Source organism: Micromonospora sp. NPDC023814 (genome assembly GCF_040639595.1).
Classification (GTDB): Bacteria; Actinomycetota; Actinomycetes; order Mycobacteriales; family Micromonosporaceae; genus Micromonospora.
In genome coordinates this window covers 1-51,356 of record NZ_JBFAAF010000056.1, presented here as the reverse complement: position 1 = coordinate 51,356, position 51,356 = coordinate 1, and the positions used below count along the sequence as shown (strand labels likewise).

Annotated in this window: 45 protein-coding genes; 42 read left to right on the top strand and 3 right to left on the bottom strand. The window is 74.5% G+C overall.

Annotation, left to right across the window (positions count from 1 at the left end; all coding sequences use genetic code 11):
* The first annotated feature begins 2,192 nt into the window (after window positions 1-2,192).
* The 6 genes from AB0G14_RS25555 (at window position 2,193) to mltG (ending at window position 8,165) form a co-directional block, all read left to right on the top strand.
* Window positions 2,193-2,816, top strand: a complete 624-nt coding sequence (locus AB0G14_RS25555) for a hypothetical protein (RefSeq protein WP_357701460.1) — start codon at window positions 2,193-2,195, stop codon at window positions 2,814-2,816.
* Window positions 2,817-2,967: 151 nt separating this feature from the next.
* Window positions 2,968-3,429, top strand: a complete 462-nt coding sequence (locus AB0G14_RS25550; RefSeq protein WP_091095618.1) for a DUF948 domain-containing protein — start codon at window positions 2,968-2,970, stop codon at window positions 3,427-3,429.
* A gap of 24 nt (window positions 3,430-3,453) precedes the next feature.
* Window positions 3,454-3,759, top strand: a complete 306-nt coding sequence (locus AB0G14_RS25545; RefSeq protein WP_357457616.1) for a hypothetical protein — start codon at window positions 3,454-3,456, stop codon at window positions 3,757-3,759.
* Window positions 3,756-6,434, top strand: coding sequence for an alanine--tRNA ligase (gene alaS, locus AB0G14_RS25540; protein WP_357701449.1), 2,679 nt, complete (start codon window positions 3,756-3,758; stop codon window positions 6,432-6,434). The genes AB0G14_RS25545 and alaS overlap by 4 nt, the downstream gene beginning before the upstream one ends.
* 73 nt (window positions 6,435-6,507) lie before the next feature.
* Entirely contained in the window at window positions 6,508-6,969 is a 462-nt protein-coding gene (ruvX, locus tag AB0G14_RS25535) for a Holliday junction resolvase RuvX (protein WP_357701447.1), read from the top strand.
* Entirely contained in the window at window positions 6,966-8,165 is a 1,200-nt protein-coding gene (gene mltG / locus AB0G14_RS25530; protein ID WP_357701444.1) for an endolytic transglycosylase MltG, read from the top strand. Before ruvX ends, mltG begins: the two co-directional genes overlap by 4 nt.
* A gap of 171 nt (window positions 8,166-8,336) precedes the next feature.
* Here the strand turns inward: mltG and AB0G14_RS25525 are convergent, their stop codons facing one another.
* Entirely contained in the window at window positions 8,337-8,897 is a 561-nt protein-coding gene (locus tag AB0G14_RS25525) for a peptidase inhibitor family I36 protein (RefSeq protein WP_357701441.1), read from the bottom strand.
* 129 nt (window positions 8,898-9,026) lie between these two features.
* On the opposite strand from AB0G14_RS25525, the gene AB0G14_RS25520 reads away from it, so the two are divergent.
* The 14 genes from AB0G14_RS25520 to AB0G14_RS25455 all read left to right on the top strand — a co-directional run bounded on the left by AB0G14_RS25520 (window position 9,027) and on the right by AB0G14_RS25455 (window position 25,304).
* A complete protein-coding gene (locus tag AB0G14_RS25520; protein WP_357701439.1) occupies window positions 9,027-9,851 on the top strand; it encodes a shikimate dehydrogenase in 825 nt (274 codons plus the stop codon).
* Between the two features lie 153 nt (window positions 9,852-10,004).
* On the top strand, window positions 10,005-11,705 hold the full coding sequence (locus tag AB0G14_RS25515; RefSeq protein ID WP_357701437.1) for a glycosyl hydrolase: 1,701 nt from the start codon (window positions 10,005-10,007) through the stop codon (window positions 11,703-11,705).
* 212 nt (window positions 11,706-11,917) lie between these two features.
* Complete coding sequence (locus tag AB0G14_RS25510) at window positions 11,918-13,849, top strand: hypothetical protein (protein WP_357701458.1); 1,932 nt, start codon at window positions 11,918-11,920, stop codon at window positions 13,847-13,849.
* Window positions 13,850-13,942: 93 nt separating this feature from the next.
* A complete protein-coding gene (locus tag AB0G14_RS25505) occupies window positions 13,943-14,494 on the top strand; it encodes an acyltransferase (RefSeq protein ID WP_357701435.1) in 552 nt (183 codons plus the stop codon).
* On the top strand, window positions 14,487-16,097 hold the full coding sequence (locus AB0G14_RS25500; RefSeq protein WP_357701433.1) for a lipopolysaccharide biosynthesis protein: 1,611 nt from the start codon (window positions 14,487-14,489) through the stop codon (window positions 16,095-16,097). The genes AB0G14_RS25505 and AB0G14_RS25500 overlap by 8 nt, the downstream gene beginning before the upstream one ends.
* Before the next feature lie 3 nt (window positions 16,098-16,100).
* Window positions 16,101-17,453 carry an O-antigen ligase family protein gene (locus AB0G14_RS25495; protein ID WP_357701431.1) on the top strand — a complete coding sequence of 451 codons (1,353 nt, stop codon included), beginning with the start codon at window positions 16,101-16,103 and terminating at the stop codon, window positions 17,451-17,453.
* Window positions 17,450-19,048 (top strand): lipopolysaccharide biosynthesis protein, encoded by a 1,599-nt coding sequence (locus tag AB0G14_RS25490; RefSeq protein ID WP_357701429.1) that lies wholly within the window; start codon window positions 17,450-17,452, stop codon window positions 19,046-19,048. Before AB0G14_RS25495 ends, AB0G14_RS25490 begins: the two co-directional genes overlap by 4 nt.
* 8 nt (window positions 19,049-19,056) lie before the next feature.
* Entirely contained in the window at window positions 19,057-19,959 is a 903-nt protein-coding gene (locus tag AB0G14_RS25485) for a sulfotransferase domain-containing protein (protein ID WP_357701427.1), read from the top strand.
* A complete protein-coding gene (locus tag AB0G14_RS25480) occupies window positions 19,956-21,230 on the top strand; it encodes a hypothetical protein (RefSeq protein WP_357701425.1) in 1,275 nt (424 codons plus the stop codon). Before AB0G14_RS25485 ends, AB0G14_RS25480 begins: the two co-directional genes overlap by 4 nt.
* Window positions 21,231-21,302: 72 nt before the next feature.
* A complete protein-coding gene (locus tag AB0G14_RS25475) occupies window positions 21,303-21,785 on the top strand; it encodes a UDP-N-acetylglucosamine--LPS N-acetylglucosamine transferase (protein ID WP_357701423.1) in 483 nt (160 codons plus the stop codon).
* 74 nt (window positions 21,786-21,859) lie between these two features.
* On the top strand, window positions 21,860-22,474 hold the full coding sequence (locus tag AB0G14_RS25470) for a glycosyltransferase (RefSeq protein ID WP_357701456.1): 615 nt from the start codon (window positions 21,860-21,862) through the stop codon (window positions 22,472-22,474).
* On the top strand, window positions 22,471-23,391 hold the full coding sequence (locus AB0G14_RS25465; protein ID WP_357701421.1) for a glycosyltransferase family 2 protein: 921 nt from the start codon (window positions 22,471-22,473) through the stop codon (window positions 23,389-23,391). The genes AB0G14_RS25470 and AB0G14_RS25465 overlap by 4 nt, the downstream gene beginning before the upstream one ends.
* Before the next feature lie 184 nt (window positions 23,392-23,575).
* On the top strand, window positions 23,576-24,754 hold the full coding sequence (aroC, locus tag AB0G14_RS25460) for a chorismate synthase (RefSeq protein ID WP_357701419.1): 1,179 nt from the start codon (window positions 23,576-23,578) through the stop codon (window positions 24,752-24,754).
* 46 nt (window positions 24,755-24,800) lie between these two features.
* The gene (locus AB0G14_RS25455; protein WP_357701417.1) at window positions 24,801-25,304 is read left to right on the top strand and encodes a shikimate kinase; all 504 of its coding nucleotides are present in this window, start codon (window positions 24,801-24,803) and stop codon (window positions 25,302-25,304) included.
* 132 nt (window positions 25,305-25,436) lie between these two features.
* On the opposite strand, the gene AB0G14_RS25450 is transcribed toward AB0G14_RS25455, so the two are convergent.
* On the bottom strand, window positions 25,437-26,165 hold the full coding sequence (locus AB0G14_RS25450) for an alpha/beta hydrolase (protein WP_357701415.1): 729 nt from the start codon (window positions 26,163-26,165) through the stop codon (window positions 25,437-25,439).
* Window positions 26,166-26,246: 81 nt separating this feature from the next.
* Here AB0G14_RS25450 and AB0G14_RS25445 point away from each other — a divergent pair, with 81 nt between their 5' ends.
* From AB0G14_RS25445 to nusB, 5 genes are all read left to right on the top strand, one after another.
* The gene (locus AB0G14_RS25445) at window positions 26,247-27,212 is read left to right on the top strand and encodes a YafY family protein (protein ID WP_357701413.1); all 966 of its coding nucleotides are present in this window, start codon (window positions 26,247-26,249) and stop codon (window positions 27,210-27,212) included.
* Between the two features lie 133 nt (window positions 27,213-27,345).
* A complete protein-coding gene (aroB, locus tag AB0G14_RS25440; protein ID WP_357701411.1) occupies window positions 27,346-28,422 on the top strand; it encodes a 3-dehydroquinate synthase in 1,077 nt (358 codons plus the stop codon).
* The gene (gene aroQ / locus AB0G14_RS25435; protein ID WP_357701409.1) at window positions 28,419-28,874 is read left to right on the top strand and encodes a type II 3-dehydroquinate dehydratase; all 456 of its coding nucleotides are present in this window, start codon (window positions 28,419-28,421) and stop codon (window positions 28,872-28,874) included. Before aroB ends, aroQ begins: the two co-directional genes overlap by 4 nt.
* 449 nt (window positions 28,875-29,323) lie before the next feature.
* Window positions 29,324-29,881 carry an elongation factor P gene (gene efp, locus AB0G14_RS25430; RefSeq protein ID WP_013285503.1) on the top strand — a complete coding sequence of 186 codons (558 nt, stop codon included), beginning with the start codon at window positions 29,324-29,326 and terminating at the stop codon, window positions 29,879-29,881.
* 23 nt (window positions 29,882-29,904) lie between these two features.
* Entirely contained in the window at window positions 29,905-30,315 is a 411-nt protein-coding gene (gene nusB, locus AB0G14_RS25425; RefSeq protein WP_357701454.1) for a transcription antitermination factor NusB, read from the top strand.
* Between the two features lie 110 nt (window positions 30,316-30,425).
* Here nusB and AB0G14_RS25420 read toward each other — a convergent pair whose 3' ends face one another.
* A complete protein-coding gene (locus tag AB0G14_RS25420; protein WP_013285505.1) occupies window positions 30,426-30,914 on the bottom strand; it encodes a helix-turn-helix domain-containing protein in 489 nt (162 codons plus the stop codon).
* 283 nt (window positions 30,915-31,197) lie between these two features.
* Here AB0G14_RS25420 and pyrR point away from each other — a divergent pair, with 283 nt between their 5' ends.
* The 17 genes from pyrR to fmt all read left to right on the top strand — a co-directional run bounded on the left by pyrR (window position 31,198) and on the right by fmt (window position 51,192).
* A complete protein-coding gene (pyrR, locus tag AB0G14_RS25415) occupies window positions 31,198-31,782 on the top strand; it encodes a bifunctional pyr operon transcriptional regulator/uracil phosphoribosyltransferase PyrR (protein WP_350708956.1) in 585 nt (194 codons plus the stop codon).
* Window positions 31,779-32,705: an aspartate carbamoyltransferase catalytic subunit gene (locus AB0G14_RS25410; protein WP_357701406.1), complete on the top strand. Its 927-nt coding sequence runs from the start codon at window positions 31,779-31,781 to the stop codon at window positions 32,703-32,705. Before pyrR ends, AB0G14_RS25410 begins: the two co-directional genes overlap by 4 nt.
* Window positions 32,702-34,033, top strand: coding sequence for a dihydroorotase (locus AB0G14_RS25405; RefSeq protein WP_357701404.1), 1,332 nt, complete (start codon window positions 32,702-32,704; stop codon window positions 34,031-34,033). The genes AB0G14_RS25410 and AB0G14_RS25405 overlap by 4 nt, the downstream gene beginning before the upstream one ends.
* Window positions 34,030-35,196, top strand: a complete 1,167-nt coding sequence (carA, locus tag AB0G14_RS25400) for a glutamine-hydrolyzing carbamoyl-phosphate synthase small subunit (RefSeq protein ID WP_357701402.1) — start codon at window positions 34,030-34,032, stop codon at window positions 35,194-35,196. The genes AB0G14_RS25405 and carA overlap by 4 nt, the downstream gene beginning before the upstream one ends.
* A complete protein-coding gene (carB, locus tag AB0G14_RS25395; protein WP_357701400.1) occupies window positions 35,189-38,560 on the top strand; it encodes a carbamoyl-phosphate synthase large subunit in 3,372 nt (1,123 codons plus the stop codon). The genes carA and carB overlap by 8 nt, the downstream gene beginning before the upstream one ends.
* A gap of 97 nt (window positions 38,561-38,657) precedes the next feature.
* A complete protein-coding gene (locus AB0G14_RS25390) occupies window positions 38,658-39,689 on the top strand; it encodes a quinone-dependent dihydroorotate dehydrogenase (RefSeq protein WP_357701398.1) in 1,032 nt (343 codons plus the stop codon).
* Window positions 39,690-39,794: 105 nt separating this feature from the next.
* Window positions 39,795-41,069 carry an adenosylmethionine--8-amino-7-oxononanoate transaminase gene (locus AB0G14_RS25385; RefSeq protein ID WP_357701396.1) on the top strand — a complete coding sequence of 425 codons (1,275 nt, stop codon included), beginning with the start codon at window positions 39,795-39,797 and terminating at the stop codon, window positions 41,067-41,069.
* Between the two features lie 104 nt (window positions 41,070-41,173).
* On the top strand, window positions 41,174-42,010 hold the full coding sequence (gene pyrF, locus AB0G14_RS25380; protein ID WP_357701394.1) for an orotidine-5'-phosphate decarboxylase: 837 nt from the start codon (window positions 41,174-41,176) through the stop codon (window positions 42,008-42,010).
* Window positions 42,011-42,188: 178 nt separating this feature from the next.
* On the top strand, window positions 42,189-42,506 hold the full coding sequence (gene mihF / locus AB0G14_RS25375) for an integration host factor, actinobacterial type (protein WP_007458370.1): 318 nt from the start codon (window positions 42,189-42,191) through the stop codon (window positions 42,504-42,506).
* Window positions 42,507-42,531: 25 nt separating this feature from the next.
* Window positions 42,532-43,065 carry a guanylate kinase gene (locus tag AB0G14_RS25370; protein WP_357701392.1) on the top strand — a complete coding sequence of 178 codons (534 nt, stop codon included), beginning with the start codon at window positions 42,532-42,534 and terminating at the stop codon, window positions 43,063-43,065.
* A gap of 46 nt (window positions 43,066-43,111) precedes the next feature.
* A complete protein-coding gene (rpoZ, locus tag AB0G14_RS25365; protein WP_007075826.1) occupies window positions 43,112-43,375 on the top strand; it encodes a DNA-directed RNA polymerase subunit omega in 264 nt (87 codons plus the stop codon).
* A gap of 14 nt (window positions 43,376-43,389) precedes the next feature.
* Window positions 43,390-44,598, top strand: coding sequence for a bifunctional phosphopantothenoylcysteine decarboxylase/phosphopantothenate--cysteine ligase CoaBC (gene coaBC / locus AB0G14_RS25360; RefSeq protein WP_357701390.1), 1,209 nt, complete (start codon window positions 43,390-43,392; stop codon window positions 44,596-44,598).
* A 90-nt stretch (window positions 44,599-44,688) separates the two neighbouring features.
* On the top strand, window positions 44,689-45,882 hold the full coding sequence (gene metK / locus AB0G14_RS25355) for a methionine adenosyltransferase (protein WP_350708937.1): 1,194 nt from the start codon (window positions 44,689-44,691) through the stop codon (window positions 45,880-45,882).
* 65 nt (window positions 45,883-45,947) lie between these two features.
* Window positions 45,948-48,110 (top strand): primosomal protein N', encoded by a 2,163-nt coding sequence (locus tag AB0G14_RS25350; RefSeq protein WP_357701452.1) that lies wholly within the window; start codon window positions 45,948-45,950, stop codon window positions 48,108-48,110.
* 397 nt (window positions 48,111-48,507) lie between these two features.
* Entirely contained in the window at window positions 48,508-49,491 is a 984-nt protein-coding gene (locus AB0G14_RS25345; RefSeq protein ID WP_357701387.1) for an AAA family ATPase, read from the top strand.
* 206 nt (window positions 49,492-49,697) lie between these two features.
* Complete coding sequence (def, locus tag AB0G14_RS25340) at window positions 49,698-50,258, top strand: peptide deformylase (RefSeq protein ID WP_350708933.1); 561 nt, start codon at window positions 49,698-49,700, stop codon at window positions 50,256-50,258.
* Window positions 50,259-50,265: 7 nt separating this feature from the next.
* Window positions 50,266-51,192, top strand: a complete 927-nt coding sequence (fmt, locus tag AB0G14_RS25335; RefSeq protein WP_350708931.1) for a methionyl-tRNA formyltransferase — start codon at window positions 50,266-50,268, stop codon at window positions 51,190-51,192.
* Window positions 51,193-51,356 lie beyond the last annotated feature (164 nt).

Below are 51,356 nucleotides of genomic sequence, written 5' to 3'. Positions count from 1 at the left end.
CTGCCGGGGCGCCCCCCCCTCTCCCCTCGCGGGCCTGCTCGCTTGGGGCGTACCCGGCGGTCGTGGGCTCGGGGGGCCCCCGGCCGGCCGACCCTCCCGGGCCGCCCCAGCGGGGCCCCGGCCCGGCCGGCCCGGCGGCCCCCGCCTCCGCACCGGAGTCCGCGCGCCGGGCCCCGGCGGCCGGGCGACCGCAGCCCGGGCCGGACGGGCCCGACCGACGCCCCCGACCCGACTCGGGCCCCCCGACCGGCCCGCAGGGCGGCCCGGCCACGGGCCGTCAGGGCGGTGCGCCGGGCGGCCCGCGTCCGCCCGTCGGCCCGTCGGCCGATGTGCCCACCGGCCCGCGTCCACCCGTCGGCCCGCCGGCCGGTACGCCCCTCGGCCCGCCGGCCGTACCCGCCGGTCCGTCGGCGCACTCGCCCGCCGGTCCGCCCGTCCGTCCGCACCCGGGGCCGGCCGGGGCTCCGCGATCCGGGCCGCCCGCGGGTGCGCCGGTGGTCGCTCCGGGCGCTCCGCCTGCCGCGGCGCCGGTGGATCCGGTACCGCCGGGCAGGCGTTCCGGTCGGGCCCCCGCGCCGGGCGCCGCGCCGGCGCCGGGCGCCTCCGGCCGCCCGGGAGGTCCCGTCGGCGCCGCCCGGGTCGCCGTCCCGCCACCCGGTGCCGCCCAGCCGTCCCTCGGCCCGCCGACCGGCGAGCTGCGCGGCGTCCCGGCCGACGAGCCTGACCCCCGTGCCGGTCGGCTGCGGCGCGGACCGGTCGACGCCGGCGGCCCCGCGCCGACCGAGGCGACCGGGCGCGCGCCGATGGCCGCCCCGCCGACCGCCGCCCCCGGCGACGCGCCGGGCGTGGGCGCGCCCGACCGCCGCCGTCCCGGCCCGGCCGGTCGACGCCGCGCCGCCGAGCCGGACGAGCCGGTGGTGCCCCGTTCCGGCAATGCCCCGCCGGTGCCCGGCGCGCCCCCCGCGCCGCCCGGCGTCGGGTCGGTGCCCGCGCAGGGCCGTCCCGCCTCCGCGCCCACCCGCCGTGCGGACGGCGGCCCCGCGGCGCCGCCCACCGGTCGTGCGGACGGCGGCCCCGCCGCGCCGCCCACTGGTCGTGCGGACGGCGGCCCCGCCGCGCCGCCCACCGGTCGTGCGGAGGCCCCGGTCGGCCGTGTCCGGGGGCACCGGACGAGCCCGGACGAGGAAGAGAACGCCGGGCCGGGGCGCCGCGTGGCACCCGGCGAGGGGGAACCGGGCCGGCGGCGACCCGCCCCCGGCGAGCCCCGGGGCGGCCGGCCGGAGCGCCCGGCCGACTGGCTCCGGCAGGCCGGCCGCACCCACCACACCGACCCCGCCCTGCCGACCGTCAAGCCACCGGCGGCGCCGCCCGTCCCGGGCGACCCGCCGGTGGCACCCGATTCCGAGCAGCGCGGCGCCGGTACCGGCCGCGCCCCCGCCGGCCGGGCCCGCCCCGGCGCACGGCCGCCGGTCCCCGGCGACGACACCGGACAGGTGACGGGCCGGGCCCGGCCCGGTTCCGAACCGCCCCGGCCGGCCGACGGCGCACCCTCCGGTCCGCCGCCGGCGCGAGGCGCCGCGCGACCGGCGCCGGCTGGACCGCTCGAAGGCGAGGCGCGCCCGGGTGGCCGGGCCCGTCCCGACGTGACCCAGGTCGGGCCGGTCCGGGGCGCCGCGCGACCCGACGCCGCGCCAGGTCGGGCCGCCGTGCCGCCGCCCGGGGCCCCCGACGCCGGCGGGATGCCGCTCGGGGCCACCCACGCCGGCGGGACGCCGGCCCCCACGACTCCGCCCGGCACCGCCGGCCCGGGCACCGTGGGCCCTGGCACCGCCGGCCCGGGCATCGCCGGACCTGGCGCGCCGGCCGGGCCGACCGGCGTGGCCCGCGCCGCCGCCCCGGCACCCCGGCCCGGACCGGAGGACCGCGCCACCGGGCGCGCCCTGCCGCCGCCCCGTGACCCCGGGCGACCGGAGCCGGCGGGCGTCCCGCCGGTGCCGCCGCCGGGACCCGCCGGCGGGCCGCCGGTGGCCCGGGCCGCCGTCTCGGTCGTACCGTCCGCCGATCCCTCCGCCGTCGGGCCGGGGCCGGCGGACGGGCCGGCGCTGCGGCAGGCCGCGGAGCCGGAGTCGCCCGACGACGACGCCCCCGCCTCCGGCGGGCTGCGCGGCGCGCGGTCCGAACTGCGGCGGCAGATGCGCGAGCGGCGCCGGCTGCGGATGGGCGTCCTGGCCCTGGTCAGCGTGCTGCTTCTCGGCGCGATCCCGCTCTTCTTCGGCATCCGCACGCTCAGCCGCGACCCGGTCTTCGACACCCTCGACGAGCTGGACGTGCCGGGCTGGGCGGCGGCGAAGACGGTCGACGACGTCACCGGCAGCCGGTGGTGCCTGCTCGACTGCCGGCTGCGCGAACGCACCATCACCTCGGAACGGTCACCGGAGGAGACCGCGCAGGTCTACGAGCGGGCGCTGACCGAGGACGGCTGGCGGCCGTGGCAGGTGACCCGCTGCCCCGAGCAGTCGGAGAAGGGGAGCTACACCTGCTGGCGCCGGGACGAGCTGACCCTCGACCTCTGGGTGCGCGAGCCGACCTGCGCGCCGCCACCGGTGGACGGGGCACCGGCCGTGCAGCCGTCGCCCGATCCGTCGGCCGCTGCGCAGCAGTGCGCCGGATCGTTGGTGTCGGTGAAGGTGCGCAACGCGATCGACGACGAGCGAACCCGGCCGCAGCCGAGCATCGACCCGTCGCTCACGGGCGAGGATCCCTTCCCGACGTTCAGCGAGGATCCGCTCGGCTCACCGACACCCTCACCGTCCTGAGCCGGTTTCCATCACGGACGGTAGGGTCTGGGGCTGGCGGATCCGCCAGCCCCCGCTGGCCCCTGCGGGTCGCCGGGCGGCGGTGTGGGCACAACGGTCGCGCGTTCCGGGGACGTCCGGTCCCCGGGACCCCTGCTTGAGGAGGACAGGCGTGGACTTTGGAGAGGTCGCGGCGCTGATCGCGGCGATCGCGTTCGCGATGCTGGTGTTGATCCTGACGCTGCCCATCCTGCGGCTGCGGCACACCGTGGACGCGACCACCCGCATGATCAACGACCTCAACGACCGCACCGCGCCGCTGCTGGGCGACGTCAACACCACGGTGAAGAACGTGAACACGGCCCTGGAGCAGGTGCAGACCTCCCTGGACGGGGTGAACCTGCAGCTCGCCAAGGTCGACACCATGACCAGCCACGCGCAGAACGTCACCGCCAACGTCGCGAACCTGGCCACCGTCGTCTCCGCCGCCGCCGCCAACCCGTTGGTCAAGGTGGCCGCCTTCGGCTACGGCGTGCGCAAGGCCGCCGCCGCCCGCCGGCACGCCGAGACCGAGCGCGAGGTACGCGACACCATCAAGCAGCAGCGGCGGGCCGCCAAGCGCGGCAACCGCTGACGGCACGACCAGGAGGGCTGGGGAATGAGGCGCTTGTTCTGGCTCGGCATCGGGTTGGCCGTCGGCGTGGTCGTGGTCCGCAAGGCGACCCGCACCGCGCAGTCGTACACCCCGGCCGGCATCGCCAGCACGTTGTCCGAATCCGCTGGCGGGCTGGCGGAGTCGCTGCGTAGCTTCGTGGAGGACGTCCGGATCGGGATGGCCGAGCGCGAGCAGGAGATCCACGAGGCGTTCGCCCAGGGCGAGGCGTTCGACGACCAGTTCGCCGAGTTGCGGGAGGACCCGCGCATCGGCGACCGAGAAATCTTTCCGGAGGAACACCAGCGATGAAGACGGCGGAGATCAAGCGGCGGTACCTCGCCCACTTCGAGGCGAACGGCCATGCCGTGGTGCCGTCCGCTCCGCTGCCCGCCATCAGCGACCCGAACCTGCTGTTCGTCAACGCCGGCATGGTGCAGTTCGTCCCCTACTTCCTGGGGCAGCAGACCCCGCCGTACCGGCGGGCCGTCAGCGTGCAGAAGTGCATCCGTACGCCCGACATCGACGAGGTCGGCAAGACCAGCCGACACGGCACGTTCTTCCAGATGAACGGCAACTTCTCCTTCGGTGACTACTTCAAGGACGGGGCGATCCCGCTCGCCTGGGACCTGGTCACCAAGTCGCAGGAGCAGGGCGGGTTCGGCCTCGACCCGGAGCGGATCTGGCCGACGGTCTACCTGGACGACGACGAGGCGTACGACATCTGGCGCTCCGTGGGCGTGCCCGCCCAGCGGATCGTGCGCCGGGGCAAGGCGGACAACTTCTGGTCGATGGGCATCCCCGGCCCGTGCGGCCCGTGCTCCGAGCTGTTCTACGACCGCGGTCCGGAGTACGGCCGCGAGGGCGGCCCGGCGGTCGACGAGGACCGCTACATGGAGTTCTGGAACCTCGTCTTCATGCAGTTCGAGCGGGGCCCGGGCACCGGCAAGGAGGACTACCCGATCCTCGGCGACCTGCCGGCGAAGAACATCGACACGGGCATGGGCCTGGAGCGGATGGCATCCATCCTCCAGGGCGTCGACAACCTCTACGAGATCGACGAGGTCCGGCCGGTCCTCGACAAGGCCGCCGAGCTGACCGGCAAGCGCTACGGCGCCCGCTCCGGCCACGTCGCCAGCGAGTCGCACCCGGACGACGTCCGGCTGCGGGTGATCGCCGACCACGTGCGTACCGCGCTGATGCTGATCGGCGACGGGGTCACCCCGAGCAACGAGGGGCGCGGCTACGTGCTGCGGCGCATCATGCGGCGGGCGATCCGGGCCGTGCGGCTGCTCGGCTGGCAGGAGCGGGCGCTGCCCGAGCTGCTGCCGGTGGCCCGGGACTGCATGTCCCCGTCGTACCCGGAGCTGGCCGCCGACTTCGACCGGATCGCCGACTACGCGTACGCGGAGGAGGACGCGTTCCTGTCCACCCTGCGCGCCGGCACGACGATCCTGGACACGGCGATCGCCGAGACCCGGACCGCCGGTCAGAAGGCGCTCTCCGGCGAGAAGGCGTTCCAGCTGCACGACACGTACGGCTTCCCGATCGACCTGACCCTGGAGATCGCGGCCGAGCAGGGGCTCCAGGTCGACGCCGAGGGCTTCCGCCGGCTGATGGCCGACCAGCGGGCCCGGGCCAAGGCCGACGCCCAGGCGCGCAAGACCGGGCACACCGACCTGTCGGCGTACCGGTCGGTGCTCGACTCGGGCGGGCCGGTGACGTTCACCGGCTACAGCGAGGTGTCCCGGGAGTCGACGGTGCGGGCGGTGCTCGGCGTCGACGGCCCCCGCCAGGCGGCGGTCGAGGGCGACACGGTCGAGCTGGTGCTCGACGCCACCCCGTTCTACGCCGAGGGCGGCGGGCAGCAGCCCGACCTGGGCATGATCACGGTCGGCGGCGGCCAGGTCGAGGTGCTCGACGTGCAGCAGCCGGTGCCCGGCCTGATCGTGCACCGCGCCCGGGTGGTCCGGGGCGAGGTGCGGGCGGGGGAGACCGGCTACGCGGAGATCGACACCACCCGCCGGCGGGCCATCTCCCGGTCGCACACCGCAACCCACCTGGTGCACCAGACCATGCGCAACTTCCTCGGCGAGTCCGCGACCCAGGCCGGTTCGCTGAACGCCCCCGGGCGGCTGCGCTTCGACTTCAACACCCCCACCGGGGTGGCGCCGAGCGTGCTGCGCGACGTCGAGCAGCAGGTCAACGAGGTGCTCCTCGCCGACCTGGAGGTGCACGCCTTCGTCACCTCCCTGGAGGAGGCGCGGCGGATCGGCGCGATGGCGCTGTTCGGCGAGAAGTACGGCGAGGAGGTGCGGGTCGTCGAGGTCGGCGACTACGCCCGGGAGCTGTGTGGCGGCACCCACGTCGCCCGCTCGGGCCAGCTCGGCCTGGTCAAGATCCTCTCCGAGTCGTCGATCGGCTCCGGGGTGCGCCGGGTCGAGGCGCTGGTCGGCATGGACGCCTTCCACTTCCTGGCCCGCGAGCACCTGCTGGTGTCCCGCCTCGCCGAGCTGTACCGGGTGCCCAACGACCAGGTCGCCGACCGGGTCGAGCAGACCGTGACGCAGCTGCGCGACGCCGAGAAGGAGCTGGAGAAGCTGCGCGCCCAGCTCGTGCTCGGCGGCGCGGCGGCGCTGGCGGCGCAGGCGAAGGACGTGCGCGGGGTCGCGTACGTGGGCACCGAGGCGCCGGAGGGTGCGGCCGGCAACGACGTGCGGACGCTCGCCCAGGAGATCCGGGGCAAGATCGACCCGGCGCGGCCGGCGGTCGTGGCGGTGGCGGCCCGGGCCAACGGCAAGGCGTCCCTGGTGGTGGCGGTGAACCCGGCCGCCCGCGGCCGGGGCCTGTCCGCCTCCGACCTGGTCAAGGCGGCCTTCTCCGGGCGCGGGGGCGGCAACCCCGACCTGGCCCAGGGCGGCGGCCTGCCGGCGGCGGAAGCGCCGAACCTGCTGCTCACGGTCGAGAAGGCGATCGCCGAGGCGTGATGCGAGACCGCAGCGACCAGGGCGGACCGGGATGGTCCGCCCTGGTTCGCCGTTTCGGGGGGAGTTACCGACGGTGAGCGAGTTGTCCCACGGCGTCCGGCTCGGCGTGGACGTCGGGCAGGTCCGGGTGGGGGTGTCGCGCTCCGACCCGCACGCGGTGCTGGCCACCCCGCTGGTCACCCTCGCCCGCGACCTCACGACGGGCCCGGACGCGGTGCCGAGCGACATCGCCGAGCTCGCCGCGCTGGTGGCCGAGCACGAGGCGGTCGAGGTCGTCGTCGGCCTTCCGGTCAATCTCGCCGGCAAGCACGGCCCGGCGGCCGTCCACGTGAAGGCGTACGCTGACCGACTGGCTGATGTAATAGCGCCCGTTCCGGTGGCGCTCACCGACGAGAGGATGTCCACGGTCGTGGCGTCTCGTAGGCTTGCCGAGCGTGGTGTCCGGGGGAAACGGCAACGGGCGGTGGTCGACCAGGCTGCCGCGGTGGAGATTCTGCAGAGCTGGCTGGACGCGCAGCGGAGGCGGACACGATGATCGACGATCTGGACCTCGGGTTCGACGAGCAGGAGCGGGGGGAGAAGGGCAAACACCGGCGCAGTGCCATGCGTAAGCGCGACGGGCGCTCCGGCGGCGGGCGGGGCAGGACGGTCCTGGCCCTGCTGCTCGCCCTGGTCCTGCTGGGCGGGATCGGGGGCGGCGCCTTCTACGGCTTCGACCGGATCCAGGGCTACTTCGTCACGCCCGACTACGACGGCGCGGGCACCGGCGAGGTGACGGTCGAGATCAAGCAGGGCGCGCTGATCGCCGACATGGCCGACGCGCTGGTCGCCGCCGACGTGGTGAAGAGCGCCAAGGCGTTCATCGAGGCCGCCGAGGCCAACTCGCGCAGCAAGAACATCCAGCCGGGCACCTACAAGCTGCGCAAGCAGATGAGCGGCGAGAGCGCGGTCACCGCGATGCTCGACCTGAAGAACCGGATCGTCAACGGGGTCACCATCCCGGAGGGTCGGACGGCGAAGAACGTCTACCAGCTGCTCTCCAAGGAGACCAAGATCCCGGTGAAGGACTTCGAGGCGGCGGCGAAGGACCCGCTCGCGCTCGGCGTGCCGGACTGGTGGTTCAAGCGCACCGACGGCAAGAAGGTCAAGCCGTCGATCGAGGGCTTCCTCTACCCCGACACCTACGAGATCCCGCCGAAGGCGACCGCCGAGACCATCTTGACGCTGATGGTCGAGAACTTCCTCGCCGTCACCGGGGAGATGCAGTTCGCCGACCGGGTGCAGAAGGAGCGCGGCGGCATTAGCCCGTACGAGGCGCTGATCGTCGCGTCGCTGGCGCAGGCCGAGGCCGGCAACAAGGACGACCTGGGCAAGGTCGCCCGGGTGGCCTACAACCGGGTGTTCGGCGAGTTTCCCTGCAACTGCCTGGAGATGGACGTCACGGTCAACTACTACCTCGAGCTGACCGGCCAGGACACCAAGACCTCCGCCCAGATGACCGAGGAGGAGTTGCTCGACACCAAGAACCCGTACAGCCGCAAGCTGCGGGGCTTGGTGCCCACCCCGATCAACAACCCTGGCAAGCAGGCCATGGAGGGCGCGATGGATCCGCCGGACGGCAAGTGGCTCTTCTTCGTGGCGATCGACAAGCAGGGGCACTCGGCCTTCGCGGAGACGATCGAGGAGCACGAGCGGAACAAGGTCAAGGCCAAGGAGGCCGGGGTCATCTGATGATGGCTGTATGGCGGGCAGGGGTGCTCGGCAAGCCCGATAGCGCACCCTCTGCGGCGGCTAATGTTTGGAAAGCCGAGCAGAGGGTGCGCTTCGTGGTGAACTCATTTCCCTATTAGCGGTTGATCGCCATTTCGTCGGCGAGTGCCTGGGCGTAACCTCGGCCGGTTTCTAATTGCAGCTGGAGGCCCAGCGATGCGAGCGAAGGTATACGCCGATGCCCGTCCAATTGCCGCCGTTTTGTCCAAGGCAGCCCCAGAGATTACTGTAGTCTGCGCCGTGATAGAGCGCGACTACTGTGTAGCTTGAGCTGGTTCCGCGGTTCCACATAGATTTCACAGGACTGGTTGCCGACCACGAGCACGCAATGCTTCCCGAGCGCCAGTCGTTGTCTGCGTTGGCCCAGTTGCAGCGCGAGCCGGTTCCGTTGTCGCCGGACCAGATGCAGATATCGCCCACAGGGCAGTCCCAAGCGGCCGTTATGGCCGCGTCCCCGGCTGGGGCCTTCGCATTGGCGGTCCCGGGTAAGCCGAGAATCGAAGCGACCGTCAGGGCGCAGAAGATTGCCAATATTCTTCGGGTCAAGCTCAACTTGTTCCTCCCGTTCGGTTGCGCCGCGGGCCCATAGGAGCAGGCGAACCTGGACTTGTCTGCCGGCCGGACTGTGGTTGCAAATTTACAGATGCGGATGGCTTGTAGCAAGAGATGATTGCTTCGGCTCAGACGGTTCACGGATGGATCGGCTGGTGATGCCCGAGGGTGGTGGCGGGCGATAACCTGGCCGCCTGACAACTTGCGCTGCTAGTGTTCGGATGGACTGCCAATTGGCAGCGGTGCACCACTGCTTGTTCGGGGGAATTAGTGACGGCCGTACGGCGGGCGGGGGTGCTCGGCAAGCCCATCGCGCACTCGCTCTCTCCGGTGATCCACAACGCCGGCTACGCGGCGGCGGGGCTGAGCGGGTGGTCGTACACCCGGATCGAGTGCGCCGCGGCGGAGCTGCCGGACGTGGTCGCCGGCCTGGGCCCGGAGTGGGCCGGGCTGTCGGTGACGATGCCGGGCAAGGAGGCGGCGCTCGCGGTGGCCGCCGAGGTCTCGCCGGTCGCCGCCGCCGTCGGCGCCGCCAACACGCTGGTACGCCGCCCGGACGGCTCCTGGTACGCCGACAACACCGACGTCGTCGGCATGGTCGAGGTGCTCACCGACGCCGGGGTGCGCCCCGGTGCGACGGTGACCGTGCTGGGCGCGGGCGGAACGGCGCGGGCGGCGGTGGCGGCTGCGGGGCGGCTGGACGCCCGCGCCGTGACCGTGGTGGCCCGCCGCCCGGCGGCGGTCGAGGAGCTGCGCCCGGTGGCGCGCGCGGTCGGCGTGGAGATGGCCGGCGCGCCCTGGGTCGACGCGGCCGACCGGTGCCGCGCCGACGTGGTGGTCTCGACCGTGCCGAAGGGCGTCGCCGACCCGCTCGCGGAGACCGTCGCCTGGCGGCCGGAGACGGTGCTCTTCGACGCGCTCTACGACCCGTGGCCGACGCCGCTGGCCGCGTCCGCCCAGGCCGCCGGCTGCCGGATCGTCTCCGGGCTCGACCTCCTCCTGGCCCAGGCGGTCGGCCAGTTCGAGCACTTCACGGGCGTCGCCGCGCCCCGGGCGGCGATGGCCGCCGCGCTGGCCGCCGCCCGCGCCGCCTGACCGTCCCCGCCGGACGGGACCCTCCCCTGTGGTTCTCCGGTGCATCCTTAGGCGACGGTTAAGACGCGCTTACGTCCCGCTGTCCTGCCCACGTCACGTTGTGGTCGTGGATACGCTGCTGAGCGTCACCGCCCAAGACACAGGGAGTGTTCCTTGAGCAGGCACGGACTGCACCGCCGCACCCGGTACCACGGCCCACGGCGCAAGGCCGTGCTGCTCGGCGTGGTCGGCACCACCGTGGTCGCCGGCATCGCCGCCACCACGGTGCCGCTGCTGGCCGCCGACGACGTGTCGATCCGGGCGACGGCGGACACGACGGCGACGACGGTGCCGCAGGACGGCGACAACGGCGCGAAGACCACGCTGGCGACCTGCGCGGCCCGCTGCGACGGCAACCCGCGCGGGGCTCGGGAGGCGGTCATCCGGTTCGCGGTGACCAGCCTGCCGGCGTCCGCCGTCAACATCAGGTCCACGCTGCGGGTGCACGCCTGGCAGAAGCTCCCCGCGACGGTGACCGCGCACGCGTCCACAGCCGACGCCGGCGCGGCGCGCCCGGCGCCGACGTCGCCGGGCCCGGCCCTGGACGCCGTGTCCCCGGTGGCGGCGGGCTTCAACGAGTGGGACGTCTCGGCGCTGGTCAGGGGGAACGGCACCTGGACGGTCTCGCTGGCCCAGACCGGCCTGGAAACACGGATCTACTGGGCGTCGACGGAGAACCGCAACCCCGACCTGCGCCCGCGCCTGGAGATCCGCTACGACGTCGGCACCCCGCCCACGCCGGCGGTGACCAGCGCCGCCCCCTCGCCGAGCCGGACGGTGGCGCCCACGCCCGCGCCACGGCCGACCCCCAGCGCCAGCCCGACCCGTGCCACGCCGGGCCCGTCGGCGAGCCCGTCCGGCGGCACCGGGCGGTGCGGCGAGGTGTCGGGCAAGCTGGTCCCCTCGTGCGGCGCCTGGTGGGGGATGTACTCCCCGGCCGGCGCTGCCGACGGGTGGGACCACGGGGCGGCGGTCGCCGAGGTGGAGGCGCAGGTCGGGCGGACGTTCGACATCGTGCACCGCTACCACGACTTCTCCGGCACCGGCAGCAACGGCGCGTTCCCGGACGCCTACCAGCGGCAGCAGATGCGCGAGGGCCGGCTGATGTTCTTCGCCTGGGAGTCCCGCATCTTCTCCTCCGGCACCGTGCTGACCTGGCAGGACGTCTACAGTGGCCGGTACGACGCCACCATCGACGCGGTCGCCGGGCGGATCCGCGACACCGGCGTGCCGGTCTTCATGGGCTTCGACCACGAGCCGGAGGACGAGCCGGCGAAGGGCAGCGACGCCGACTTCGTCCGCGCCTGGCGGCACGTGCACGACCGGTTCGCCGCAGCGGGCGCCCACAACGCCGTCTGGGTGTGGACGATGATGGGCTGGTCCGGCCACTACGACCGGTACGCCGCCCTCTACCCCGGCGACCGGTACGTCGACTGGGTGGGCTACGACCCGTACAACTTCCACGTCTGCAACGGCAGCACCGTGTGGAAGAGCCCCGCCACCACCATCGGCGGCTTCTACCGCTGGCTGGACGAGCACCGCCTCGGCGTCGGCAAGCCGCGGATGCTCGCCGAGTTCGGCACCAACTTCAACGCGGCCGACCCGGACGCCAAGCGGCGCTGGTTCGAGGAGTTCCCGGCGGCGCTCAAGGCGCACCCGAAGATCAAGGCCGCCATCTACTTCAACTCCGCCGGGATGACCCGCCGGTCGAGCACGTGCGACATGACGATGAACCACGACGCCTCGGCGGTGGCCGGGTTCGCCCGCGCCGGTCGCGACAGCTACCTGCGGCAGCCCACAGGAGGCGGTCGCTGACTGCCGGCGCGGGCCGGCGGACGACCGGAAGAGTCGGACATCCGACAGAACACACGGTCTGTCGCTTGCGGAGGCACTGACCGCCCAATCGGCGGATATCGCCGACCGGGGTGGGCGAGGCACGCTACGCGGGTCTTCTTCCACCTTGGAGGCGTAGCGTGCCCGAAATCCCGCGCTTCCGGCGATCCGCCGGATTCCGCACCCGGGCGGGGGTGGTCGCGCTGGTGACCGTCGCCGCCGTGCTGGCCGTCCCCACCGGGACCTCGGCCGCCGTGGTGCCAGCCCCCGAACCGGCGACCTTGGTCTCGGCGAACCCCGCCGACGCCACCCCCCACGCCAGGGACGGCGAGACCCGCGCCTTCGCGCAGGTCGGCTCCATGGTGTACGTCGGCGGCAGCTTCACCCAGATCCGGCAGACCGCCAGCGCGGCGTGGACGACGCAGCGCTACCTCTTCGCGTACGACCGGGCCACCGGGACGATCTCGACCGCCTTCCTGCCGGTGCTCGACGGCGCGGTCAACACGCTCGTCGCCGGGCCCGGCGCCACGCTGATCGTCGGCGGCGCCTTCAAGACCGTCAACGGCGTCTCGCGCAAGAACCTGGTGGCGCTCGACCCGGCCACCGGCGCGATCGTCGACAGCTGGGTCGGCCGCTCCGACGGCGGCACCGTCCGCGACCTGACCCTGCACGGCAACCACCTCTACGTGGCCGGCGCGTTCAACTGGCTCAACGGCACCGCGCACGCCGGCCTGGGCCGGCTCAACGCCACCACCGGTGCGATCGACCCGACCTTCAACGTCAACGCCACCGTCGGGCGCCACGACACCACCTCGTACGTCTGGACCATCGACGTCGCCCCCGACGGCGCCACCCTGGCCGTCGGCGGCAACTTCATGTACGTCAACGGCCTGCCGCGCAACCAGATGGCGCTGGTCGACCTGTCCGGCACGCCGACCCTGCTGGACTGGAGCACCGAGAAGTTCGTGCCGCCGTGCGCGGCGCCGGCGACCTTCGTGCACTACGTGCAGGACGTCAAGTTCGGCGCCGACAGCAGCTGGTTCGTCGTCGGCACCAACGGCGGCGCGGGCTGGCCGGCCGCGTACTGCGACGCGTTGGTGCGGTTCGAGACCGCCGCCCGGGGCGCCGGCCAGCTCGGCACCTGGGTCGACTACACCGGCAACGACACCATCACCTCCGTCGAGGTCGCCGACAACGTCATCTACCTCGGCGGGCACTTCCGCTGGCTGAACAACCCCAACGCCAGCGACCGGGCCGGCGACGGCGCGATCGACCGGCTCGGCATCGCCGCCGTCACCCCGGCCACCGGCATGCCGGTGAACTGGAACCCCCGCCGCAGCGGCAGCGCGTCGATGCCGGCCGGCACCAGCAACTGGGGCTCGTCGGTGCCGGTGCTCTGGCGCGGCAGCGACGGCCTCTACTTCGGCCACAACTCGGACGGGATGGGCAACGAGTACCACGGCCGGCTCGGCATGTTCCCGCTGGTCGGCGGGCGCACCATCACCCCGAAGAACGCGCCGACCGCGACCGCCGGCAACCTCTACGTCGGCACCGGGCCCGGCGAGCTGGCGAAGGTCCCGTTCGACGGCACCGCCGTCGGCGCCCCGACCACGGTCAGCCAGCCGAACTACACGGCGGCCGGCGCCACCTGGCGGGTGGCCGACCGGATCTACTGGTCGCACACGGTCGCCGGCACCCCCACCGGCAGCCGGATCGACATCTCGATGTTCAACGGCGGCGCGATCGGCGTGCCGTGGGAGGCGTCCGGCTACAACGACTGGTTCAACCCGGCGGCGATGACCGGCGCGTTCTATCTCGACGGTCGCCTGTACTACACCCGGTCGGGCGCCAGCGGCCTCTACTACCGCTACTTCGAGATCGACGGCAACTACCTCGGCGCGACCGAGTTCACCCTGCCGACCACCGGGGTCACCTGGTCGACCGTGCGCGGCATGGCCTGGGTCGCCGGCAGGATCGTGTACGGCGCCACCGACGGGACGCTGCGCAGCGTTCCGTTCGACCCGACGGCCGCCCCGGCGGTCGACGGTACGGCGGCCACGGTGATCTCCCCGGCGGCCGCCGGGGTGACGTGGTCGACCCCGTCGACGTTCTTCTCCGTGCAGTGAGGGTCGACCGTTCGTAACGGGACGTCGGTAGATTGTTCACGTTGGGCCGGTGACGGATCAGCCGTCGCCGGCCCCACGACGTGGGGAGGGTCGTTGGTCGGCGCGGGTGGCATCCGCCGGGGGCTCGCAGTGCGGGCCGTCTTCGCGGTCAAGCGCGGCTGGTACCGGCTGTGCTACCCCCGGTTGAGGCTGGGCCGGGGCGTGGAGATCCGCGGCCGGATCCGGCTGCGCCGGGGCGTACGGGTGAGCATCGGTGACCGCACCCGGGTGAACAAGCTGGTCCGCTTCGCCGGCCCCGGCGAGGTGACGGTCGGCGCCGACTGCCTGCTGAACGCCACCTGGATCGGCACCTGGACGTCGGTCACGATCGGCGACCGGTGCCTGCTCTCGGACTGCGAGCTGCTGGACAACGACTTCCACAACCTGCCGCCCGAGCAGCGGCACGACCCGCCCGTCCCGGCCACCCGCGCCCCGATCACGATCGAGGACAACGTGTGGATCGGGGCGCACGCCCTGGTGATGAAGGGCGTGCGGATCGGCCGGGACAGTGTCGTGGGCGCCGCCACGGTGGTCCGCACGGACGTGCCGCCGCGGGTCGTGGTCGCCGGAAATCCACAACAGACGGTGAAGAAGTTCCATGACTGATGTTCCTCCCGCTTCCTGGTCCGCCGGCGTCCCCACCGGTGGCGGGGCGGGCCGCACCGTCACGCTGACCGACCTGCTCCGCGTCCCGCTGCACCGGATCCGGCTGGTGGCGGCCGTCGCCGCAATCGGCCTGGCCGCCGCGCTCGGGTACGTGCTCCTCGTCCCCGCCGCAGTGACCGCCAGCGCGGTCGTGGCGGTCCGCCCCGTCGTCACGGACGCGTTCACGCCCAGCGGGGCCAACGCCGAGCGGGCGGTGAACATGAACGTGGAGAGCGGCATCGCCACCGGCACCGAGGTGGTGCAGCGGCTCGCCGACGCGGGCGGGCTGGACCCGCGCGAGGTGCGCGACGCCCTGGAGGTGGAGGTGCCCACCGGCGGGCAGATCCTGCGCTTTGTCTACCAGGCCCCGACCGCCGAGCAGGCGGTGGAGAGCGTCAACCTGGCCGCCCGGACCTACCTGGACGTGCGCCGGGCGATGTACGAGAAGCAGCGGGCGGAGATGCTGCGCTCGTACGACGAGAGCATCGGCAAGGTGGCCGCCCAGCAGGCCGCCCTGCAGAAGCGGGTCAACAACGCCCGGGAGGGCGCCGTCGACGCGGCGGTGACCGAGCTGGCCGGCATCAACAACCAGCTCACCCAGCTCAACGCGGCGCGTACGGAGATCGCCGCCGTCGACGTCAGCCCCGGCTGGGTCACCCAGACCGCCGAGCGGGCCCTGGCCTCCTCCGCCGGGAACCGTCCGCTCTACGTGCTCGCCGGCCTGCTCGGCGGGACGCTGCTCGGCGTGGTGCTGGCGTACGCCTGGGAGTCCGTCGACCGGCGGATCCGGTCGGTGGACGACGGGCGCGACGCCACCGGCCTGCCGCTGCTCGGCACGGTGCGCAGCCGCGGGTGGCGCGGTCGCAAGGAGGCGGTCGACGCCGACATCCGGTACGTGGCGATGGCCATCGCCGAGCGGGTGCGCCAGCCCGCCCGGGTGTCGCTGCTGACCTCCCGCGAGGAGGACGCGACGGCCATCACCGCCGGGCTGGCGGTGGCCCTGGCGGCGGTCGGCCGGGAGGTCTTCGTCGCCGACGACAGCGGCCGCGCCGACCGGCTGCGCGACACGGTGCTCGCCGACCGGGAGCGGCTGCCCGCCACGGCCGACCCGTCCCGTCCCGCCGTCCCCAAGCCCCGCCCGGCCGGCTCCGCGGACGCGGCAGCCGGCGGCACGTCCCCGCCGGCGGCCCGCCGCCCCTCGCCGCACCCGCCCGGCGCGCGCCCGTCCACCGACCCGGACGCCACGCTCACCCTGCCCCGGGTCGCCTCCTCGGCGGGCGGCGCGAACAGCCGGGTGACGGGCGCCGACCCGGTGACCGTGGGCGCGGGCAGCGTCCGGTTCGGCACCTGGCGGCAGGGCGCCGACCACAGCCTCGTGCTGTTCAACGCCCCGCCGGCCGAGTCCGACGAGCGCGGCGTCGCCGTCGCCCGGCAGGGCACGGCGGTGGTGGTGGTCGAGCGCGACCGCACCCGGCAGAACGACCTGCGCCGGCTCGTGGAGCGGCTGCGCGCCGCCGGCGTCACCCCGCTCGGCTTCGTGCTGACCCGTAGCGGCCGGGGCTGACCCGTGCCCGTCACCCGCGCGCCGGCCACGAGCGAGCCGGCCGGCGGCCCGGACGGCGCCGTCCCGCCGCCGCCGCAGCCGGCCCCGCCCCGGCTGCCGCTGTGGCCGCTGGCGGCGATGTTCGGCCTGGTGCCGCTCTGGTGGCTGACCGGCGCGTTCTATCTCGGCTGGCCGCTGCTCGGCGCGCTGCTGTTCGCGCTGCTGGTGATCCGGGGGCGGGTGCCGCTGCCCCCGGCCGCCGGGATCTGGCTGCTGTTCCTGGCCGTCGTCCTGGTCAGCGCCACCCAGCTCCAGTCGCCGGCCTCGGTGCTGACCTTCGGCCTGCGGCTCGCCTTCTACGTCACCGCGCTCGTGGTCGGCGTCTACGTCTACGCGGTCGCCCGGGAACGCGCCGACCTGGTCGCGGTGCTCGTGCCGCTCTGCGCGTTCTGGTTCGCGCTGGTCGCACTCGGCTGGCTGGGCGTGCTGGCGCCCCGGTTCGCGCTGACCACCCCGGTGGAGATGCTGCTCCCGGGCGGCGTGGCCGGCAACCCGTTCATCCGGGACATGGTCCACCTGAGCACCGCCGAGTACAGCGAGCGGTCACTGAACCCGATCTACCGGCCGGCCGCGCCGTTCGCGTACACGAACAACTTCGGCAGCGCGTACGCGATGACCCTGCCCTGCATGGTCGCCTTCACCATGCTGCGTCGGCGCGGCGCGCTGCGGTGGGCGCTGCTGGCGTCGCTGCCGCTGTCGCTGGTCCCGGCCTTCCTCACGCTCAACCGGGCGATGTTCCTCAGCATCGGCGCCGGGCTCGCGGTGCTCGGCGCCCGGGCCGCCCTGCGCGGCAACGTCCGGGTGGCCGCGTCGATCGTCGGCGTGGTGGTCATCGGCGGCGTCGCCACCCTGTTCATCCCGATCGCCGAGCTGATCGGCAACCGCGTCGAGTCCAGCGACACGAACACCGACCGGCTCTCGCTCTACGTGGAGGTGATCCGCCGGGTGAAGGAGTCGCCGTGGCTCGGCTACGGCGCGCCGGTCAACGTGGACACCGTCACGGCCCAGGCGCCCATCGGCACCCAGGGGCAGCTGTGGATGGTGCTGTTCAGTCACGGCGTCCCCGCGCTGCTGTGCTTCCTCGCCTGGTTCGTCGTCGCCGCGTTGATCTGTGCCCGCGCCACCTCGGCCGCCGGGCAGTGGCTGTCCGTGGTGCCGGTGATCTGCCTGGTGCAGATCCCCTTCTACGGCATGGCCAACCAGAACCTCGCGGTCGCCTTCTTCGCCGTCGCCTTCGCGATGGTGCTCACCGAGCGGGAGGCGTCCGTCCGGCCGCACCACCCCCGCCCGGTCGGCCCGGAGGCGGTGCCGGCATGACCGCCGCCACCCGCCCGCCGGCCGGCGCCGTCGCCCCCGCCGGCCCGCCGGCCGACGACACGGAGACCCGGCGCAGCGCCCGCAGCGGGGCCGCCGGGCTGGTCGGCGCGGCCACCAGCGGCCTCTTCGGCTTCCTGCTCGCGGTCGTCATCACCCGCGGCTACGGCACGGTCGGCTCCGGCGCGTTCTTCGCCGCGATCGGCGTGGTCACCGTCGCCACCGCCGTCTGCACCCTCGGCGCGGAGACCGGGCTGATGTGGGCGCTGCCCCGCCGCCGCTCCGGCGCCGGCGGCGACGCCGCCCGGGTGCTGCCGGTGGCGCTGTTGCCGCCGCTGCTGGCCGCGGTCCTCGTCGCCGTGGCCGGGGCGCTCGCCGCGGACGCGCTCGCCCCGCGCCTGCTCGACGGATCCGACGCCGACGGAGCGGCCCTGCTGGCGGTCAGTTTCGCCGCGGTGCCGGTGGTGGTGGCGATGACGCTGCTGCTCGCCGCGCTGCGCTGCGTCCGCCCCATCCGGGCGTACGTCGGGGTGCAGTTCTTCCTGCTGCCGGTGGCGCGGCCGGTGCTGGTCGGCGCGGCGGTGCTCGCCGGCGGCGGCCTGCTCGCCGGCATGACCGGCTGGCTGGTGCCGGCGGCGCTCGCCCTGCTGGCCTGCCTGACGCTGGTCGCGGGCCCGCTCGGCGTCGGCCGGGGCGCGGCGCTGCGGCCGCAGCGCGCCGACTGGTCGGCCTTCTGGCGGTTCGCCCTGCCCCGCGCCGCCTCCGCGGCGATCGACGCCGGCAACATGTGGGTGGGCGTGCTGCTCACCTCGGTGCTGGCCGGCCCGGCCGACGCCGGCGTGTTCGGCGCCGTCGGCCGCTACATCCTCGCCGGCCAACTGGCCATGCAGGGGCTGCGGGTGGCGGTGTCGCCGCAGCTGTCCCGGCTGCTCGGGCGGGGGGAGCGGGGCGCGGCGGCCGCCGTGCACCGGCAGTTGACCACCTGGGGGCTGGTGCTGTCCTGGCCGGTCTACCTGCTGCTCGCCGTCTTCGGCCTGGCGTTCCTCCAGCTCTTCGGGCCGGAGTTCACCGCCGGCGCCCCCGCGATGACCGTGCTCGCGCTGGCCATGCTGGTCAACACCGGGGTCGGCAACGTGCAGAGCCTGCTGCTCATGGGCGGTCGCAGCGGCCTGCACCTGGCCGCCACGCTGGCCGGGCTGCTGGTCACCGTCTCCCTCGGCCTGTGGCTGATCCCGGCGCACGGGGCGACCGGCGCGGCCCTGGCCTGGGCGCTCGGCATCGCCACCGAGAACCTCACCGCGGCATGCTGCGCCCGGGTCGTGGTCGGCCAGCCGCTGGTCGACGCGGCGCTGCTGCGGGCCGGGGCGGCCACCGTCGCCGGGGTCGGGATCGCGGCGACGGTCGGGGTGCTGGCCGGCGGGCGGGGGATCGGCGGGCTGACGGTGGCGGTGGGCGTGCTGGCCGCCGGCTGCGTCGGCTTGCTGACGTTGCCCCGGGTGCGGGGACGCATCCGGGCGACCATGGTGCAGATCCGTGGGCGGCGGGAGGCGGCCCCGGCCGCCGCCGGGCCCGCCCCGGAGGATTCGAAGGGCAGGTGAGGTCCGTCGTGCCGTCCATCCGTGACCGGGTGAAGCAGCTCGTCCCGACCCAGGTGACGAACCGGGTGAAGGAGTCCCTCGTCGACTACGGGGTGCGCACCAGCGACCGGCGGCCCCTGCCGGACTTCCTCATCATCGGCACCAAACGGGGCGGCACGACGTCGCTGTGGAACTACCTCATCCAGCACCCGCTGGTGCCCCGGCTCTTCCCGGCGTGGAACACGAAGTCCGCGCACTACTTCGAGGAGCACTGGCGGCGCGGCGAGGCCTGGTACCGGTCGCACTTCCCGACGCAGCGGCAGCGGGAGGCGCTGGAGCGGCGGCACGGCGGGCCGGTCCGGGTCGGCGAGGCGGCGCCGCTGTACATGTTCCACCCCCTCGCCGCCCAGCGGGTCGCCGCGCTGATGCCGTCGGTGCGGCTGATCGTGCTGCTGCGCGACCCGGTGGAGCGGGCGTACTCGCACTGGAAGGAGCGGCGGACGCACGGCATCGAGCCGCTCGACTTCGCCGCCGCGCTCGCCGCCGAGGAGGAGCGCACGGCAGGGGAGCGGGAGCGGCTGATCGCGGAACCGGAGTACTTCAGCGAGCCGTACGACTGGTACACCTACCGCGCCCGGGGCCGCTACCTGGAGCACCTGGAGCCGTGGCTGGAACGGTTCGACCCGGAGCAGATCCTCTTCCTGCCCAGCGAGGACCTCTACCGCGACGCCCGGTCCACCTACCGCCGGACGCTGGACTTCCTCGGCCTGCCCCCGCACGACCTGCCCGACTTCAAGGTCTACAACGACCGCCGCTCGGCGCCCCTGGAGCCGGTGGTGCGCGCCGAGCTGACCGAGTACTACCGCCCGTACAACGACGCGTTGCGGCAGCGGCTGGGGCTGGACCTCGACTGGGCGGACCGGGCCGCGTGACGGCGCAGGTCGCCGCGCCGGCCGATCCCCGGTCCCGGACGGACGGGCTGGGCTGGGTCACCCGGGCGGTGTTCGGCGACGAGCGGCTCGCCCTGACCGTGGGCGGCCCCCCGCCGCCCGGCCACCGCGCCGTCGCCCGGTACGCGGTCGTCCCGTCGGTCGCCCGGGCCCGGTTCCTGCTGCCCCTCGGCGCGCCCCGCGCCACGGCCGCCTCGCTGCTGGCGTACAACGCGTTGCGCCCGCCGAGGGTGCGGGCGGTGCGGGCCGCGCTCGGCGGGTTCGCCCGGGTCGGCGCGGTCGACCTGGCCCCGTTCCCGCGCCTCACCGTGTCGCTGCCCGACGGGCTCGCCGCCGACGAGGTGCTGCTGGCGCGGCGGCTGGCCGGCGCGCTCGGCGGCCCGTCGGTGTACGCGGCCTGCGGCGTCCGCCCGCCGGACCCGAACCACAAGCCCACCCTGCAACTGTTCGACCCGGCCGGCCGGCCCCTCGGCTACGCCAAGATCGGCTGGAACGGCGCCACCCGGGCGTTGGTGACCGCCGAGGCGGCGGCCCTGCGCGAGCTGCCGGCGGTGGCCGGGACGCCCGACCACCCGGTGGCGCCCCGGCTGCTGGCCGAGGTGACCGCGGCCGGGCAGGTCATCGCGCTGGTCGAGCCGCTGCCGCCGGAGGTGCGGGGGGTGCCGGCCGGCGACCCGCCGCGGCTGGCGGCGCTGCTCGCGGTGGCCCGCCGGGGCCGCCCGCCGGCGCCGCCGCGCCCGTTGGCCGGGTCGGCCTTCCTGGCCCGGCTCGCCGCCGAGGCGCAGCGGGCCGCCACCGACACGCCCGACGGGGCCCGGGCGGTCGCCGCCGTGGCCGCGCTGGCCCGCCGGCACGGGGACACGGCCGTCGAGTTCGGGCACTGGCACGGCGACTGGGTGCCCTGGAACCTGGGCGTGCACGCCGGCCGGCTGGTCGCCTGGGACTGGGAGCACAGCGGGCCGGACGTGCCGCTGGGCTTCGACCTGGCGCACGACGCGTTCCAGCGCGCCCTGGTGCTGCGGGGCGAGCCGGCGGCGACGGCGGCGCGGGCCGTCGACGCCCACCTCGACCACCACGGCGGCGGGCTGGGGCTCGGGCCGGCGGCGCGCCGGCTGGTGGCCGACGGCTACCTGCTGGAGATGTGGCTGCGCACGTGGCGGCTCGCCGGCGCCGGCGCCGGCTGGAACGCCGCGCTGCATCCCGCCCTGCTGGACGTCGTCGAGAAACGACTGTCGCCCGGTCGTCCTATTTGACCGGCGGAAGACCTGTGATCTGCTGGCGCGTGGCGCCGACCGAAACTCCAAGCGAACGTTGTGGGGAGTCGCGTGGAAACGACAACCGAGGACGCCGGCGATCCCGGAGTCCTGCTCCTGGTGGGATCCAGCGGCGGCCACCTGGCCCAACTGCTCGCCCTGCGCCCGTGGTACGAACGCTGGCGCCGCTGCTGGGTCACCTTCGACACGCCCGAGGCGGTCTCGCTGCTCGCCGGTGAGGACCTGGTCCCGGCGCACCACCCGACCACCCGCAACGTGCCGAACCTGCTGCGCAACGCCGTCCTCGCCTGGCGGGTGCTGCGGTCGCGCCGGGTCGCCGCCGTGGTGACCACCGGCGCCGGGGTCGCCGTGCCGTTCGTGGTGCTGGCCCGGCTGCGCCGCATCCCGACCGTCTACATCGAGGTGTACGACCGGATCGACACCCCGACCCTGACCGCCCGGCTCTGCCGCCCGTTCCTGTCCGCGATGCTCGTGCAGTGGGACGAGCAGCGCCGCCAGTACCCGGAGGCCACCGTCGTGGGGACCCTGCTGTGACCGCCGAGAGCACCGGAACCGCCCCCGCGCACCGGGCCGCCCCCGGCCGTCCCCGGCCGTCGCAGGCGGGCCGGGTGCCCCGACCCCGCGACCCCGACGACGTCGCCCGCGCCCGGCTGCTGGTCGCCGTCGGCACCGACAAGCACCCGTTCGGCCGGCTGGTCGGCTGGCTGGAGGAGTGGCATCCCGGCGTCGCCGAGGAGGTCGGCCTGACCGTCCAGCACGGACACACCCGGGCGCCCGGCGTGCCCGGGGCGGTGCCGTTCCTCGGCCACGACGAGCTCCAGGCCGCCATGGCCGAGGCCGACCTGGTGGTCTGCCACGGCGGGCCGGCCACCATCCTGGAGGCCCGCCGGCACGGTCACCTGCCGATCGTGGTGCCCCGGGACCCGGCGCGGGGCGAGCACGTCGACGACCACCAGCAGCTCTTCGCCCGCCGCCTGGGCGCGGCCGGCATGGTGGCGCTGGCCGAGACCCGGGAGGCGCTGTTCGCGGCGCTCACCGCGGGGCTGGCGGACCCGTCCCGGTTCGCCGTCGCGGCCGACCCGGCCGCGTCCGAGGCGCGCCGCGCCGCGGTGGAGCAGGTGGGGCGGATCGTGGAGGAACTGGTGGCCGCGTCGACCGGACGACGGCAGCGGGCGAGGTGGCGGCCGTGGGCACGGCCGGACCGGAACGGAGAGCGGCGATGACCGGACACCCGAGCGTCAGCGTGGTGGTGCCGACCCGGGACCGGCCGGAGCTGCTCCGGGCCGCGGTCCGGGCGGTCCTCGACCAGGACCACCCCGGCCCGGTCGAGGTGGTGGTCGTGTACGACCGGTCCGAGCCGGACGGCTCGCTGGCCGAGCTGTCCCGCCCGGACCGCCTGGTGCGGGTGATCCGCAACGAGCGCACCCCCGGCCTGGCCGGCGCCCGCAACTCGGGCATCCTGGCGGCCACCGGGGAACTGGTCGCGTTCTGTGACGACGACGACGAGTGGCTGCCCGGCAAGCTGCGGGCCCAGGTCGAGGCGCTCGCCGCCGCCCCCGACGCGGAGTTCGTCAGCTGCGGCATCCGGGTCAGCTACGACGGGCACACCGTCGACCGGGCGCTGCCGAAGGACTCGGTCACCCTGGCCGACCTGCTGCGCGACCGGATGACCGAGCTGCACCCGTCGACCTTCCTGATCCGCGCCGCCGCGCTGCGGGACGGGTTCGGGCTGGTCGACGAGGAGATCCCGGGCAGCTACGCGGAGGACTACGAGTTCCTGCTCCGGGCCGCCCGCAGCGCGCCGCTGGTCAACCTGCGCACGCCGTACGTGTTGGTGCGCTGGCACAAGCGGTCCTACTTCGCGCAGCGCTGGGACACCATCTCCGAGGCGTTGCAGTGGCTGCTGGAGCGCTACCCGGAGTTCGGCACGCAGCCGGCCGGCGAGGCGCGGGTCGCCGGGCAGATCGCCTTCGCCCGGGCCGCCTCCGGCGACCGGCGGGGCGCGATGCGGTGGGCCCGGCACACCATCCGGCGCAACCCGCGCGAGCCGCGGGCGTACCTGGCCCTCGCCGTGGCCGGGCGGGTGGTCCGCGCCGACGCGGTGCTGCGTACGCTGCACAAGCGCGGCCGGGGCATCTGAGCCGGCGGGCCGGCGGCGCCGGAACCCGCGCCCCGGGTCATCCAGGGTTCCGGGTCGGTGTCCCCGCCCCGAGCGCCCTGTCCCGGCTCCGGGCGCCGGCCGCTCGTCGGACGGCGGCGTCCGCAGGGCGGGACGCGGCGGGCACCGTACGCCGACGGCCACCGGGCGTGACAGACTGACCGCTGTGTTGCGCTGGTTGACTGCAGGGGAATCGCACGGTCCCGCCCTCGTCGCGTTGCTGGAGGGCGTGCCCGCCGGCGTCGAGGTGACCACCGGGGACATCGCCGGTGAGCTGGCCCGGCGCCGGCTCGGCTACGGCCGGGGCGCCCGGATGTCGTTCGAGCAGGACGAGGTCGAGATCATCGGCGGGCTCCGGCACGGGGTGACCCTCGGCAGCCCGGTCGCGATCCGGGTCGGCAACTCCGAGTGGCCCAAGTGGCGCACCGTGATGGCCGCCGACCCGGTCGACCCGGCGGAGCTGGCCAGCCAGGCCCGCAACGCGCCGCTCACCCGCCCCCGGCCGGGCCACGCCGACCTGGCCGGCATGCAGAAGTACGGCCACACCGACGCCCGGCCGATCCTGGAGCGGGCGAGCGCGCGGGAGACCGCCGCCCGGGTCGCCGTCGGCACGGTCGCCAAGGCGCTGGTCCGGCAGGCGCTCGGCATCGAGATCGTCTCCCACGTGGTCGAGCTGGGCCCGGTCGCCGTCAAGCCCGGGCTGCGGCCGGCGCCCGAGGACGCCGCCCGCATCGACGCCGACCCGCTGCGTTGCCTCGACCCCGAGGCCAGCGCCCGGATGGTCGCCGAGGTCGACGCCGCGAAGAAGGCCGCCGACACCCTGGGCGGCGTGGTCGAGGTGCTGGCGTACGGGGTGCCGCCGGGTCTGGGCAGCCACGTGCAGTGGGACCGCAAGCTCGACGCCCGGCTCGCCACCGCGCTGATGTCCATCCAGGCGATCAAGGGCGTCGAGATCGGGGACGGCTGGCAGCAGGCGCGCTCCCGCGGCTCCGAGGCGCACGACGAGATCGTGCCCACCGCCACCGGCGTACGCCGGATCACCGACCGGGCCGGCGGGCTGGAGGGCGGCATCACCACCGGCGAGCCGCTGCGGGTGAAGGCCGCCATGAAGCCGATCTCGTCGCTGAACCGGGCCCTGGCGACGGTGGACGTCACCACCGGCGAGCCGGCCACCGCCATCAACCAGCGCTCGGACGTCTGCGCGGTGCCCGCCGCCGCGGTCGTCGCCGAGGCGATGGTGGCGCTGGTGCTGGCCGAGGCGGCCACCGAGAAGTTCGGCGGCGACTCCGTCGCCGAGATCCGCCGTAACCTGGCCGGCTACCTCGACGCGTTGGTGATCCGGTGAGCGCGGGCGGGTCGGCCGGGCGCGAGGGCGCTGGGCGGTGCCGCTGATGGCGCCGGTCTGCGTGCTGGTCGGGGCGCCGGGCTCCGGCAAGACCACGATCGGGCAGGCGCTCGCGGAGCTGCTCGGGGTCGAGTTCCGCGACACGGACGTGGACATCGCGCGGCTTGCCGGCAAGCCGATCCCGGAGATCTTCATCGACGAGGGCGAGGCCCACTTCCGTACCCTCGAACGGGCGGCGGTGGCGGCGGCGCTGGCCTCCTGCGAGGGGGTGCTGGCCCTCGGCGGCGGCGCGGTCCTCGCCGAGGAGAACCGCGCCGCCCTGGTCGGGCACCCCGTGGTGCACCTGTCCGTGGAGCTGCCCGACGCCGTCAAGCGCGTCGGGCTGGGGGCGGGCCGGCCGCTGCTGGCGATCAACCCGAGGGCGACGCTGAAGCACCTGCTGGACCAGCGCCGCCCGCTCTACGCCGAGGTGGCCACCGCGACCGTGCTCACCGACGGACGGGCCCCGGAGGAGATCGCCGCCGAGGTCGCGGCGCTGCTGAAGCACTGAGCGACCGGCCGGCCGCGGCGTACGTCACGAGTGTGCCGCGACCGGATCCGGCGGGCGGGACCGCCGCCGCGCGGGGTGCGCCGTCCGCCCGGGCCGGGTGCCACCGTCACGGTGTGGCCGCTCAGGCTGTGGTCAGCTCCCGGCGATCCGGTCGAGCACGTCGGCCAGGCCCTTCGGCTCGCTGAGCATCGGCCAGTGCCCGGTGGGCAGCGCGTGCAACTGGCCACCGGCCAGCCCCGCGAAGAACGGGTGCCCCTGCGCGATCATGCCCTCCACCACCTCCAGCGGGAAGGTGCTGGCCACCAGCGCGGTCGGCACCGCGCGCCCGCCGGTGCGGCGCACCGGGTCGGTGGCGGCGCGCAGCGGATGGGGGGTGGCGCGCCGCCGCAGCAGCGCGAGCGCGTCGGCGTCCAGGCCGGCCAGGTTCTCCGGGTCCTCGGCCGGGTCCCACGCGGGCGGGGGCAGCAGGTGGCCGTCGCCGATCCGGGCGCGCAGCCGCTCCTGCTCCTCCGGCGGGTTGGCGTCGAACTGCGACATGCCGTCCGGCATCGGCCCGCTCTCCACATAGACCACCCGGGCGATCCGGTCCGGGACGCGGTCGGCCGCCTGGGTCACCGGCAGCCCGCCACCGGAGTGCCCCACCAGCACCACGTCGTGCAGGTCCTCCACCTCGATCAGCCGGACGACGTCGGTGGTGTGCGTCTCCAGGCCCACCTCGGGGCCGGCCAGGTGGGCGCGCTCGGCCAACCCGGTCAGCGTCACCGGGTACACCTCGTGGCCCTGCTCGCGCAGCGCCGCGGTCACCTCCCGCCACGCCCAACCACCCAGCCAGAAGCCCGGAACCAGCACGAACGTCGTCATCTGCCTTCTCCCTCTGTCGTCGCTCCGGGAGACCGTACGATCGAATCCGGACGCTTTCCGTCCTGATTGAAGGAGTGGTCCGTGTCACATCCCGCCGCCAGGGTGCTCGGCATGCTCGAGCTGCTCCAGAGCCACCACCGGCTCACCGGGGCCGAGCTGGCCCGCCGGCTGTCGGTGGACGAGCGCACCGTGCGGCGCTACGCCGCGACGCTGGCCGAGCTGGGCATCCCGGTGGCCGCCGAGCGGGGCCGCCACGGCGGCTACCGGCTGCGCCCCGGCTACAAGCTGCCGCCGCTGATGCTCACCGACGACGAGGCGGTGGCCGTGCTGCTCGGGCTGGTCGCCGCCGAGCGGCTCGGGCTGGGCACCGAGGAACCGGCGACCGCCACCGCGCTGGCCAAGATCCGCCGGGTGCTCCCGTCCGCGCTGGGCGACCGGCTCGCCGCCGTGCAGGAGCACCTCGGCTTCACGCTGCGGCGCCCCACGGCGGAGGCCCGCCCGGCGACCGGGACGTTGCTCACCCTCGGCGCGGCCGCCCGGCACCGGCGCCGGGTGCGGCTGGACTACCGCTCCTGGTCCGGCGCAGCCTCCCGGCGGCAGCTCGACCCGTACGGCCTGGTCTTCCACGCCGGCCGGTGGTACGTCACGGGGCATGACCACCTGCGCGGGGAGGTGCGCACGTTCCGCCTGGACCGGATCGGCGAGGTCGAGACGGGGGAGGAGACGTTCGCCGTGCCCGACGGCTTCGACCCGGTGGCCCAGGTGACCCGCTCGCTGGCCGGCGTGCCCTACGCCCACGACGTCGAGGTGCTGCTCGAGACCGACCTGGCGACGGCCCGACGGCGGGTCCCGCCGAGCGTGGCCGAGCTGACGGAAAGCGCCGACGGGGTGCTGTTGCGCACCCGCGCGGAGAACCTCGACGGGATGGCCCAACTGCTCGCCGGGCTGGGCTGGCCGTTCACCGTGCTGAGCCCGGACGCCCTGCGTACCGCGGTGACCGAGCACGCCCGCCGGCTCGCCGGTTGGGCCGGACGGACGCCGGGTTGACCCGGCCGCCGGCGGCACGGTCGCCTCGGCGCCAGCGGCCCGGTCGCCTCGTGCCGGCGGTTTCGGCGGGCCGGGTGGCCACCACGTGGACAGTCCCGGTCCGGGACCGGACGGCTGGACTAGGCTGCCGGCGATGGACGAAATGACCCGGATCCCGGTCGGCGGCGAGCGCCCGTACGACGTGCTGGTGGGACGCGACCTGCTCGACGCGCTGCCCGGCCTGCTGCCGGGCGCGACCCGGGTGGCGGTGCTGCACGCGCCCCCGCTCAAGGAGTTGGCCGACGCGATCGGCGACCGGCTGCGCGCGGCCGGCGTCGCGCCGCTGCCGATCGAGGTGCCGGACGCCGAGGCGGGCAAGCACATCCATGTCGCCGCGGCCTGCTGGGACAAGCTGGGCGAGGCCGGGTTCACCCGCACCGACGCGGTGGTCGGGGTGGGCGGCGGCGCCGTCACCGACCTGGCCGGCTTCGTGGCGGCGTCCTGGCTACGCGGCGTGCGCTGGGTGCCGGTGGCGACCTCACTGCTGGGCATGGTCGACGCCGCAGTGGGTGGCAAGACCGGGATCAACACCTCGGCCGGGAAGAACCTGGTGGGCGCGTTCCACCCGCCGGTCGGGGTCCTCGCCGACCTGGCGACCCTGGACAGCCTGCCCCCGGCCGACCTCGCCGCCGGCCTCGCCGAGGTGGTCAAGTGCGGGTTCATCGCCGACCCGGTGATCCTCGACCTGGTGGAACGGGACCCGGTGGCGGCCACCGACCCGACCGGCCCCGTGACGCGGGAGCTGATCGAGCGGGCGATCCGGGTCAAGGCCGACGTGGTCTCCGGCGACCTGCGCGAGTCGGGGGTGCGGGAGGTGCTCAACTACGGTCACACCCTCGCCCACGCCATCGAGAAGGAGGAGGGCTACCGCTGGCGGCACGGGCACGCGGTGGCCGTCGGCATGGTCTACGCCGGTGAGCTGGCGCGGCTCGCCGGCCGCTTGGACGCCGCCACGGCGGAACGGCACCGCACGGCGATGGCGGCGTTGGGCCTGCCCACCAGCTACCCGGCCGACGCCTGGCCCCGACTGCTGGCCACGATGCGGGTGGACAAGAAGGCCCGGGGCAGCCAACTGCGCTTCGTGGTGCTGGACGGGCTGGCCCGCCCCGCCATCCTGGAGGGCCCGGCGGACGACCTGCTGGAGGCGGCCTACCGCGAGGTCGCGGCGTGAGGGTCTACGTGCTCAACGGCCCCAACCTCGGCCGGCTCGGCACCCGCCAGCCGGACGTCTACGGCGCGACCAGCTACGCGGACCTCGTGGCGCTCTGTGAGGCGACCGGGCGCGAGCTCGGCCTGGACGTGACCGTCCGGCAGACCGACGCCGAGCACGAGCTGCTGGGCTGGCTGCACGCCGCCGCCGACGAGGGCGCCGCGGTGGTGCTCAACCCGGCGGCCTGGTCGCACTACTCGTACGCGGTCCGGGACGCCTGCGCGATGCTGCGCGGGCCGCTGGTCGAGGTGCACATCTCCAACATCCACGCCCGGGAGGAGTTCCGGCACCACTCCGTGGTCTCGGCGGTCGCGACCGGGGTGATCTGCGGGCTCGGCGTCGACGGCTACCGCCTGGCCCTGCACCACCTGGCCCACCTGGCCCGCCTGGCCCACGGAAACCGAAACCGCTGACGGCGCGACCGCCGAGCAGTCGGGGAAATCCGTCGGCCGGGCCGGACTCCGGTTACTCGTCGCGCTGAGTGACGCTCGACACCCGTCACTCCGCGTCACTGCTTTCCTCGCGTCCGTGAAACGCCTCGCGGACGCTTTGCTCTGCACCCACATGCGCACCGGCGGCCTGAGCTGGGAGTCTTCGGCCAGCCGCAAGAGGTCGCTGCGCGACGAGTGTCACACACGGTGAGCGGTGCGTCCGTGGGTGCAGAGCAAAGGGCGCGCGAGGTGGGTGCCCGACGGGCGAGCGCCATGTGCGGAGGGTCACGGGTGTGGAGCGGTGGAGACGGCCGGTGGTGCGGGCGGGGCAGGGGTGGACGCGGCGGGCGCCGGTAGACGGCGGGCAGCGGTGCGCGGCGCAACTAGTAGACTTGCCAGGTCTGTCCGCCAATTGATGATCAAGGCAGGAAATGGCCACCACCAACGACCTGAAGAACGGCCTGGTACTCAACCTCGACGGAGAGCTCTGGGCCGTCGTCGAGTTCCAGCACGTCAAGCCCGGTAAGGGTGGTGCGTTCGTGCGTACCACGCTGAAGAACGTGCTGTCCGGCAAGGTGGTCGACAAGACCTTCAACGCGGGCACCAAGGTCGAGACCGCGACCGTGGACAAGCGCACGATGCAGTATCTGTACGCCGACGGCGAGGACTACGTCTTCATGGATCTGGAGACGTTCGACCAGATCACCGTCCCCGGCGGCACCGTCGGCGAGGCGGCGAACTACCTGCTGCCCGAGGCCGAGGCGACCGTCGCCACCCACGAGAGCGTCCCGCTCTACATCGAGCTGCCGACCAGCGTCGTGCTGGAGGTCACCTACACCGAGCCGGGTCTGCAGGGCGACCGGTCGACCGGCGGCAACAAGCCGGCCACCGTCGAGACCGGCGCGACCGTGCAGGTCCCGCTCTTCATCACCACCGGCGAGAAGATCAAGGTCGACACCCGCGACGGCCGTTACCTCGGCCGCGCCTGATGGCCGAGGGTCCCAAGCAGCAGATGCCGGCGCGCCGCAAGGCGCGCAAGCGGGCGCTGGACGTGCTCTTCGAGGCCGACCTGCGGGACCGTCCGCCGGTCGAGGTGCTCGCCGGCTACATCGAGCGGATCGAGAAGCCCCGGCCCGAGCACCTGGGATACGCGGTGAGCCTGGTCGAGGGGGTGGCCGCGCACCTCGACCGGATCGACGAGGTGATCGCCAGCTACGCCGAGGGCTGGACGCTCGGCCGGATGCCCGTGGTCGACCGCAACCTGGCCCGCATCGCGGTCTACGAGCTGCTCTACGTCGACGAGATCGACGACGCGGTGGCGATCAGCGAGGCCGTCGAGCTGGCCCGGCAGATGTCGACCGACGACTCCCCGCGCTTCCTCAACGGGATCCTCGGCCGCATCGCCGAGTACGCCACCCGCTGAGGCGGCCCGCAGCATTCCCGGCACTCGCGGCGTCCTCGCCGCCGGCGCCGTGTGACACGTACGACAGAAGGGCCCGTGCCGGACGGCACGGGCCCTTCTCGTGGTCGGGCTCAGGAGGCGAAGAACGCCCGCGGGTCGGCGACCAGCACACCGTGCTCGGTGAGCCGCTCGATCAGGCCGGACGGCGAGGCGTCGTAGACGATCGCGAGCGCGCGCAGGTCGTCGGCGCGGATCGAGAGCACGCGCCCGTTGTAGTCACCGCGCTGCTGCTGGATGGCGCGCGCGTAGCGGGCGACGTAGGCCAGGTCCTCGGAGGCCTCGTCGTACAGCCGCTCCAGGTCCAGGACGATCTTGCTGGTGGGCTCGTGGCGCACCCCGCTGCCGTCGGGCAGCAGCTCCGAGACGGGAACGCGGTAGAAGTCGGCCAGCTCGGCCAGGCGCGACACCGTGACGGCGCGGTCGCCGCGCTCGTACGAACCGACCACCACCGCCTTCCACCGCCCGTTCGACTTCTCCTCCACGCCCTGCAGGGACAGGCCCTGCTGCTGGCGGATGGAGCGCAGGCGGGCGCCCAGAGACTTGGCGTATTCAGAGGGCATTCGGACACTCCCAGTGCTGCTCGGGGTTCTCCCAGCGATCGCTACGGAGCGTGACGGTACGGGGATTGCGACACGTGGTCAAGTGGTCGTGACCCTACCGTTGGGGACCGTCGGGAGAGTTGTCCCGTTTCGTCGGCTGATTAAAGGGTCAGTGGCCGGCGGCGGTTGGCGCGGTGACCACTGGTAACGTGGCGTGAAGCCCCGGTCCGGCCGCTCGCGGTCCGGCGCCGGCATCCGACGTCCTTTAACGACCCGTCCCGTGAGGCGGGGAAGGAGGTCCGCCGTGGCCTACCCACCGGCTGCCCAGTCGTCGCCGCCGCGACAACCCTCGGTGAAGGTGATCCTCGCCAGCGCCGACGTTCAGCGCGTGGTCGACCGCATCGCCCACCAGATCCTGGAGAAGACCCAGGGCGCCGAGAACACCGTCCTGCTCGGCATCCCCACCCGGGGCGCCCCGCTCGCGAAACGGCTCGCCGCCCGGATCAGCACCTTCGAGGACGTGACCGTCCCGGTCGGCGTGCTCGACATCACCCTCTACCGCGACGACCTGCGCCGGCACGCCACCCGCGCGGTCGGGCCGACCCAGGTGCCGCCCGGCGGCATCGACGGCAAGCGGGTCATCCTCGTCGACGACGTGCTCTTCTCCGGACGTACGGTGCGGGCGGCGCTCGACGCGCTCAACGACGTGGGGCGCCCGGCGTCCGTCCAGCTCGCCGTCCTGGTCGACCGTGGGCACCGCGAGCTGCCGATCCGCGCCGACTACGTCGGCAAGAACATCCCGACCTCCCTCGCGGAGAGCGTGAAGGTCACCCTCGCGGAGACCGACGGCGCCGACGAGGTCAAGCTGTACGGGGGGACCCCCTCATGATCAGGCACCTGCTCTCCGGCGCCGACCTCGACGCCGCCACGGCCACCCAGATCCTGGACACCGCCGCCGAGATGGCCACCGTCGCCGGCCGGGAGGTCAAGAAGCTGCCCGCCCTGCGGGGTCGCACCGTGGTCAACCTCTTCTACGAGGACTCCACCCGGACCCGGATCTCGTTCGAGGCGGCGGCGAAGCGGCTCAGCGCCGACGTGATCAACTTCTCGGCCAAGGGCTCCAGCGTGGCGAAGGGCGAGAGCCTGAAGGACACCGCGCTGACCCTCCAGGCGATGGGCGCCGACGCGGTGGTCGTCCGGCACCCCGCCTCCGGCGCCCCGCACCGGCTCGCCGACTGGGTCGACGGCTCGGTGGTCAACGCCGGCGACGGCACCCACGAGCACCCCACCCAGGCGCTGCTCGACGCGTACACGATGCGCTCCCGGCTGGGGCGGCTGGCCGGCCTGTCGGTCGCGGTGGTCGGGGACGTGCTGCACAGCCGGGTGGCCCGCTCCAACGTGCTGCTGCTGTCCACCCTCGGCGCCAAGGTGACCCTGGTCGGGCCGCCGACGCTGATCCCCGTCCACATCGCGCAGGCGCTCGCGCCCGGCACCGACGTCTCCTACGACCTCGACGCGGTGCTGCCGCAGTCGGACGTGGTGATGATGCTGCGGGTGCAGCGGGAGCGGATGAACGACTCCTACTTCCCGTCCGCCCGCGAGTACGCCCGCCGCTACGGCCTGGACGGCCCGCGGATGCGCCGGCTGCCAGAGCACGCGATCGTCATGCACCCCGGCCCGATGAACCGGGGCATGGAGATCACGGCCGAGGTCGCCGACTCGCCCCGCTCCACCATCGTTGAACAGGTCGCCAACGGGGTCTCCGTCCGGATGGCCGTCCTCTACCTGCTGCTCGGGGGGAACAACCGGTGAGTTCGTACCTCATCTCCAACGTGAGCGTCGTCGGCGCCGCGCCGACCGACCTGCTGATCCGCGACGGCGTCGTCGCGGCCGTCGGCGCCGGGCTGGACGCGCCGGACGCCACCGTCGTCGACGGCACCGGGCTGGTCGCCCTGCCCGGCCTGGTCGACCTGCACACCCACCTGCGCGAGCCCGGCCGGGAGGACGCCGAGACCGTCGAGTCCGGGTCCCGGGCGGCGGCGCTCGGCGGCTACACCGCCGTCTGCGCGATGGCCAACACCTCGCCGGTCGCCGACACCGCCGGCGTGGTCGAGCAGGTCTGGCGGCTCGGCCGGGAGGCCGGGCTGGTCGACGTGCAGCCCATCGGTGCGGTCACCGTCGGTCTGGCCGGCGAGCAGCTCGCCGAGCTGGGCGCGATGGCCGACTCGGCGGCCCGGGTGCGGATCTTCTCCGACGACGGGCACTGCGTCGCCGACCCGAAGCTGATGCGCCGCGCCCTGGAGTACGTCAAGGCGTTCGACGGGATCATCGCCCAGCACGCCGAGGAGCCCCGGCTCACCGAGGGCGCGCAGATGCACGAGGGCGAGGTGTCGACCCGGCTCGGCCTGACCGGCTGGCCGGCGGTCGCCGAGGAGGCGATCATCGCGCGGGACGTGCTGCTCGCCGAGCACGTCGGCAGCCGGCTGCACGTCTGCCACGTCTCCACCGCCGGCAGCGTCGAGGTGCTGCGCCAGGCCAAGGCCCGGGGCATCCGGGTCACCGCCGAGGTGACCCCGCACCACCTGCTGCTCACCGACGAGGTCGTGAGCGGGAGGAGTGAGCTTGCGAGCCCCGCACTCGCGAACAACTGGAGCCCAGCCGGAGCCTACGACCCGGTCTACAAGGTCAACCCGCCGCTGCGCACCGCGACCGACATCGCCGCGCTGCGGGCCGCCCTGGTCGAGGGCGTGATCGACATCGTCGCCACCGACCACGCCCCGCACGCCGTGGAGGACAAGGAGTGCGAGTGGGCGTACGCCCGGCCGGGCATGCTCGGCCTGGAGACGGCGCTGTCCATCGCCCTCGACGTGCTCGGCCCCGAGTGGGACCTGATCGCCGAGCGGATGTCGCGCACCCCGGCCCGGATCGCCGGCCTGGAGGGGCACGGCCTCGACCCGGCGCCCGGCGTGCCCGCCAACCTGACCCTGGTCGACCCGGCCGCCCGCCGCACCATCGAGCCGGCGGAGCTGGCCAGTCGCAGCCGCAACACCCCGTACGCCCGCATGACGCTGCCGGGTCGCATCGTGGCGACCTTCCTGCGCGGCGAGCCGACGGTCCTGGACGGAAAGGCTGTCAAGTGAGCACCAAGCGCAGGCCCGCGATCCTCGTGCTGGAGGACGGGCGCACGTTCCACGGCGAGGCGTACGGCAGCGTCGGGGAGACCTTCGGCGAGGCGGTCTTCAACACCGGCATGACCGGCTACCAGGAGACCCTGACCGACCCCTCCTACCACCGGCAGGTGGTCGTGCAGACCGCCCCGCACATCGGCAACACCGGCGTCAACGGCGAGGACGACGAGTCCGGCCGGATCTGGGTCGCCGGCTACGTGGTCCGCGACCCGGCGCGGATCGGCTCGAACTGGCGGGCCACCGGCGGGCTGGAGGACCGGCTGGCCGCCGAGGGCGTGGTCGGCATCAGCGGCGTGGACACCCGGGCGCTGACCCGGCACCTGCGCGAGCGCGGCGCGATGCGGGTCGGCATCTCCAGCGTCGAGACCGACCCGCGGGCCCTGCTGGCCCGGGTGCGGCAGGCCCCGGAGATGGTCGGCGCGGACCTCTCCGCCGAGGTGACCACCGCGAAGCCGTACGTGGTGGCGGCCGAGGGCGAGCACCGCTTCACGGTGGCCGCGCTGGACCTGGGCATCAAGCGCAACGTGCCGCGCCGGCTGGCCGCGCGCGGCGTCACCACCCACGTGCTGCCCGCCACGTCCACCATCGACGACCTGCTCGCCACCGGCGCGGACGCCGTCTTCTTCTCGCCCGGCCCCGGCGACCCGGCCACCGCGGACGCGCCGGTGGCGCTGGCCCGCGAGGTGCTGCGCCGGAAGGTACCGCTGTTCGGCATCTGCTTCGGCAGCCAGATCCTCGGCCGGGCGCTCGGCTTCGGCACGTACAAGCTGGGCTACGGCCACCGGGGGATCAACCAGCCGGTGCTCGACCGGGTCACCGGCAAGGTCGAGGTGACCAGCCACAACCACGGCTTCGCGGTCGAGGTCCCGGGCGCACGGCAGGGCGCGGTCGTACCCGATCAGGTGATCGAGACCGAGTTCGGTGGCGTCCAGGTCAGTCACGTCTGCCTCAATGACAACGTCGTCGAGGGGCTGCGGGCCAAGGACGTGCCCGCCTTCACCGTCCAGTACCACCCGGAGGCGGCAGCCGGTCCGCACGACGCGGACTACCTCTTCGACCGCTTCGCCGAGCTGATCGAGGGCCGGACCCAGAACGAGGGGCGCACACATGCCTAAGCGGACCGATCTCAAGCACATCCTGGTGATCGGCTCCGGGCCGATCGTGATCGGGCAGGCCTGCGAGTTCGACTACTCCGGCACCCAGGCGTGCCGGGTGCTGCGCAGCGAGGGGATCCGGGTCAGCCTGGTCAACTCGAACCCGGCGACGATCATGACGGACCCGGAGTTCGCCGACGCCACCTACGTCGAGCCGATCACCCCGGAGTTCGTCGAGCTGGTCATCGCCAAGGAGCGCCCGGACGCGATCCTGCCCACCCTGGGCGGGCAGACCGCGCTGAACACCGCGGTCGCCCTGCACGATGCGGGCGTGCTGGAGAAGTACGGTGTCGAGCTGATCGGCGCCAACATCGAGGCGATCAACCGGGGCGAGGACCGCCAGCTGTTCAAGGACATCGTCGCCAAGGCCGGCGTACGCCTGGGCCTGGACGACCCGTCCGGCCTGGTGCCCCGGTCCCGGGTCTGCCACTCGATGGCCGAGGTCGAGGCCACGGTCGCCGAGCTGGGCCTGCCGGTGGTGATCCGGCCGTCGTTCACGATGGGCGGCCTCGGCTCCGGCATGGCGCACACCCCGGAGGAGCTGGCCCGCATCGCGGGTGACGGGCTCACCGCCAGCCCGGTGCACGAGGTGCTCATCGAGGAGAGCGTGCTCGGCTGGAAGGAGTACGAGCTCGAACTCATGCGCGACCGGCACGACAACGTGGTGGTCGTCTGCTCGATCGAGAACGTCGACCCGATGGGTGTGCACACCGGCGACAGCGTCACCGTGGCCCCGGCCATGACGCTGACCGACCGGGAGTACCAGCAGCTGCGCGACCTGGGCATCGCGGTGCTGCGCGAGGTCGGCGTGGACACCGGCGGCTGCAACATCCAGTTCGCGGTGAACCCGGCCGACGGCCGGATCGTGGTGATCGAGATGAACCCGCGGGTGTCCCGGTCGTCGGCGCTGGCCTCCAAGGCCACCGGCTTCCCGATCGCGAAGATCGCCGCGAAGCTGGCCATCGGCTACACCCTGGACGAGATCCCCAACGACATCACGCTGAAGACCCCGGCGGCGTTCGAGCCGACCCTGGACTACGTGGTGGTGAAGATCCCGCGGTTCGCGTTCGAGAAGTTCCCCGGCGCGGACCCGGAGCTGACCACCACGATGAAGTCCGTCGGCGAGGCGATGAGCCTGGGCCGCAACTTCAGCGAGGCGCTGAACAAGGCGATGCGCTCGCTGGAGACCAAGGCGGGCGGCTTCTGGACGCTGCCCGACCCGGCCGGCGCGACGAAGGAGAACACCCTCGCCGCGCTGCGGATGCCGCACGACGGCCGGCTCTACACGGTGGAGCGGGCGCTGCGGCTGGGCGCCTCGATCGCCGAGGTGGCCGCCGCGTCCGGCGGGATCGACCCGTGGTTCCTGGACCAGATCGCCGCCCTGGTCGAGCTGCGCGCGGAGATCGTCGCCGCGCCGGTGCTCGACGCCGACCTGTTGCGCCTGGCCAAGCGGGCCGGGTTGTCCGACCGGCAGCTGGCCGCGCTGCGCCCGGAGCTGGCCGCCGAGGACGGCGTACGCACGCTGCGGCACCGCCTGGACGTCCGCCCGGTCTACAAGACCGTGGACACCTGCGCCGCCGAGTTCGAGGCGAGCACGCCCTACCACTACTCCTCCTACGACTCCGAGACGGAGGTCGTCGGGTCGGACCGGCCGAAGGTGCTGATCCTCGGCTCCGGGCCGAACCGGATCGGGCAGGGCATCGAGTTCGACTACTCCTGCGTGCACGCGGTTCAGGCGCTGCGAAGCGCGCCGGCCGGCGGCGTGACGGGCGGCGGCTACGAGACCGTGATGGTCAACTGCAACCCGGAGACGGTCTCCACCGACTACGACACGGCCGACCGGCTCTACTTCGAGCCGCTCACCTTCGAGGACGTGCTGGAGGTCTGGCACGCGGAGGACTCCTCCGGCAGGGCGGCCGGCGGGCCGGGCGTGGTCGGGGTGATCGTGCAGCTCGGCGGGCAGACCCCGCTGGGCCTGGCGCAGCGGCTCAAGGACGCGGGTGTGCCGGTCGTCGGCACCTCCCCGGAGTCGATCCACCTGGCGGAGGAGCGGGGCGCGTTCGGGGCGGTGCTGGCCCGGGCCGGGCTGCGCGCCCCGGCGCACGGCATGGCCACCTCGTACGACGAGGCGAAGGCGATCGCCGACGAGATCGGCTACCCGGTGCTGGTCCGGCCGTCGTACGTGCTGGGCGGGCGCGGCATGGAGATCGTCTACGACGACGCGACGCTGCGCGACTACATCGGGCGGGCCACCGACATCTCCCCGGACCACCCGGTGCTCGTGGACCGGTTCCTCGACGACGCCATCGAGATCGACGTGGACGCGCTCTGCGACGCCGACGGCGAGGTCTACCTCGGCGGGGTGATGGAGCACATCGAGGAGGCCGGCATCCACTCCGGCGACTCGTCCTGCTCGCTGCCGCCGATCACCCTGGCCGGCTCGCACGTCGCGCAGGTCCGCCGCTACACGGAGGCGATCGCCCGGGGCATCGGCGTGCGCGGCCTGCTCAACGTGCAGTACGCGCTGAAGGACGACGTGCTCTACGTGCTGGAGGCGAACCCCCGCGCGTCCCGGACGGTCCCGTTCGTCTCCAAGGCCACGGCGGTGCCGCTGGCGAAGGCGGCGGCCCGGATCGCGCTCGGCGCCACCATCGCCGAGCTGCGTGCCGAGGGGCTGCTCCCGGCCACCGGGGACGGCGGCTCGCTGCCGGCCGGCGCCCCGATCGCGGTCAAGGAGGCGGTGCTGCCGTTCAAGCGGTTCCGCACCCCGACGGGCAAGGGCATGGATTCGCTGCTCGGGCCGGAGATGAAGTCGACCGGCGAGGTGATGGGCATCGACACGGCCTTCGGGAACGCCTTCGCCAAGTCGCAGTCGGCCGCGTACGGCTCGCTGCCGACCGCCGGGAAGATCTTCGTGTCGGTCGCCAACCGGGACAAGCGCGGCATGATCTTCCCGGTGAAGCGCCTGGCCGACCTGGGCTTCGAGATCGTCGCCACCACCGGCACCGCCGAGGTGCTGCGCCGGCACGGCATCGCCTGCGAGCAGATCCGCAAGCACTACGAGTCCGGCGCGGGCGAGGACGCGGTGTCGCTGATCCTCGGCGGCGACGTCGCCCTGGTCATCAACACCCCGCAGGGCTCGGGTGCCAGCGCCCGCTCGGACGGCTACGAGATCCGCAGCGCCGCCGTCACGGCGGACATCCCGTGCATCACCACCGTGCCGGGCGCGGCGGCGGCCGTGATGGGCATCGAGGCGCGCATCCGGGGCGACATGCAGGTCCGCCCCCTCCAGGAGCTGCACGCCGCCCTGCGGGCCGCCGAGTGACCCGCCCCCAGCCGGTTGATCATGAGGTTGTTGTCGTGACACGCCGGTGCGGCGGGCAACAACCTCATGATCAACGGGGGGCGGGAGGGTGCGCGCGGTGATCTTCGAGCGGGTGGTGCGGCCGGGGCTGTTCCGGATCGGGGCGGGGGACGCGGAGGTGGCGCACGAGTGGACGCTGCGTCGGCTGGCGGGACTGTCCCGCCGGCCGGCGGCGCTGGCCGCCCTGCGCGCCCGGTACGCCGTCCGGGCGCCGCGCACGGTGTTCGGCGTCGAGTTCCCCAATCCGGTGGGGCTCGCCGCCGGAATGGACAAGGACGGGGCGGCGCTGCCGGCCTGGCCGGCGCTGGGCTTCGGCTTCGTCGAGGTCGGCACGGTCACCGCGCACCCGCAGCCGGGCAACCCCCGGCCCCGGCTGTTCCGGCTGCCCGACAGCGAGGCCGTGGTCAACCGGATGGGCTTCAACAACGCCGGCGCCGAGGCCCTCGCGGCCCGGCTGGCGGCGCTGCCCCGCCCGCTCGGGGTGCCGCTGGGCATCTCGCTCGGCAAGTCCAAGGTGACCCCGCTGGACGGGGCCGTGGAGGACTACCTCGCCTCCTACCGGGCGCTGCGCGGGCACGGCGACTACTTCGCGGTCAACGTCTCCTCGCCGAACACCCCGGGCCTGCGCGCGTTGCAGGACCGGGCGCACCTGGACGCCCTGCTCGCCGCGCTGGTGGGGGAGAAGCCGGTGCTGGTGAAGATCGCCCCCGACCTCACCGAGCCGGCGATCGCCGAGCTGTTGGAGGTCTGCCTGGCCCGGGGCGCGGCGGGGGTGATCGCCACCAACACGACCCTGGCGCGCGACGGCCTCGCCCCGGCCGACCGGGAGCGCGGCGCGCAGGCGGGCGGCCTGTCCGGCCGGCCGCTGGCCGACCGGGCCCGCGAGGTGGTGTCGTTCGTGCACCGGGAGACCGGCGGGCGGCTGCCGGTCGTCGGCGTCGGCGGCATCCTCGACCCCGACGACGCCGCCCGGATGTTCGACGCGGGCGCCGCCCTGGTCCAGCTCTACACGGGCTTCATCTACCGCGGCCCGGCCCTGCCCCGGGCCGTCGCCCGCGCCACGGCCGCCGCCCCGGTACCGGCCCGGTGACCGCAGTACCCGTGATCTTGCACTTCCCGCCCCGGCCAATGCCTCATACCGGACGAAAAGGGGGCCACGAGTGCAAGATCGCGGGGCGATGACGAAGGAGCGCGCGTGACACCCGAGGAGATCCTGGCGGCCGACCGCCGGCACGTCTGGCACCCGTACGCGGCCCTGCCGCCGGCCAGCCCGCCCTACGTGGTGGAGGGCGCACAGGGCGTACGGCTGCGGCTGGCCGACGGCCGGGAGCTGGTCGACGGGATGTCGTCGTGGTGGGCGGCGATCCACGGCTACCGGCACCCCGCGCTCGACGCGGCGGTCACCGACCAGCTCGGGCGGATGAGCCACATGATGTTCGGGGGGCTCACCCACGAGCCCGCGGTCCGCCTGGCGGCCACCCTCGTCGAGCTGGCCCCGGACGGGCTGGAGCACGTCTTCCTGGCCGACTCCGGCTCGGTCGCCGTCGAGGTCGCCGTCAAGATGTGCCTGCAGTACCAACGCGCCACCGGCCGGCCGGAACGCCGCCGGCTGGGCACCTGGCGGGGCGGCTACCACGGCGACACGTTCCACCCGATGAGCGTCTGTGACCCCGAGGGCGGGATGCACCACCTCTGGGGCGACGTGCTGCCCCGGCAGGTCTTCGCCCCCGTCCCGCCCGCCGGCTTCGACACCCCGCCCGACGCCGCCTACGAGGCGGCCCTGGTCGAGGCGGTCGAGCGGCACGCCCACGAACTGGCGGCGGTCATCGTGGAGCCGGTCGTCCAGGGCGCCGGGGGCATGCGCTTCCACCACCCGCACTACCTGCGGGTGCTGCGCGAGGTCACCCGGGCGCACGGGGTGCTGCTGGTCTTCGACGAGATCGCCACCGGCTTCGGCCGGACGGGTGCCATGTTCGCCGCCGAGCACGCCGGGGTGGTGCCCGACGTGATGTGCGTGGGCAAGGCGCTCACCGGCGGCTACCTGACGCTGGCCGCCGCGCTCTGCACGGCGGAGGTCGCCCGGGGCATCTCCGCCGGCGGGGTGCTGGCGCACGGCCCGACGTTCATGGGCAACCCGCTGGCCTGCGCGGTCGCCAACGCGTCCCTGGGCCTGCTGCGGGCCGGGGACTGGGCGGGGCAGGTGTCGAGGGTGCAGGCGGGCCTGCGGGCCGGCCTGGAGCCGTTGCGGGGCGCGCCGGGGGTGCGCGACGTGCGGGTGCTCGGCGCGATCGGCGTGGTGCAGCTCGACCACGAGGTGGACCTCGCCGCCGCCACCGCCGCTGCGGTCGCCGAGGGCGTCTGGCTGCGGCCGTTCCGCGACCTGGTCTACACCATGCCGCCGTACGTCACCGACGACGCCGACCTGGCCCGGATCGCCGCCGGGGTCGCCGCCGCCGTGCGGGCCGGCTGAGCCGCCGGTCACGGTCCGGCGGGAGTACGCGGGCGGCGCGCGCCGCCCGCCGACGAGCGTGCCCCGGGCGGTGGACGCCCGGGCGAGGAGAGGGAGAGAACCGGATGGAGAGCTTCGGCGCCCGCCTGCACCGGGCCGTCACCGAGCGTGGGCCGCTCTGCGTCGGCATCGACCCGCACCCGGGGCTGCTGGCCCGCTGGGGGCTCGACGACGACGTCCGGGGGCTTGACCGGTTCGCCCGGACGGTCGCGGAAGCCCTCGGTGACCGGGTCGCGGTGGTCAAGCCCCAGTCGGCGTTTTTCGAACGGTTCGGCTCGCGCGGAGTGGCGATCCTAGAGTCAACTATCCGACAGTTACGTGAGGCCGGCTCGCTCGTTCTCCTCGACGTCAAGCGCGGCGACATCGGCTCGACCGTCGCCGCCTACGCCTCGGCGTACCTTGACCCATCCAGTCCGGTCCATGTCGACGCGGTGACGGCGAGCCCGTACCTCGGCGTCGGCTCGCTCGCCCCGATGTTCGAGCTGGCCGCCGAGCACGGCGGCGGGGTCTTCGTGCTGGCGCTCACCAGCAACCCCGAGGGCGCCGCCGTGCAGCGCGCCCGCACCGCCGACGGGCGGACCGTGGCGCAGACCGTCATCGACGAGATCTCCCAGCTCAACGCGGGTGCGGAGCCGCTCGGCAGCTTCGGCCTGGTGGTCGGCGCGACCATCGGCGACACCGGCCACGACCTGTCCCGGGTCAACGGCCCGCTGCTCGCCCCGGGCCTCGGGGCGCAGGGCGCCACCGCGGCGGATCTGCGCGTCGTCTTCGGCTCCAGCCTGCCCGCCGTGCTGCCCTCGTACTCCCGCGAGGTGCTGAACGCGGGCCCGGACGCGGCCGCGCTGCGGGCCGCCGCGGACCGGGCCCTGGCCGACTGCCGGGCTGCCCTGACCGCCGGCTGACTGACTGACGGCTCGGTCACTTTGCGATGATCATCGCGCGTCCACGTTGCCGAAAGCGTCGTTGGCCGCTAGTTTTCCCGGCGCTGGGAACCACGGACCCCTTGGTTCACAGCGACACCACGTTTCACAGATGCGGCGTGGCGTCCCGCCCGTCGCGATAGGGACCTGAGGAGAACTGGTGCCGCTCCCGTCACTGACCCCGGAACAGCGCGCTGCCGCGCTGGAGAAGGCCGCGGAGATCCGCAAGGCCCGTGCTGAGCTGAAGGAGCAGCTCAAGCAGGGCAAGACCACCCTCGGAGCCGTCCTCGAGCGCGCCGAGTCCGACGACGTCGTCGGCAAGCTCAAGGTCTCCGCCGTGCTGCAGGCGATGCCGGGTATCGGCAAGATCCGGGCCACCCAGATCATGGAGAAGCTCAAGATCGCCGACAGCCGTCGCCTGCGTGGCCTCGGCGAGCAGCAGCGCAAGGCACTGCTTGGGGAGTTCGCCGCCAACTGAGGCTGGCAGCGTGTAGAAACAAGCAGTGAGCACGGATGACGAGGCGCGCCCGGCGGCTCGGCTCACTGTCCTGGCCGGACCTGAGGGTTCGGGCACGGAGAGTGTCGTCGAGCGCGTCCGGGCGCGTTCTCCGTCCGTGTGGGTCCCGGTGCCGGCCACCACGCGCCCCCGTCGGGAGGGCGAGCTGGACGGGGTGGACCGCCTCTTCCTGACCCCGGCGGAGTTCGACCGCATGGTCGCGGCGGGGGAGCTGCTGGAGTGGAGCCGGGCCGGGCCCCACCGGCGCGGCACGCCGGGCGGGCCGGTGCGGGCCCGGCTGGCCGCCGGGCAGCCGGTGCTGCTCGGCCTCGACCTCGCCGGCGCGCTGCTGGTCCGGGCGGCGCTGCCCGACGCCCGGCTGGTACTGCTGCACCCGCCCGGCATCCTCCCCCCGGCGGGCACCCTGGCGGCGTTCGACCACACCGTCGCGCACGACCTCACCGATCGGGTCGTCGAGGAGCTGGTAGGCTTGTCCGGTTCTTCTTTCCTGGCTCCGGCGCGACCGCATCTGCGCGGTTGACCGCCAGCACCGCTGCGTGCGGTGCGATAGACGCAGAGGTTAATTCGTGGGATCCATCGCAAACCCCGAAGGCATCACCAACCCGCCGATCGACGAGCTCCTCGAGAAGACGACGTCGAAGTACGCGCTGGTCATCTTCGCCGCCAAGCGCGCGCGCCAGGTCAACGCCTACTACAGCCAGCTCGGTGAGGGCCTGCTGGAGTACGTCGGCCCGCTGGTCGAGACCACCCCGCAGGAGAAGCCGCTCTCCATCGCCATGCGCGAGATCAACGCGGGCCTGCTCACCGCCGAGCCGACCGACCAGCCGTAACCCGCCCCGCGCCGATGTCCCCCCGGATCGTCCTCGGGGTCGGCGGCGGTATCGCCGCCTACAAGGCGTGCGAGCTGCTGCGACTCTTCACCGAGTCGGGTCACCGGGTCCGGGTCGTGCCGACCGCGTCGGCGCTCCGCTTCGTCGGGGCGCCGACCTGGGCGGCGCTCTCCGGCCAGCCGGTCGCCGACGACGTCTGGTCCGACGTGCACGAGGTGCCGCACGTCCGGCTCGGCCAGCAGGCCGACCTCGTCGTGGTCGCGCCGGCCACCGCCGACCTGTTCGCCAAGGCCGCCCACGGCCTCGCCGACGACCTGCTGACCAACACGCTGCTCACCGCCCGCTGCCCGGTCGTGCTGGCCCCGGCCATGCACACCGAGATGTGGGAGCACCCCGCCACCGTCGCCAACGTCGCGACGCTGCGCTCCCGGGGCGTCCGGGTGGTCGAGCCCGCCGTCGGCCGGCTCACCGGGGCCGACACCGGCAAGGGTCGGCTGCCCGACCCGGCGGAGATCTTCGCGGTCGCCCGCCGGGCCCTGGCCCGGGGCGTCGCCGCCCCCGCCGACCTGGCCGGGCGGCACGTGGTGGTGACCGCCGGCGGCACCCGCGAGCCCCTCGACCCGGTCCGTTTCCTGGGCAACCGCTCCTCCGGCAAGCAGGGCTACGCCTTCGCCCGCTGCGCCGTCGCCCGCGGCGCCCGGGTCACCCTGATCTCGGCCAACGTCTCGCTGCCCGACCCGGCGGGCGTCGACCTGCTCCGGGTCGGCACCACCGCCGAGCTGCGCGAGGCCACGCTCGCGGCGGCCGCCGGGGCCGACGTGGTGGTGATGGCGGCGGCTCCCGCCGATTTCCGCCCGGCGACCTACGCACCTGGCAAAATCAAGAAGTCGGACGACGGCGACGCGCCCACCATCGCGCTCGTCACCAACCCGGACATCGCCGCCGAACTGGGCCAGCGCCGTCGCCCGGAGCAGGTGCTGGTGGTGTTCGCCGCGGAGACCGGCGACGCCGAGGCCAACGGCCGGGCCAAGCTCGCCCGCAAACGGGCGGACCTCATCGTCATCAACGAGGTCGGCACCGACAAGGTCTTCGGCGCCGACACCAACGCGGCGACCGTCATCGGCGCGGACGGGTCGGTCAGCCGGCTGCCCGAACAGTCCAAGGAGGACCTCGCCGACGCCGTCTGGGACCTCGTGGCGGCCCGGTTGCCCGACCGTTCCTGACGGCTGGAACCGAGCATGACCGAAGGCCCCCGGCGCACGCGCGGATGACTAGACTTCCGCGGAACGACTTATCCACAAGCTAGGAGTGCCGTGACACGCCGCCTCTTCACTTCCGAATCGGTCACGGAAGGCCACCCGGACAAGATCGCCGACCAGATCAGCGACGGCATTCTCGACGCCCTGCTCGCCGAGGACCCGCGCAGCCGGGTCGCGGTCGAGACCTTGATCACCACCGGCCAGGTGCACATCGCCGGCGAGGTGACCACCAAGGCGTACGCCGACATCCCGACCATTGTCCGTCGGACCATCCTCGACATCGGCTACGACTCGTCGAAGAAGGGCTTCGACGGCGCTTCCTGTGGCGTCAACGTCTCCATCGGCGCCCAGTCGGCGGACATCGCCCAGGGCGTCGACAACGCCTTCGAGCTGCGTACCGGGGCCTCGGAGAGCGCGCTGGACGCCCAGGGCGCCGGCGACCAGGGCATGATGTTCGGGTTCGCCTGCTCGGAGACGCCCGAGCTGATGCCGCTGCCGATCGCGCTGGCGCACCGGCTGGCCCGCCGGCTGTCGCAGGTGCGCAAGGACGGCACCATCCCCTACCTGCGCCCGGACGGCAAGACCCAGGTCACCATCGAGTACGAGGGGCTGCGCCCGGTCCGGCTCAACACGGTGGTCGTCTCCAGCCAGCACGCCGCGGACATCTCGCTGGACTCGCTGCTCACCCCCGACGTGCGCGAGCACGTCATCGCCCCGGAGCTGGAGAGCCTCGGCCTGGACACCGAGGGCTACCGGCTGCTGGTCAACCCGACCGGCCGGTTCGAGATCGGCGGGCCGATGGGCGACGCCGGCCTGACCGGACGCAAGATCATCGTCGACACCTACGGCGGTTACGCCCGGCACGGCGGCGGCGCGTTCTCCGGCAAGGACCCGTCGAAGGTCGACCGCTCGGCGGCGTACGCGACCCGCTGGGTGGCCAAGAACGTGGTCGCCGCCGGCCTGGCCGAACGGTGCGAGGTGCAGGTCGCCTACGCGATCGGCAAGGCCCACCCGGTCAGCCTCTTCGTCGAGACGTTCGGCACCGAGACCGTGCCGGTCGCCTCGATCGAGCAGGCCGTCACCGAGGTCTTCGACCTGCGGCCTGCGGCCATCATCCGCGACCTCAACCTGCTCCGCCCGATCTACCAGCAGACCGCCGCGTACGGCCACTTCGGCCGTGAGCTGCCGGACCTGACCTGGGAGAGCACCGACCGGGCCGCCGACCTCAAGTCGGCCGCGGGAGCCTGACCGGCACCAGGCGCAGCGACCGGCGACCCGCTGCGGGGTCGCCGGTCGCTCGCGTCTGCGTCGACCTGCCCCTGGCCCACCTGGACCGTCCGTTCGACTACCTCGTCCCCGCCGAGCTGGACGCCGACGCGGTTCCCGGCACGCGGGTGAAGGTCCGCTTCGCGGGGCAGCTCGTCGACGGCTGGCTGCTGGAACGGGCCGACGACTCGGGGCACACCGGCCGGCTGGCGTACCTGGAGAAGGTCGTCTCGCCGGAGCCGGTGCTCGCCCCGGAGGTCGCCCGGCTGGCCCGGGCGGTCGCCGACCGCTACGCCGGCAGCCTCGCCGACGTGCTCCGCCTCGCCGTACCGCCCCGGCACGCCCGGGTGGAGAAGGACGTCCGCGCCCGCGACGCTCCCGTGCCGGCCGGGGACGCGGCCGTGCCCGCCGGGGACGCCCGCGTGCCGGGCGGGGACGTTCCTGTGCCCGCCGGGGACGCGACCGTGCCGGCCGGGGACGCGGCGGTGTCCGCCGAAGGCGCGGCCGTGTCCGGCGGAGACGCCGCGGCGCCGGAGGGCGGCCCCACGGCGTCCGGCGGAGGCTCCCGCGCGCCGGGCGAAGGTCCCGCCGAGGTCGCCGTGCCCGAGGTCGCGGTGCCGGTGGACGCCCCGGCGGGCGCCGGGCCGGTGGTCGGGCCCGGTCCGGAGGCCTGGCGGGACTACCCGGCCGGGCCGGCCCTGCTCCGGGCGTTGGCCGCCGGGCGGGCACCCCGCGCGGTCTGGTCGGCGCTGCCCGGGGAGGACTGGCCCGCCCGGTACGCCGAGGCCGTCGCCGCGACCGTCGCCGGCGGCCGGGGCGCGGTGGTGGTGGTCGCCGACAACCGCGACCTGGATCGCCTCGACGCCGCCCTGCACGCCACCCTGGGTCCGGGGCGGCACGTCTGCCTCTCCGCCGCCCTCGGCCCCGCCCGGCGCTACCGGGCGTTCCTCGCCGCCCGGCGCGGCGACGTGCCCGTGGTGGTCGGCACCCGCGCCGCGATGTTCGCCCCGGTCGCCCGCCTCGGCCTGGTGGCGATCTGGGACGACGGCGACGACCTGCACGCCGAGCCCCGGGCCCCCTACCCGCACGCCCGGGAGGTGCTGCTCACCCGTGCCCAGCTCGGCGACGCCGCCGCCCTGGTCGGCGGGTTCACCCGCACGGCCGAGGCGCAGCTGCTGGTGGAGACCGGGTGGGCCCGCGAGGTGGTGGCCGACCGGGCCACCCTGCGGGCCCGGATGCCGGCGATCGCGCCCACCGGCGACGACCCGCAGCTGGCCCGGGACCCCGGGGCGGCCACCGCCCGGCTGCCCAGCCTGGCCTGGACCACCGCCCGCGAGGCGATCCGGGCCGACCTGCCGGTGCTGGTCCAGGTGCCCCGCCGCGGCTACCTGCCCTCGGTTGCCTGCGCCGAGTGCCGGACCCCGGCCCGGTGCCCGCACTGCGCCGGGCCGCTCGCGCTGCCCTCGGCCGAGGGCAGCCCGGCCTGCCGGTGGTGCGGGCGGGTCGCCGCCGCGTACGCCTGCCCCGAGTGCGGCGGGCGGCGGCTGCGGGCCTCCGTCACCGGCGCCCGGCGCACGGCCGAGGAACTGGGGCGGGCCTTCCCCGGCGTGCCGGTGCGCACCTCCGGCCGTGAGGAGGTGCTCGCCACCGTGCCCGGCGGCGCCGGCCTGGTCATCGCCACCCCCGGCGCCGAGCCGGTCGCCGAGGGCGGCTTCGGCGCGGTGCTGCTGCTGGACTCCTGGGCCCTGCTCACCCGGGCCGACCTGCGGGCGGGGGAGGAGGCGCTGCGCCGCTGGCTGGCCGCCGCCGCGCTGGCCCGCCCCGCGGCCGGCGGCGGCCGGGTGGTGGTGGTCGCCGACGGCGCCCTCGCCCCGGTGCAGGCGCTGCTGCGCTGGGACGCCGCCTGGTTCGCCGCCCGGGAGCTGGCCGAGCGGCGGGAGCTGGGCTTCCCGCCGGCGGTGCGGATGGCCAGCGTGACCGGCCTGCCGGCGGCGGTGGCCGACCTGCTGGCCGAGGCCCGGCTCCCGGCAGAGGCCGAGCTGCTCGGGCCGGTGCCGGCCGACGGGGAGCGGGAGCGGATGCTGGTCCGGGTGCCCCGGGCCCGGGCGGCCGCGCTGGCCGGTGCGCTGCACTCGGCGGCCGGGGTGCGCACGGCGCGCAAGGCCGTCGACCCGGTCCGTCTCCAGGTGGACCCGCTCAGCCTCTTCTGACCCGGGCGACACCCGCGCCGCCCGTGACCACGGCCCCGGGCCGCCGGTGATCCGTCGCCACGCCCGGGCCGCCGGTGATCCGTCGCCACGCCCGGGCCGCCGGTGATCCGTCGCCACGGCCGCGCCGCCCGCAGTGGGCCGCCCGTGATCCGCCGCACGGTCCCGCCGTTCCGGGCGCGTGACCGGCCCGCCGTCGCACGCCAGGTACGGCGGACGGCCCACGAGCGGGTGATAGCATCGCCCGTCATGCCCGGGCGTACGACGGCTCCAGGTCGCGGCGCGGCGTCAGACGCGCCGAGCTGGAGTTGTCGCAGGATCGCGCGACGATGGCGGGAGCGCGTCGGTTCGGCGCGATGTCGATGATGTCAATCAGCCGGTGATCAGGGGTGGGCCAGTCGTGACCGTTCGTCAGTCGATCGTCTTCAATGGTGACCTCGGCAGCGGCAAGAGCACCGTCTCGGTGGAGATCGCCAAGCGGCTCGGCCTGCGCCGGGTCAGCGTCGGTGACCTCTACCGGCAGATGGCGCAGGAGCGGCAGATGACCGCGCTGCAGCTCAACCTGCACGCCGAGCTGGACCAGGCCGTCGACGGCTACGTCGACCAGCTCCAGCGGGACATCGCCGCCTCGGGCGAGCGGCTGGTCATGGACTCCCGGCTGGCCTGGCACTTCTTCACCGACGCGCTCAAGGTGCACATGATCACCGAGCCGGGCGAGGCGGCCCGCCGGGTGCTCGCCCGCCCCTCCGGCCCGGCCGAGAGCTACACGTCGCTGGAGGAAGCCACGGCCAAGCTGCGGGAGCGCAGCGAGAGCGAGCGGGGCCGGTTCATCGTCCGCTACGGAGTGGACAAGGCGCGGCTGCGCAACTACGACCTGATCTGCGACACCACCCGCGCCTCCGCGGACGAGGTCATCGAGCACATCGTCGACGCGTACGAGGGCCGGCTGTGCGCGGACGTGCTGCGCGACGCCCCGCCGCTGCTGCTGCTCGACCCGGCCCGGGTCTACCCGACCGAGGACATCGCCGCCCTGCGCGGCCTGTGGGACTCGGAGTTCGTCGGCGACGTCGCCGCGGCCGGCGACGAGGCGCTGGAGCCGCTGCGGATCGGCTACACGGGGGAGTACTTCTTCGTCGTCGACGGGCACCGCCGGCTCAGCGCCGCCCTGCAGAACGGCTTCCGCCTGGTGCCGGCCCAACTCGTCGCCGAGGTCGACGAGCCGGTGGCCGGCGGGATGAGCGCGGTGGACTACTTCGCCGCCCAGGCCCGGCCGACCCTGATCCACGACTGGGAGGCCGCCCACAAGATCGAGCTGCCGCTGCCCGAGCACGCCCTGCTCGGCGGGGGCACGGTGCTGGCCGGGGAGCCGGGCGCCGGCGCCTGATCCGCCCGGTCGGCGGCACCTCAGCACCGGCGGGACAGCCGGCTGTTCCGCGAGCGCCCGCGCGCCGACCGGACGTACGAGCGGCTGCGTGGTGATCATCGACACCGAACCGGCGGCGGCGCAACGCGGTACGCCGCCCGGGACGGCTCCCGGCACTCCGTAGACTGGTACGGCACCACGTCGTCCAGCCGAAGGAGCCACGCCGAGTGACCGTCCAGCCCATCCGTCTGTTCGGGGATCCGGTGCTGCGCACGCCGGCCGATCCGGTGGTCGACTTCGACGTCGAGCTGCGCAAGCTCATCGCGGACCTGACCGACACGATGCGCGAGCAGAACGGCGCCGGCCTCGCCGCGCCGCAGCTCGGTGTGGGCCTGCGGGTGTTCACCTTCGACGTCGACGACGTGCTGGGCCACCTGGTCAACCCGGTGCTGGAGTTTCCCGACGCCGAGGAGCAGGACGGGCCGGAGGGCTGCCTGTCCATTCCGGGCCTCTACTTCGACACCAAGCGCCGGCAGAACGTGATCGCCAAGGGCTTCAACGGCTACGGCGACCCGTTGCAGATCGTCGGCACCGGCCTGATGGCGCGTTGCGTGCAGCACGAGACGGACCACCTCGACGGGGTGCTCTTCGTGGACCGGCTGGACCCGGCCGGCCGCAAGGAGGCGATGAAGGCGATCCGCCAGGCGGAGTGGTACGACCCGGCCGCCCCGCCGACGGTGAAGCTCAACCCGCACACCTCCAGCAGCCCCTTCGGCCTGGGTCGGTGAGCCGCCCGTGCGCGTGATCTTCGCCGGCACACCGGCCGTCGCCGTACCTGCCCTGGCCGCCGTGGCGGCCTCCCGCCACGAGCTGGTCGCCGTGGTCACCCGCCCCGACGCGCCCGCCGGGCGGGGGCGCGGGCTGTCCCGGTCCCCCGTCGGGGCGTGGGCCGACGAGCACGGGATCGAGGTGCTCACCCCGGCCCGCCCGCGCGAGCCGGAGTTCCTGGACCGGCTGCGCGAGCTGGCCCCGGACTGCGTCCCCGTGGTGGCCTACGGCGCGCTGGTGCCGCCGGCCGCCCTGGAGATCCCCCGGCACGGGTGGATCAACCTGCACTTCTCCCTGCTGCCCGCGTGGCGCGGGGCCGCGCCCGTCCAGCACGCCGTGCTGCACGGCGACGAGCTGACCGGGGCCAGCGTCTTCCAACTGGAGGAGGGCCTCGACACGGGGCCGGTCTACGGCACGCTCACCGACGAGATCCGCCCGGCCGACACCTCCGGCGACCTGCTGGAGCGGCTCGCCCACTCCGGTGCGGGCCTGCTGGTGGCCGTCCTCGACGCGATCGCCGACGGCACCGCCCGGGCCGAGCCGCAGCCCGCCGACGGGGTGTCCCTGGCGCCGAAGCTGACCGTGGAGGACGCCCGGGTGCGCTGGTCCGACCCGGCGTTCGCGGTGGACCGGCGGATCCGGGCCTGCACGCCGGCGCCCGGGCCGTGGACGACGTTCCGGGGCGAGCGGGTCAAGCTCGGCCCGGTCGCTCCGGTGGCCGACGGCCCCGAGCTGAAGCCGGGCGAGCTGCTGGTGGAGAAGTCCCGGGTGCTGGCCGGCACGGCCACCGTCCCGGTGCGGCTCGGCGAGGTGCGGGCCGCGGGCAAGCGGGCGATGGCGGCGACCGACTGGGCGCGCGGCGCCCGGGTGGCCGCAGGGGAGGAACTCGCGTGACGGACCCCGAACGGCCCTCCGGCGACCGTTTCCCGGCGGAGCGACGCGGTGAGCGGTCCGGCGGCCCCGGGCGCGGCGATCTCCGGCATCGGCCTGCACACCCCCGCCTCAGTGCACTACGGCACCGCCGGCGACGTGCACGGCCAGCGGCAGGCCACCCTCGA

What these genes read in the sequence shown, in the direction of transcription:
- AB0G14_RS25555 (WP_357701460.1), top strand. Translation starts at nt 2,193, where the DNA reads ATGCGCGAGCGGCGCCGGCTGCGGATGGGCGTCCTGGCCCTGGTCAGC.
- AB0G14_RS25545 (WP_357457616.1), top strand. Translation starts at nt 3,454, where the DNA reads ATGAGGCGCTTGTTCTGGCTCGGCATCGGGTTGGCCGTCGGCGTGGTC.
- alaS (WP_357701449.1), top strand. Translation starts at nt 3,756, where the DNA reads ATGAAGACGGCGGAGATCAAGCGGCGGTACCTCGCCCACTTCGAGGCG.
- mltG (WP_357701444.1), top strand. Translation starts at nt 6,966, where the DNA reads ATGATCGACGATCTGGACCTCGGGTTCGACGAGCAGGAGCGGGGGGAG.
- AB0G14_RS25500 (WP_357701433.1), top strand. Translation starts at nt 14,487, where the DNA reads ATGACTGATGTTCCTCCCGCTTCCTGGTCCGCCGGCGTCCCCACCGGT.
- AB0G14_RS25490 (WP_357701429.1), top strand. Translation starts at nt 17,450, where the DNA reads ATGACCGCCGCCACCCGCCCGCCGGCCGGCGCCGTCGCCCCCGCCGGC.
- AB0G14_RS25465 (WP_357701421.1), top strand. Translation starts at nt 22,471, where the DNA reads ATGACCGGACACCCGAGCGTCAGCGTGGTGGTGCCGACCCGGGACCGG.
- AB0G14_RS25455 (WP_357701417.1), top strand. Translation starts at nt 24,801, where the DNA reads ATGGCGCCGGTCTGCGTGCTGGTCGGGGCGCCGGGCTCCGGCAAGACC.
- AB0G14_RS25450 (WP_357701415.1), bottom strand. Translation starts at nt 26,165, where the DNA reads ATGACGACGTTCGTGCTGGTTCCGGGCTTCTGGCTGGGTGGTTGGGCG.
- aroB (WP_357701411.1), top strand. Translation starts at nt 27,346, where the DNA reads ATGGACGAAATGACCCGGATCCCGGTCGGCGGCGAGCGCCCGTACGAC.
- efp (WP_013285503.1), top strand. Translation starts at nt 29,324, where the DNA reads ATGGCCACCACCAACGACCTGAAGAACGGCCTGGTACTCAACCTCGAC.
- nusB (WP_357701454.1), top strand. Translation starts at nt 29,905, where the DNA reads ATGCCGGCGCGCCGCAAGGCGCGCAAGCGGGCGCTGGACGTGCTCTTC.
- AB0G14_RS25420 (WP_013285505.1), bottom strand. Translation starts at nt 30,914, where the DNA reads ATGCCCTCTGAATACGCCAAGTCTCTGGGCGCCCGCCTGCGCTCCATC.
- AB0G14_RS25410 (WP_357701406.1), top strand. Translation starts at nt 31,779, where the DNA reads ATGATCAGGCACCTGCTCTCCGGCGCCGACCTCGACGCCGCCACGGCC.
- carB (WP_357701400.1), top strand. Translation starts at nt 35,189, where the DNA reads ATGCCTAAGCGGACCGATCTCAAGCACATCCTGGTGATCGGCTCCGGG.
- pyrF (WP_357701394.1), top strand. Translation starts at nt 41,174, where the DNA reads ATGGAGAGCTTCGGCGCCCGCCTGCACCGGGCCGTCACCGAGCGTGGG.
- coaBC (WP_357701390.1), top strand. Translation starts at nt 43,390, where the DNA reads ATGTCCCCCCGGATCGTCCTCGGGGTCGGCGGCGGTATCGCCGCCTAC.